The 55884-nt window shown below is 42.8% G+C and carries 69 protein-coding genes, 1 rRNA gene and 2 other annotated features; of the genes, 69 read left to right on the forward strand and 1 reads right to left on the reverse strand.

Translation table 11 applies throughout. From position 1 onward, the window contains the following. The first annotated feature begins 133 nt into the window (after positions 1–133). Positions 134–250, forward strand: a 5S ribosomal RNA gene (gene rrf, locus AB685_RS19735). A gap of 134 nt (positions 251–384) precedes the next feature. Here rrf and AB685_RS19740 read toward each other — a convergent pair. After that, positions 385–945 (reverse strand): hypothetical protein, encoded by a 561-nt coding sequence (locus AB685_RS19740; RefSeq protein ID WP_047972316.1) that lies wholly within the window; start codon positions 943–945, stop codon positions 385–387. Positions 946–1238: 293 nt separating this feature from the next. Here AB685_RS19740 and AB685_RS19745 point away from each other — a divergent pair, with 293 nt between their 5' ends. The 68 genes from AB685_RS19745 to rpsI all read left to right on the forward strand — a co-directional run bounded on the left by AB685_RS19745 (position 1239) and on the right by rpsI (position 55553). Continuing rightward, complete coding sequence (locus AB685_RS19745) at positions 1239–1700, forward strand: CtsR family transcriptional regulator (protein ID WP_047972317.1); 462 nt, start codon at positions 1239–1241, stop codon at positions 1698–1700. A gap of 11 nt (positions 1701–1711) precedes the next feature. Continuing rightward, entirely contained in the window at positions 1712–2263 is a 552-nt protein-coding gene (locus AB685_RS19750; protein ID WP_047972318.1) for a UvrB/UvrC motif-containing protein, read from the forward strand. Further along, positions 2264–3328: a protein arginine kinase gene (locus tag AB685_RS19755; RefSeq protein ID WP_047972319.1), complete on the forward strand. Its 1065-nt coding sequence runs from the start codon at positions 2264–2266 to the stop codon at positions 3326–3328. Positions 3329–3350: 22 nt separating this feature from the next. Continuing rightward, positions 3351–5789: an ATP-dependent protease ATP-binding subunit ClpC gene (gene clpC, locus AB685_RS19760; RefSeq protein ID WP_047972320.1), complete on the forward strand. Its 2439-nt coding sequence runs from the start codon at positions 3351–3353 to the stop codon at positions 5787–5789. Between the two features lie 395 nt (positions 5790–6184). Continuing rightward, complete coding sequence (radA, locus tag AB685_RS19765; protein WP_047972321.1) at positions 6185–7561, forward strand: DNA repair protein RadA; 1377 nt, start codon at positions 6185–6187, stop codon at positions 7559–7561. 2 nt (positions 7562–7563) lie between these two features. After that, positions 7564–8637 (forward strand): DNA integrity scanning diadenylate cyclase DisA, encoded by a 1074-nt coding sequence (gene disA, locus AB685_RS19770; protein WP_047972322.1) that lies wholly within the window; start codon positions 7564–7566, stop codon positions 8635–8637. A gap of 123 nt (positions 8638–8760) precedes the next feature. Beyond that, the gene (locus AB685_RS19775; RefSeq protein ID WP_047972323.1) at positions 8761–9852 is read left to right on the forward strand and encodes a PIN/TRAM domain-containing protein; all 1092 of its coding nucleotides are present in this window, start codon (positions 8761–8763) and stop codon (positions 9850–9852) included. Between the two features lie 145 nt (positions 9853–9997). Beyond that, complete coding sequence (ispD, locus tag AB685_RS19780; protein ID WP_047972324.1) at positions 9998–10675, forward strand: 2-C-methyl-D-erythritol 4-phosphate cytidylyltransferase; 678 nt, start codon at positions 9998–10000, stop codon at positions 10673–10675. 84 nt (positions 10676–10759) lie between these two features. Then, positions 10760–11236: a 2-C-methyl-D-erythritol 2,4-cyclodiphosphate synthase gene (gene ispF / locus AB685_RS19785; protein ID WP_047972325.1), complete on the forward strand. Its 477-nt coding sequence runs from the start codon at positions 10760–10762 to the stop codon at positions 11234–11236. A 102-nt stretch (positions 11237–11338) separates the two neighbouring features. Beyond that, positions 11339–12790, forward strand: a complete 1452-nt coding sequence (gene gltX / locus AB685_RS19790) for a glutamate--tRNA ligase (RefSeq protein ID WP_047972326.1) — start codon at positions 11339–11341, stop codon at positions 12788–12790. A 104-nt stretch (positions 12791–12894) separates the two neighbouring features. Beyond that, positions 12895–13139 (forward strand) — a binding site (T-box leader). A gap of 285 nt (positions 13140–13424) precedes the next feature. Further along, entirely contained in the window at positions 13425–14090 is a 666-nt protein-coding gene (gene cysE, locus AB685_RS19795) for a serine O-acetyltransferase (protein ID WP_047972327.1), read from the forward strand. Next, on the forward strand, positions 14071–15477 hold the full coding sequence (gene cysS, locus AB685_RS19800) for a cysteine--tRNA ligase (protein ID WP_047972328.1): 1407 nt from the start codon (positions 14071–14073) through the stop codon (positions 15475–15477). The genes cysE and cysS overlap by 20 nt, the downstream gene beginning before the upstream one ends. An 8-nt stretch (positions 15478–15485) precedes the next feature. Next, the gene (locus tag AB685_RS19805) at positions 15486–15896 is read left to right on the forward strand and encodes a Mini-ribonuclease 3 (protein ID WP_047972329.1); all 411 of its coding nucleotides are present in this window, start codon (positions 15486–15488) and stop codon (positions 15894–15896) included. A 2-nt stretch (positions 15897–15898) separates the two neighbouring features. Beyond that, the gene (gene rlmB, locus AB685_RS19810) at positions 15899–16642 is read left to right on the forward strand and encodes a 23S rRNA (guanosine(2251)-2'-O)-methyltransferase RlmB (RefSeq protein ID WP_047972330.1); all 744 of its coding nucleotides are present in this window, start codon (positions 15899–15901) and stop codon (positions 16640–16642) included. A 6-nt stretch (positions 16643–16648) separates the two neighbouring features. Continuing rightward, positions 16649–17158, forward strand: coding sequence for an NYN domain-containing protein (locus AB685_RS19815; protein ID WP_047972331.1), 510 nt, complete (start codon positions 16649–16651; stop codon positions 17156–17158). Positions 17159–17271: 113 nt separating this feature from the next. After that, on the forward strand, positions 17272–17877 hold the full coding sequence (sigH, locus tag AB685_RS19820) for an RNA polymerase sporulation sigma factor SigH (RefSeq protein ID WP_087942026.1): 606 nt from the start codon (positions 17272–17274) through the stop codon (positions 17875–17877). 113 nt (positions 17878–17990) lie between these two features. After that, on the forward strand, positions 17991–18140 hold the full coding sequence (gene rpmG / locus AB685_RS30510; protein ID WP_063558983.1) for a 50S ribosomal protein L33: 150 nt from the start codon (positions 17991–17993) through the stop codon (positions 18138–18140). 31 nt (positions 18141–18171) lie between these two features. Then, positions 18172–18354 (forward strand): preprotein translocase subunit SecE, encoded by a 183-nt coding sequence (gene secE, locus AB685_RS19825; RefSeq protein ID WP_047972332.1) that lies wholly within the window; start codon positions 18172–18174, stop codon positions 18352–18354. A gap of 432 nt (positions 18355–18786) precedes the next feature. Continuing rightward, positions 18787–19320: a transcription termination/antitermination protein NusG gene (gene nusG, locus AB685_RS19830; RefSeq protein ID WP_010191466.1), complete on the forward strand. Its 534-nt coding sequence runs from the start codon at positions 18787–18789 to the stop codon at positions 19318–19320. A gap of 171 nt (positions 19321–19491) precedes the next feature. After that, on the forward strand, positions 19492–19917 hold the full coding sequence (gene rplK / locus AB685_RS19835) for a 50S ribosomal protein L11 (RefSeq protein ID WP_047972333.1): 426 nt from the start codon (positions 19492–19494) through the stop codon (positions 19915–19917). Positions 19918–20033: 116 nt separating this feature from the next. Further along, positions 20034–20738 carry a 50S ribosomal protein L1 gene (gene rplA / locus AB685_RS19840; protein ID WP_047972334.1) on the forward strand — a complete coding sequence of 235 codons (705 nt, stop codon included), beginning with the start codon at positions 20034–20036 and terminating at the stop codon, positions 20736–20738. Between the two features lie 48 nt (positions 20739–20786). Then, positions 20787–20931, forward strand: a sequence feature (ribosomal protein L10 leader region). A 42-nt stretch (positions 20932–20973) separates the two neighbouring features. Further along, positions 20974–21474 (forward strand): 50S ribosomal protein L10, encoded by a 501-nt coding sequence (rplJ, locus tag AB685_RS19845; protein WP_047972335.1) that lies wholly within the window; start codon positions 20974–20976, stop codon positions 21472–21474. A gap of 65 nt (positions 21475–21539) precedes the next feature. After that, positions 21540–21899, forward strand: coding sequence for a 50S ribosomal protein L7/L12 (gene rplL, locus AB685_RS19850; RefSeq protein WP_047972336.1), 360 nt, complete (start codon positions 21540–21542; stop codon positions 21897–21899). 173 nt (positions 21900–22072) lie between these two features. Beyond that, the gene (locus AB685_RS19855) at positions 22073–22675 is read left to right on the forward strand and encodes a class I SAM-dependent methyltransferase (RefSeq protein WP_047972337.1); all 603 of its coding nucleotides are present in this window, start codon (positions 22073–22075) and stop codon (positions 22673–22675) included. Positions 22676–23024: 349 nt separating this feature from the next. Continuing rightward, positions 23025–26582 carry a DNA-directed RNA polymerase subunit beta gene (gene rpoB, locus AB685_RS19865; protein WP_047972339.1) on the forward strand — a complete coding sequence of 1186 codons (3558 nt, stop codon included), beginning with the start codon at positions 23025–23027 and terminating at the stop codon, positions 26580–26582. A 66-nt stretch (positions 26583–26648) separates the two neighbouring features. After that, on the forward strand, positions 26649–30245 hold the full coding sequence (gene rpoC, locus AB685_RS19870; protein ID WP_047972340.1) for a DNA-directed RNA polymerase subunit beta': 3597 nt from the start codon (positions 26649–26651) through the stop codon (positions 30243–30245). A gap of 126 nt (positions 30246–30371) precedes the next feature. Further along, entirely contained in the window at positions 30372–30620 is a 249-nt protein-coding gene (locus tag AB685_RS19875; protein ID WP_047972341.1) for a 50S ribosomal protein L7ae-like protein, read from the forward strand. A gap of 102 nt (positions 30621–30722) precedes the next feature. Next, the gene (rpsL, locus tag AB685_RS19880) at positions 30723–31145 is read left to right on the forward strand and encodes a 30S ribosomal protein S12 (RefSeq protein ID WP_010191479.1); all 423 of its coding nucleotides are present in this window, start codon (positions 30723–30725) and stop codon (positions 31143–31145) included. A 49-nt stretch (positions 31146–31194) separates the two neighbouring features. Beyond that, a complete protein-coding gene (gene rpsG / locus AB685_RS19885; RefSeq protein ID WP_047972342.1) occupies positions 31195–31665 on the forward strand; it encodes a 30S ribosomal protein S7 in 471 nt (156 codons plus the stop codon). A gap of 90 nt (positions 31666–31755) precedes the next feature. Then, positions 31756–33834, forward strand: coding sequence for an elongation factor G (gene fusA / locus AB685_RS19890; RefSeq protein WP_047972343.1), 2079 nt, complete (start codon positions 31756–31758; stop codon positions 33832–33834). 111 nt (positions 33835–33945) lie between these two features. Beyond that, on the forward strand, positions 33946–35136 hold the full coding sequence (gene tuf / locus AB685_RS19895) for an elongation factor Tu (protein ID WP_047972344.1): 1191 nt from the start codon (positions 33946–33948) through the stop codon (positions 35134–35136). A gap of 562 nt (positions 35137–35698) precedes the next feature. Continuing rightward, positions 35699–36007, forward strand: a complete 309-nt coding sequence (rpsJ, locus tag AB685_RS19900) for a 30S ribosomal protein S10 (RefSeq protein WP_010191483.1) — start codon at positions 35699–35701, stop codon at positions 36005–36007. 37 nt (positions 36008–36044) lie between these two features. Beyond that, complete coding sequence (gene rplC / locus AB685_RS19905; protein WP_047972345.1) at positions 36045–36665, forward strand: 50S ribosomal protein L3; 621 nt, start codon at positions 36045–36047, stop codon at positions 36663–36665. 25 nt (positions 36666–36690) lie between these two features. Next, the gene (gene rplD, locus AB685_RS19910; protein WP_047972346.1) at positions 36691–37314 is read left to right on the forward strand and encodes a 50S ribosomal protein L4; all 624 of its coding nucleotides are present in this window, start codon (positions 36691–36693) and stop codon (positions 37312–37314) included. Beyond that, entirely contained in the window at positions 37314–37601 is a 288-nt protein-coding gene (gene rplW / locus AB685_RS19915; protein ID WP_047972347.1) for a 50S ribosomal protein L23, read from the forward strand. Before rplD ends, rplW begins: the two co-directional genes overlap by 1 nt. Positions 37602–37642: 41 nt before the next feature. Further along, positions 37643–38473, forward strand: a complete 831-nt coding sequence (gene rplB / locus AB685_RS19920) for a 50S ribosomal protein L2 (protein ID WP_047972348.1) — start codon at positions 37643–37645, stop codon at positions 38471–38473. A 57-nt stretch (positions 38474–38530) separates the two neighbouring features. Continuing rightward, entirely contained in the window at positions 38531–38809 is a 279-nt protein-coding gene (rpsS, locus tag AB685_RS19925; protein WP_047972349.1) for a 30S ribosomal protein S19, read from the forward strand. A gap of 19 nt (positions 38810–38828) precedes the next feature. Continuing rightward, positions 38829–39170, forward strand: coding sequence for a 50S ribosomal protein L22 (gene rplV / locus AB685_RS19930; protein WP_047972350.1), 342 nt, complete (start codon positions 38829–38831; stop codon positions 39168–39170). A 3-nt stretch (positions 39171–39173) separates the two neighbouring features. Then, positions 39174–39830, forward strand: a complete 657-nt coding sequence (rpsC, locus tag AB685_RS19935; protein ID WP_047972351.1) for a 30S ribosomal protein S3 — start codon at positions 39174–39176, stop codon at positions 39828–39830. Between the two features lie 2 nt (positions 39831–39832). Continuing rightward, positions 39833–40267: a 50S ribosomal protein L16 gene (gene rplP / locus AB685_RS19940; RefSeq protein ID WP_047972352.1), complete on the forward strand. Its 435-nt coding sequence runs from the start codon at positions 39833–39835 to the stop codon at positions 40265–40267. Beyond that, positions 40257–40457 (forward strand): 50S ribosomal protein L29, encoded by a 201-nt coding sequence (gene rpmC, locus AB685_RS19945; protein ID WP_010191499.1) that lies wholly within the window; start codon positions 40257–40259, stop codon positions 40455–40457. Before rplP ends, rpmC begins: the two co-directional genes overlap by 11 nt. 19 nt (positions 40458–40476) lie before the next feature. Beyond that, positions 40477–40740: a 30S ribosomal protein S17 gene (rpsQ, locus tag AB685_RS19950; protein ID WP_047972353.1), complete on the forward strand. Its 264-nt coding sequence runs from the start codon at positions 40477–40479 to the stop codon at positions 40738–40740. A 41-nt stretch (positions 40741–40781) separates the two neighbouring features. Further along, the gene (gene rplN, locus AB685_RS19955; protein WP_047972354.1) at positions 40782–41150 is read left to right on the forward strand and encodes a 50S ribosomal protein L14; all 369 of its coding nucleotides are present in this window, start codon (positions 40782–40784) and stop codon (positions 41148–41150) included. 38 nt (positions 41151–41188) lie between these two features. Then, positions 41189–41500 (forward strand): 50S ribosomal protein L24, encoded by a 312-nt coding sequence (gene rplX / locus AB685_RS19960; protein ID WP_010191502.1) that lies wholly within the window; start codon positions 41189–41191, stop codon positions 41498–41500. 26 nt (positions 41501–41526) lie between these two features. After that, the gene (gene rplE, locus AB685_RS19965; RefSeq protein WP_047972355.1) at positions 41527–42066 is read left to right on the forward strand and encodes a 50S ribosomal protein L5; all 540 of its coding nucleotides are present in this window, start codon (positions 41527–41529) and stop codon (positions 42064–42066) included. Between the two features lie 30 nt (positions 42067–42096). Then, on the forward strand, positions 42097–42282 hold the full coding sequence (locus AB685_RS19970; RefSeq protein ID WP_010191505.1) for a type Z 30S ribosomal protein S14: 186 nt from the start codon (positions 42097–42099) through the stop codon (positions 42280–42282). Between the two features lie 30 nt (positions 42283–42312). Next, positions 42313–42711 (forward strand): 30S ribosomal protein S8, encoded by a 399-nt coding sequence (rpsH, locus tag AB685_RS19975; RefSeq protein WP_047972356.1) that lies wholly within the window; start codon positions 42313–42315, stop codon positions 42709–42711. A gap of 31 nt (positions 42712–42742) precedes the next feature. Beyond that, positions 42743–43279 carry a 50S ribosomal protein L6 gene (rplF, locus tag AB685_RS19980; RefSeq protein WP_047972357.1) on the forward strand — a complete coding sequence of 179 codons (537 nt, stop codon included), beginning with the start codon at positions 42743–42745 and terminating at the stop codon, positions 43277–43279. Between the two features lie 35 nt (positions 43280–43314). Further along, a complete protein-coding gene (gene rplR, locus AB685_RS19985) occupies positions 43315–43674 on the forward strand; it encodes a 50S ribosomal protein L18 (protein ID WP_047972358.1) in 360 nt (119 codons plus the stop codon). A gap of 20 nt (positions 43675–43694) precedes the next feature. Beyond that, complete coding sequence (gene rpsE, locus AB685_RS19990) at positions 43695–44195, forward strand: 30S ribosomal protein S5 (protein WP_047972359.1); 501 nt, start codon at positions 43695–43697, stop codon at positions 44193–44195. 13 nt (positions 44196–44208) lie between these two features. Further along, positions 44209–44391 carry a 50S ribosomal protein L30 gene (gene rpmD / locus AB685_RS19995; protein WP_047972360.1) on the forward strand — a complete coding sequence of 61 codons (183 nt, stop codon included), beginning with the start codon at positions 44209–44211 and terminating at the stop codon, positions 44389–44391. A 33-nt stretch (positions 44392–44424) separates the two neighbouring features. After that, positions 44425–44865, forward strand: coding sequence for a 50S ribosomal protein L15 (rplO, locus tag AB685_RS20000; RefSeq protein WP_047972361.1), 441 nt, complete (start codon positions 44425–44427; stop codon positions 44863–44865). Then, positions 44865–46160, forward strand: coding sequence for a preprotein translocase subunit SecY (secY, locus tag AB685_RS20005; protein ID WP_047972362.1), 1296 nt, complete (start codon positions 44865–44867; stop codon positions 46158–46160). Before rplO ends, secY begins: the two co-directional genes overlap by 1 nt. Positions 46161–46220: 60 nt before the next feature. Continuing rightward, positions 46221–46871: an adenylate kinase gene (locus AB685_RS20010; protein ID WP_047972363.1), complete on the forward strand. Its 651-nt coding sequence runs from the start codon at positions 46221–46223 to the stop codon at positions 46869–46871. Next, positions 46871–47617, forward strand: coding sequence for a type I methionyl aminopeptidase (map, locus tag AB685_RS20015; protein ID WP_047972364.1), 747 nt, complete (start codon positions 46871–46873; stop codon positions 47615–47617). Before AB685_RS20010 ends, map begins: the two co-directional genes overlap by 1 nt. A gap of 13 nt (positions 47618–47630) precedes the next feature. Then, entirely contained in the window at positions 47631–47945 is a 315-nt protein-coding gene (locus AB685_RS20020) for a KOW domain-containing RNA-binding protein (protein ID WP_047972365.1), read from the forward strand. Further along, a complete protein-coding gene (gene infA, locus AB685_RS20025; protein WP_047972366.1) occupies positions 47945–48163 on the forward strand; it encodes a translation initiation factor IF-1 in 219 nt (72 codons plus the stop codon). Before AB685_RS20020 ends, infA begins: the two co-directional genes overlap by 1 nt. A gap of 41 nt (positions 48164–48204) precedes the next feature. Further along, positions 48205–48318, forward strand: a complete 114-nt coding sequence (gene rpmJ / locus AB685_RS20030) for a 50S ribosomal protein L36 (protein WP_003156543.1) — start codon at positions 48205–48207, stop codon at positions 48316–48318. Positions 48319–48338: 20 nt separating this feature from the next. Continuing rightward, positions 48339–48704: a 30S ribosomal protein S13 gene (gene rpsM, locus AB685_RS20035; RefSeq protein ID WP_010191536.1), complete on the forward strand. Its 366-nt coding sequence runs from the start codon at positions 48339–48341 to the stop codon at positions 48702–48704. A 29-nt stretch (positions 48705–48733) separates the two neighbouring features. Next, on the forward strand, positions 48734–49123 hold the full coding sequence (rpsK, locus tag AB685_RS20040; RefSeq protein WP_047972367.1) for a 30S ribosomal protein S11: 390 nt from the start codon (positions 48734–48736) through the stop codon (positions 49121–49123). A gap of 170 nt (positions 49124–49293) precedes the next feature. Continuing rightward, entirely contained in the window at positions 49294–50238 is a 945-nt protein-coding gene (locus AB685_RS20045) for a DNA-directed RNA polymerase subunit alpha (RefSeq protein WP_047972368.1), read from the forward strand. 75 nt (positions 50239–50313) lie between these two features. Beyond that, positions 50314–50676 carry a 50S ribosomal protein L17 gene (gene rplQ / locus AB685_RS20050; RefSeq protein ID WP_047972369.1) on the forward strand — a complete coding sequence of 121 codons (363 nt, stop codon included), beginning with the start codon at positions 50314–50316 and terminating at the stop codon, positions 50674–50676. Between the two features lie 629 nt (positions 50677–51305). Next, positions 51306–52139 carry an energy-coupling factor ABC transporter ATP-binding protein gene (locus AB685_RS20055; RefSeq protein WP_047972370.1) on the forward strand — a complete coding sequence of 278 codons (834 nt, stop codon included), beginning with the start codon at positions 51306–51308 and terminating at the stop codon, positions 52137–52139. Further along, positions 52115–52990, forward strand: a complete 876-nt coding sequence (locus AB685_RS20060) for an energy-coupling factor ABC transporter ATP-binding protein (protein WP_047972371.1) — start codon at positions 52115–52117, stop codon at positions 52988–52990. The genes AB685_RS20055 and AB685_RS20060 overlap by 25 nt, the downstream gene beginning before the upstream one ends. After that, positions 52980–53786: an energy-coupling factor transporter transmembrane protein EcfT gene (locus AB685_RS20065; protein WP_047972372.1), complete on the forward strand. Its 807-nt coding sequence runs from the start codon at positions 52980–52982 to the stop codon at positions 53784–53786. Before AB685_RS20060 ends, AB685_RS20065 begins: the two co-directional genes overlap by 11 nt. A gap of 5 nt (positions 53787–53791) precedes the next feature. Further along, positions 53792–54538 carry a tRNA pseudouridine(38-40) synthase TruA gene (truA, locus tag AB685_RS20070; protein WP_128755914.1) on the forward strand — a complete coding sequence of 249 codons (747 nt, stop codon included), beginning with the start codon at positions 53792–53794 and terminating at the stop codon, positions 54536–54538. 164 nt (positions 54539–54702) lie between these two features. Next, positions 54703–55140 carry a 50S ribosomal protein L13 gene (gene rplM / locus AB685_RS20075; RefSeq protein ID WP_010191550.1) on the forward strand — a complete coding sequence of 146 codons (438 nt, stop codon included), beginning with the start codon at positions 54703–54705 and terminating at the stop codon, positions 55138–55140. 20 nt (positions 55141–55160) lie between these two features. Then, entirely contained in the window at positions 55161–55553 is a 393-nt protein-coding gene (rpsI, locus tag AB685_RS20080; RefSeq protein ID WP_047972374.1) for a 30S ribosomal protein S9, read from the forward strand. Positions 55554–55884: the final 331 nt, after the last annotated feature.

The following is a 55884-nucleotide window of genomic DNA, read 5'->3' on the forward strand; positions in this document are numbered from 1 at the left end:
TGGAAGCGTGGCGACACGTGCAGCTGACGAATACTAATCGATCGAGGACTTAACCCAAAACATTTGAACGATAGGAATACCTTGATATGAACACATTATCTAGTTTTGAAGGATCAACCTTCAACTGAATATGTCTGGTAATGATGGCGAAGAGGCCACACCCGTTCCCATACCGAACACGGAAGTTAAGCTCTTCAGCGCCGATGGTAGTTGGGGGATCTCCCCCTGTGAGAGTAGGACGTTGCCAGGCAAATGAAAGAGACCAGTGCTTATGAAAATAGGTGCTGGTTTTTTTGCTATACTCTAGAACAAATCAAGCACACGTGGGCCTCTCGCTCTCGCCATTCAGTCCCAACCGTACCTCTTCATCCAAATTTTCTTACCTCACCTCTTCACCTCAAAATCTACGATCCCTTTGATTATATAATCTTGCCCCTCCGAATCTTCTACTGAAAAATCGGCATACCCATCTACTACATAATATCCGGTAGGAAAGCCATTCTTCAGAAAGTCTTTGACGAAATCAATGTACGCCGTATCGTCCTGATCGCTGAAGCCACCGTTTTTCGTATAACTCTCCCTCAGGGTTTCTCCTTTTTTCAAGGTAGTAGTAATCAAAGGTTGGTCCATGCCATAATAAATCAGAAAATCCCTGGTCTTTTCAGTGATGTCAAAATAAAAAGGCGATGCGGCATGGGAGATGATAACTTCCTCCTCTTCACCAATATACTCCAACTCGGCATACAGATTTACCGTTTCTGTGCCTTGATATTTCTGCTTATCGGTTACTAGACGATAAATGAAGTTCTTATCATGGACTTCATGGACAGACTGGTTTATTTTCTCTCCACTCCATTTGGCCGCATTCTTATTATTTGTTTTGGTATTGCAGCCCGTAAAAAGAAGGACAAGAACCAGGAATAATAGGAAAACATATTTTTTCAAATAACATCACCTCTCTTGTTTAGACGAATAAAACTAGAAAAAGTCTCAATACCAGCTCTTTCTTTTTGTACAAATTTGACCAATTGACGTTTAGGGAGGTTAAAAAAGTGGAATTCTGATTGAGAGAGATAGTTTTGAAAAGAAGTACCTAACACATACATAAATGGACTATAGGTAGCCCCAAGTGAATATGTTGGCAGTTTTTATCGAAGGGTTATCTATTGAAATTTTTTTCGTTGTCTTATATATTTTAGTTATAGTCAAAGATAGTCAAGGTCAGATAGGAGGATTGCATGAGAAACGTATCTGATGTCATTGAACAATATCTGAAACAGGTGTTGGAGCGAAGTATGGAGAATTCTGCTGAGATAAAACGAAGTGAGATTGCTGATAAGTTTGAATGTGTGCCTTCTCAGATTAATTATGTGATAAATACGCGATTTACGATTGAACGAGGATACTTGGTGGAAAGCAAGCGTGGAGGTGGCGGCTATATTCGAATTATCAAAATTAAACCGCATGACCATTTGCAATTGATTGACCAAATTATTGAACTGATAGATGTAAGAGTTTCACAGGCGAGTGCAGAGGATGTTATCTATCGCTTGGTGGAGGAAAAGGTGATATCACCAAGGGAAGCGAAGATAATGGTAAGTGTGATGGATAGATCCGTCTTGTATTTAGGATTACCTGAAAGAGATGAATTGCGGGCGAGAATGTTAACTGCAATGCTGACAACTCTGAAGTACCGGTAGGGGGGATACAAATGGTATGTCAAGAATGTAATGAGCGTCCAGCTGCTTTGCATTTTACAAAAATCATTAATGGGGAGAAATCCGAGATTCATGTTTGTGAGCAGTGTGCACAGGAAAAGGGAAGTATTTCTACGATGTTTACAGGTGGTTCGGGTTTTTCTATAAATAATCTGATTGCTGGTCTGTTGAATACGGAGCAGGCCATTCCTAATCCGAAACAGGAGGATCTCGAGCCCAAAAAGGTGCTGCAGTGTGAGCGTTGTAAGATGACATTTCCGCAGTTTACGAAGATTGGCCGGTTTGGCTGTTCGGAATGCTATCATACTTTTTCTGAAAAAATGCAGCCGATCTTAAAGAGATTGCATAGTGGAAATACGGCTCATGCCGGAAAGATTCCGAGAAGAATTGGTGGCAGCATGCATGTACGGAAAGAAATTGATTCGCTGAAAGAGGAATTGCAAGAGCTTATCAGACAGGAAGAGTTCGAAAGCGCGGCGAATACTAGAGATAGAATCAGAGAGTTGGAAAGGCAACTGAGTGAAAAAAGAGAGGGGGAGCAATAAATGTCTCTTGAACACTTTTTAAATAATGCAGTCAGTTCCTGGATGAAACAGGAGGGGCCGGACTCGGATATCGTCCTTAGCAGCCGGGTTAGACTCGCAAGGAACCTGGAGAAGATGCAGTTTCCAACAGTCGCTAGCAATGAGGAAGCGCAGAAAATTGTGGATGTGATGAAACAGCATTTTGGCGAAAAAGAGTTTCAGGACCTTGGCGAGCTGGAGTTCCTTCTTATGGATGAACTAAATGCTCTCGAGAAGCGGGTGCTGGTAGAAAAGCACTTAATCAGTCCACAACTGGCGGAGGATTCGGCATTTGGTGCATGTTTGTTATCACCGAATGAAGAAGTGAGCATTATGATAAATGAGGAGGACCATATAAGGATTCAATGCCTGTTTCCCGGCCTGCAGGTGAAAGAAGCATTGCAGGTGGCCAACTCACTTGATGATTGGATAGAAGAGAAGATTGATTATGCGTTTGATGAAAAACGAGGATACTTAACAAGCTGCCCGACAAATGTGGGTACGGGCCTTCGGGCTTCCGTCATGATGCACCTTCCAGCGTTGGTGCTGACACAGCAGATGAACCGGATTGTTCCGGCAATTAATCAATTGGGATTAGTTGTTAGAGGAATTTACGGGGAAGGTAGCGAAGCTTTAGGGAACATCTTTCAGATCTCCAACCAAATGACACTCGGCAAGTCGGAAGAGGATATTGTCCAGGACCTATTGAGTGTTGTACAGCAACTTATTACTCAGGAGCGCTCTGCAAGAGAAGCATTAGTTAAAACTTCGAACATACAATTAGAAGATAGGGTATTTCGCTCATATGGGTTGCTGGCACATAGCCGAGTGATGGAGACGAAAGAGGCGGCGAAGTGTTTGTCGAATGTCCGGCTTGGTATTGATTTAGGCTATATCACCGACATTTCCAGATCGATTTTGAATGAATTGATGATATTGACCCAACCTGGCTTCCTGCAGCAATATGCTGGTGGACCATTAAAGCCAAATGAAAGAGATGTTCGCAGGGCGAGCTTAATTCGAGAAAGAATGCGATTGAAGAGATAAATTATTTGGGAGGCGATTGGATATGATGTTTGGTCGATTTACGGAAAGAGCGCAAAAGGTATTGGCATTAGCACAAGAAGAGGCATTGCGCCTAAGCCATAACAATATTGGAACAGAGCATATCCTGCTTGGATTGGTAAGGGAAGGAGAGGGCATTGCCGCAAAAGCATTGATTGTCCTTGGACTTGGACCTGAAAAAATCCAGAAAGAAGTGGAAAACTTGATTGGCAGAGGACAAGACAGTGGACAGTCTATTCCTCACTATACACCAAGAGCGAAGAAAGTAATTGAGCTGTCCATGGATGAAGCTCGTAAACTGGGACACTCCTATGTGGGAACAGAGCATGTACTGCTCGGTTTGATCCGTGAGGGGGAAGGCGTAGCGGCACGTGTACTTAACAACTTGGGTGTAAGCTTGAATAAAGCACGCCAGCAAGTGTTGCAGCTGCTTGGAAGCAATGAATCCTCAGGGGGCCATCAAGGTGGTGCATCTGCCAATGTAAATACTCCTACTCTTGATAGTCTGGCAAGAGATCTAACTGCTGTGGCACGGGAAGACAGCTTAGACCCTGTTATCGGGCGAAGCAAGGAAATCCAGCGTGTAATCGAGGTACTTAGCCGTAGAACGAAAAATAACCCGGTTTTGATCGGGGAGCCTGGTGTAGGTAAAACCGCTATCGCGGAAGGTCTTGCACAGCAGATTGTGAACAATGAGGTACCGGAGATCCTTCGTGACAAGCGTGTCATGACCTTGGATATGGGTACGGTAGTAGCAGGAACAAAATATCGCGGGGAGTTTGAGGACCGTCTGAAGAAAGTGATGGATGAGATTCGTCAAGCGGGTAATATTATCTTGTTCATTGACGAGCTGCATACCCTAATTGGTGCGGGGGGAGCAGAAGGTGCAATTGATGCGTCCAATATCTTGAAACCGTCCTTGGCCCGTGGGGAGTTGCAATGTATCGGTGCAACTACACTGGATGAGTATCGAAAATATATCGAAAAGGATGCCGCACTTGAGCGTCGTTTCCAGCCAATCCAGGTGGATGAGCCGACAATTGATGAGTCCATTCAGATTCTGACAGGTCTTCGTGACCGATATGAAGCTCATCACCGCGTATCCATTACGGATGAAGCGATTGATCAGGCGGTTAAGCTTTCCGATCGTTACATTTCGGACCGCTTCCTGCCGGATAAAGCGATAGATTTGATTGATGAGGCAGGATCGAAAGTGCGCCTCCGTTCCTTCACAACACCTCCGAACTTGAAAGAGTTAGAGGTGAAGCTTGAATCTGTACGCAATGAGAAGGATGCAGCCGTTCAAAGTCAGGAGTTTGAAAAGGCCGCTTCTTTAAGGGATACAGAGCAACGTTTGCGCGAGCAACTGGAAGAAACGAAGAAAACATGGAAAGAAAAACAGGGACAGGAGAATTCCGAGGTGACAGTGGAGGATATTGCAATGGTCGTATCCAGCTGGACCGGGATTCCGGTATCAAAACTCGCACAAACGGAAACAGATAAACTGTTAAACATGGAATCTTTATTGCACTCCCGTGTCATCGGTCAGGATGAAGCGGTCAAGGCTGTATCCAAAGCGGTCCGCCGTGCACGTGCAGGATTGAAAGATCCAAAACGCCCAATTGGTTCCTTTATTTTCCTTGGCCCAACAGGGGTCGGGAAAACCGAGCTTGCGAGAGCCTTGGCGGAATCCATATTCGGTGACGAGGATGCGATGATCCGCATTGATATGTCCGAGTACATGGAGAAACATTCAACTTCCCGTCTAGTAGGTTCGCCTCCAGGTTATGTGGGGTATGATGAGGGTGGTCAGCTGACGGAAAAGGTCCGTCGCAAACCGTATTCTGTCATTCTTTTAGATGAAATTGAAAAAGCACATCCTGATGTGTTCAATATACTATTGCAAGTGTTGGAGGATGGCCGTTTGACAGATTCGAAGGGGCGTACGGTGGACTTTCGGAACACGCTTGTCATCATGACATCCAACGTAGGTGCTGACGCCTTGAAGCGTAACAAGTATGTTGGCTTTAACGTACAGGATGAGAACCAGAACTACAAAGACATGAAAGGGAAAGTGATGGAAGAGCTGAAAAAAGCGTTCCGTCCGGAGTTCCTGAACCGTGTCGATGAAATGATCGTATTCCATTCCTTGGAGAGAACGCACTTGAAAGAGATCGTAACGCTTCTATCTGAACAGCTGACAAAGCGTCTGAAAGAGCAGGATATTGATCTGGAGCTGACAGAAGCGGCTAAAGACAAGATATCCGAAGAAGGATATGATCCGGAGTACGGTGCAAGACCATTGCGTCGTGCCATTCAGAAGCATGTGGAAGATAAACTTTCCGAAGAGCTGCTAAAAGGTAATATTGAGAAAGGTAAGAAAATCTCATTGGATGTAGTGGACGGGGAATTTGTCGTGCGAGATGTTGAAATAGTAAAATAAGTATGCAGGTCGGTGTATGTCAAATAGAAGCGGAGGTAAGCTCTTTAACATTAGAGCTTCCTCCTTTCTTATATTTTCCAGGGGTTAAAATTAGCGTAAATAATGTGAAATAAGGTATCATAAAAGAAGGAAAACTATGGTATTTTTATAAAGTTTTATTCATAAAGATTATTGTTAATGGTCATGCGAAGATTTGTATGCTGGTGAACTCCCTGTAAATCTTCGTTCCAGGTGTTCGCTTTCCGCGGGGCGGTGCTTGAGCCTCCTCGGCTTCGCCTGTGGGGTCTCAAGTCTACCGCTACCTCCCGCCGGAGTCTCACACCTTGCACTACGATTAACAGGGTGAACCGTATATTATTTTTAAAAAGCATTATGTTCATAGAGAGGATTTTTGGATGGCAAAGCGTAAGACAAAGTTTATGTGTAAGGAATGCGGGTATGAGTCTCCTAAGTGGATGGGGAAATGCCCTGGCTGCCATGCATGGAATACCATGGTTGAGGAGATGGAGGAATCCAGGACTCCAAGGCGTGGAGGCTTTACGACGTCCTCTTCCACTTTGGCAAGAAAAGCGGAATCCATTACAAAAGTGGAAAATATAAAGCAATCAAGGATCTACACGGATATGGAAGAGTGCAACAGGGTACTTGGAGGCGGGTTGGTCCAAGGCTCCCTTGTTCTAATTGGAGGAGACCCAGGCATTGGGAAGTCGACTTTATTGCTGCAGGTTTGCTGTCAATTGGCATTGAAAAAACATCGTGTTCTATACATTTCTGGAGAAGAATCTGTTCAACAGACGAAATTGCGTGCAGACCGATTAGGGGTACAGGCAGAAGAGCTGTTTGTTTTATCCGAAACGGACTTTGAGCTTGTTGCAAAAGCAGTCGATGACGTTCAGCCTACATTGCTGGTTGTCGATTCCATCCAGACCGTCTATCATCCGGCAGTCACATCTGCCCCGGGGAGTGTCTCCCAGGTCAGGGAATGTACGGCGGAATTGATGCGTATTGCGAAAACGAAGAACATAGCCGTTTTCATCGTAGGACATGTAACAAAGGAAGGCTCCATCGCAGGACCACGATTATTGGAGCACATGGTCGACACTGTGCTATATTTTGAAGGAGAACGCCATCATACGTATCGCATATTGCGGTCTGTAAAAAATAGATTCGGTTCCACAAATGAAATAGGCATTTTTGAAATGAAAGAAGAGGGCTTGACGGAAGTGAAGAACCCTTCTGAAATCTTCCTCGAAGAAAGATCAAAGGGTGCTGCAGGCTCTACCGTAGTGGCATCAATGGAAGGAACGCGCCCGGTCCTGGTGGAAATCCAGGCACTCATTTCGCCTACGGGTTACGGAAATCCGCGTAGGATGGCAACCGGAATTGACCATAACCGCGTCTCGCTAATTATGGCAGTGCTTGAAAAAAGGGTAGGTCTCTTGCTACAGAATCAAGACGCCTATCTGAAAGTTGCGGGCGGGGTTAAACTCGACGAACCGGCCATTGATTTAGCCGTTGCGGTCAGTATTGCCTCAAGCTTCCGTAATCAAACGTCCGAACCGACGGATGTGGTAATCGGAGAAGTGGGGTTGACCGGTGAGATTAGACGGGTTTCCCGCATCGAACAGAGAGTCCAGGAAGCGGCGAAGCTTGGGTTCAAGCGGGTAATCATACCAGCGAAAAACCTGGGAGGATGGACCGTTCCAAAAGAGGTCAATGTCATCGGTGTTAACACTATCGATCAGGCTCTTCAATATACTCTAGGGGGATAGAGATGGAAGAAAAACGGCAGAAAGAAAAAATCATGGCAGATACGCTACAGTTTATTGCACCAGGAACACCTATCCGGGAGGGGATCAACAACATCCTCCGTTCCCAAACCGGCGGACTTGTGGTTGTGGGATTCAATGATAAAGTGAAAGAAATGGTAGATGGCGGCTTTTCCATCAACTGTCCATTCAGCCCTGCCTTTGTATATGAATTGGCCAAAATGGATGGTGCCATCATCCTGAATGAAAAAGGTACAAAAATAATCTATGCCAATGCACAATTGACACCAAACTCCACCATCATTTCCACTGAAACAGGGATGAGGCACCGTACAGCAGAACGTGTGGCCAAGCAGACAGGATGTCTCGTTGTAGCCATATCCCAACGCCGCAATGTAATCACATTGTATAAAGGCGATTTCCGGTATGCGTTGCGTGATATCGGGGTTATTTTTACAAAAGCCAATCAAGCGATTCAAACATTGGAAAAATATAAAACGGTTCTCGATCAAGGGATTACCAACCTTGGTGCCTTGGAATTCGAAGAACAGGTATCATTATCGGAACTTTTACAAGTGATTCATCGTATAGAAATGGTACTGCGTATCAAAAATGAAATCTTGAGCTATATCAATGAGCTTGGTACGGAAGGAAGGCTCATACGCCTGCAGATGACGGAGCTCCTTGCCCATATTGAGGAAGAGGCGATCCTTCTTATCAAAGATTATTGTGTTGATAAAGAGATGGATGCGTTCATGATCTTAAGGCGATTGCAGGAAATGGCCAATACTGATCTTTTGGATGATGCCGTCATCTTGAAAATGCTTGGGTATTCAGGCTTCATGAACCCTGATGAGATTGTCCTGCCGAGAGGTTATCGAGTATTGCATAAGATACCTAGACTACCCCCACTCGTTATAGAAAACCTCGTCTGCCGTTTCCAAAATTTGAAACTGATCCTAATGGCGACAGTCGAAGAATTGGACGATGTGGATGGAATTGGAGAGGTACGAGCCCGGAAAATAAAAGAGGGATTGAAACGAATTCAGGACCAGCTGTTGATTGACCGTCAAATGTGACGCAATTTCTGGCACTGTTTGAAAATCTTGAATGTGACAAAATCCTAACAAAAGTAAATTAAAAGTTTTTTCGACGTTTTATTTAAAGGAAACTGTTTATAATGAATAAAGGGAGGTGAGGCAATGTTAAGGCGTACGGTTCAATTATTCTTTTTAATTCTTGGTGGGACATTGGGAATCTTTTTCATCCCTGAGCTGTTTTCCCTCTTGAATCTAGAAGATATTCCTTTTCTTACGAAGCCTTATACTGTTGCAATCTTAGGAGCAATTATATTTTTTATCCTTACTTTTTGGTTAGTGGATTATGTAGTCGGGTTCATTAAGTGGATAGAGGAATCTTTGGTGAAAGCGCCGGTAACAGATGTATTATTCGGTAGCCTGGGACTTATTTTCGGGTTGATTGTCGCCTATTTAGCGGTCATCCCTCTTGAGAGAATTCCATTTGTCAGTGCCATTTTCCCTATTTTCATTACCATTCTATTAGGATATCTTGGTTTTCAAGTAGGGTTCAAAAAAAGGGATGAGTTGGTGAATTTGTTCTCTATCTCATCGAAGTTCGGCAAGAAGAAGTCGGTCGAAGAAGACGATTTGGATCTGTCATCCAAGAAGCTGAAGATTCTGGATACAAGTGTCATTATTGATGGAAGAGTGGCGGATATCTGTCAGACAGGCTTCCTAGAAGGCACGATTGTCATTCCACGGTTTGTTCTTGAAGAACTGCAACATATAGCCGATTCATCTGACGTGCTGAAACGAAATCGCGGTCGACGCGGCTTAGATATACTGAATAGAATCCAAAAAGAATTAGCGATAAAGGTAGAAATATATGAAGGCAACTTTGAAGATATACAAGAAGTGGACAGCAAACTTGTAAAGTTGGCAAAATTGACTTCCGGGGTAGTTGTTACCAATGACTTCAACCTGAATAAAGTATGTGAGCTTCAAAGTGTAGAAGTGCTAAATATCAATGATCTGGCAAACGCGGTCAAGCCGGTAGTACTTCCTGGTGAAGAACTGACCGTCCAAGTAATCAAAGACGGAAAAGAACATAATCAAGGGGTGGCATACCTTGATGACGGTACAATGATTGTAGTTGAAGAAGGCCGTGATTACATCGGTAAACACATACAGGTCCTTGTTACAAGTGTCCTTCAAACATCTGCCGGACGAATGATATTTGCCAAGCCCAAACAGTTGGAGCGGGCGGCACTATAAATAATAAAAAAACCTCTACCCTCTTAAGCATTGCTTGGAGGGTTGAAGTTATTTTGGCATAGTTTTAATGAACTTTTAGTAGGAAAGGAACGGTCAACCTTTAAACCGGCCTATAAAAAATCAACGCCTACGGGAGAGTAAATAAATGAAATATCAAGTCATTATATTAGCGGCAGGTCAGGGAAAGCGGATGAAAGCTGGCAAAAACAAGCAGTTTATCGAGCTTCAGGGGAAACCTGTCATCATTCACACCCTCAACGTTTTTGAAGCGGACCCAGACTGCGAACAAATCAAACTAGTCATCAATGACAAAGAAAAAGATATATTCAAAGAGCTTCTCACGCTCTTTCCAATTAAGAAAGTAAAAGAAATTGTACCCGGTGGAGAAGAGCGGCAGGATAGCGTGTATAATGGGCTTAACTCGATTACATCGGCAGACATTGTGCTCGTCCATGATGGGGCAAGGCCATTCATTTCCCATAAAGTCATCCACAATCTGGTGGAGACTGCGTCAAAAGAGGGAGCAGCAATCGTGGGAGTACCGGTAAAAGATACCATCAAACGGGTAAGTAAAGAAAGCATTGTGGAAGAGACGGTCGAACGTTCCAGTTTATGGTCCATCCAGACCCCACAGGCTTTCCGTTACCCTATTTTGAAGGAAGCACACGAAAAAGCAAAAATGGAAAATTATTTAGGAACTGATGAAGCGAGCCTTGTGGAGCGGATAAATGTACCGGTACATATCGTAGAAGGCGAATATGAGAATTTCAAACTAACAACCCCAGAGGATTTAATCCTTGCAAAAGCCTTCTTACAAAGATAGTTTGTTTATTAAGATATACCTAAACCACCTGGGACGGAAATCTACAGAAGTTAACCAGAAAAACATATAATAGAGGGGTGCACCATGTTTCGAATTGGACAAGGTTTTGATGTACATCAGTTTGCAGAAGGCAGACCTTTAATTATCGGAGGCATCACGATTCCTTATGAAAAAGGGTTGCTTGGACATTCAGATGCTGACGTACTTTTACATACAATTTCCGACGCCTGCTTAGGAGCAATTGGAGAGGGGGATATCGGGAAACACTTTCCGGACACAGATCCCGCATTCAAAAATGCTGATTCCGCCGTTTTAATGGAACAGGTATGGGCAATAGTAAAAGAAAAAGGATATACACTCGGTAATGTGGATTGCACAATCATTGCACAAAGACCGAAAATGGCCCCGCATATCGAACCGATGCGTAAAAGGATAGCAGAGCTGCTGGAAGCGGACATGGACCAGGTGAACGTGAAAGCCACCACCACCGAAAAACTCGGCTTCACAGGCAGGGAAGAAGGCATCGCCGCGCAAGCAGCCATCCTTTTGCTAAAGAAATAGATACGTGCCACACGTTTTTATGATAAAATAATTTTTTATAAGGGACGGTTCTTACGCTTCCGGAGCATAAGAACCGTCCCCACAAAATGGAGGTACCAAAACATGACAGTTCGTGTACGATATGCCCCAAGTCCTACAGGGCACTTACATATAGGAAATGCCAGAACAGCACTATTCAACTACCTGTTTGCACGTAACCAAAACGGTAAATTTATCATCCGTATTGAAGATACGGATAAAAAGCGTAATATCGCAGGTGGAGAAGAGAGCCAGCTGAAATATTTGAAATGGCTTGGAATGGATTGGGATGAAAGTGTTGACGTAGGTGGTGAGTACGGTCCATACCGCCAATCGGAGCGTAATGAAATTTATACAAAATTCTATAAAGAGCTTCTGGAAAAAGGGCTTGCTTATAAATGCTATTGCACGGAAGAAGAGCTTGAGACAGAACGTGAAGAACAGATTGCACGTGGAGAGAATCCGAATTACTCCGGAAAGCACAGCAACCTAACAGCCGAGGAGCAAAAGGCCTTTGAAGAGGAAGGAAGAGAGCCGAGCATCCGTTTCAGAGTACCAAAGGGAAAAGAAATCAAGTTCAATGACATGGTAAAAGGAGACGTATCTTTTGAATCCGATGGCATTGGTGACTTTGTTATTGTGAAGAAGGATGGAACGCCTACTTATAACTTTGCAGTGGCAGTGGACGATCATTTGATGAAGATTTCCCACGTGCTACGCGGGGATGACCATATATCCAACACACCAAAACAAGTCATGATCTTTGAAGCATTGGGTTGGAATGTTCCGACTTTCGGTCACATGACATTGATCGTTAATGAAAGCCGCAAGAAGCTAAGTAAACGTGATGAGTCCATCATCCAGTTTATCGAGCAATACGAAGAGCTTGGTTACTTACCGGAATCGTTATTCAACTTCATTGCCCTGCTTGGCTGGTCTCCGGTCGGGGAAGAGGAAGTCTTCTCAAAGGATCAATTTGTTGAGACCTTTGATACAGCACGATTATCCAAATCACCTGCTGTATTTGATACAAACAAATTGACTTGGATGAATAACCAGTACATTAAAACCATCGATTTGGACCGCCTAGTCGACCTATCCTTGCCTCATCTTATCAAAGCAGGACGCTTTGAAGAGTCGATGACAGATGAGCAAAAGGCTTGGGCGAAAGAGCTTATCGGACTTTATCAGGAACAGATGAGCTTTGGAGCGGAAATTGTGGAACTGACGGAAATGTTCTTCAAAACGCATATTGAATACGATGAAGAAGCAAAAGCTGTATTGGCGGAAGAGCAAGTTCCGGAAGTGATGGATGCCTTCCATAAAGAAATCGAAGTGATGGAAGAGTTCTCTGTCGATAACATCAAAGCCGCAACAAAGGCTGTCCAAAAAGCGACAGGACATAAAGGGAAAAAGCTCTTCATGCCGATCCGTGTGGCAACAACAGGTCAAACACATGGCCGTGACCTGCCGCAAACCATTCACCTTTTAGGTAAGGAAACGGTTTTAGCAAGATTATCAAAGCTAATCGGTTAACATTTTCAGTAAAACGTAATATGATAGAACTAACCTATTTTAAAAAATGCGTAAAACATATGAAATATTACTCGGAGTGTTGGTTCGACTGGTACTCTGGATATGAACGAATGTTGAAGAGGAGAGTAGAATAAGGTACATCCTTCCCAGAGAGAATCGCCACTGGCTGAGAGCGATTCAAGAGATGACTTTTTCGAAATGCACCTCGGAGTCTGATGCTAAAAGGCCCTAAAGCCGAGTAAGTAGCAGCGGCATCCTCCCGTTACGAGGCTTAAGTGGGGATGAGGGCTTTTTTTAAAAAAAAGCCCTCATCCAAACAGAGTGGAACCGCGCGATAAGCGTCTCTGTGTCAATGACACGGAGGCGTTTTTATTTGGCTCTTTTCACAAAGATTGTGGTTATTCTCTTGTAAAAAATTGGCAATTGGACTTTTTACCAAGAAAAATCGGCCTTTGGATTTTTCACAGTGTATCTATTTTCAAAATATCATGCAATCTCTCCGATAACCAGGAAAAGAGCACGACGGCAACAGTTATAACGGTCGTTGTAAAAATACGAAATAGCAACAAAGTTTACGGAAACAGCCTTTTATTTTGGTATATATTCATGTAAATAAAGAAAGGGGGATCACTCCATGTTTCGCACATTAAAGGAAGACATTGAAGTGGTATTTGAACAAGATCCGGCTGCAAGAAATTATATCGAAGTGATCCTGTCATACTCAGGTCTCCATGCAGTATGGGCCCATAGAGTTGCGCACGCATTTTTTAAACGAAAGATGTTTTTCCTCGCCAGGGTCATCTCTCAGATAAGCCGTTTCTTCACCGGAATTGAGATTCATCCAGGGGCGAAAATAGGCCGGAGATTCTTCATCGACCACGGAATGGGTGTTGTAATAGGTGAAACCTGTGAAATTGGGAATAATGTTACTGTCTTCCAAGGAGTAACCCTCGGGGGTACCGGGAAAGAAAAAGGTAAAAGGCATCCCACCATACAGGACCACGCCCTGATTGCAACTGGGGCAAAGGTGTTGGGTTCTATCACCATTGGAGAGAATTCCAAGATTGGAGCGGGTTCGGTCGTCCTGAAGGATGTACCAGCCAACTCTACCGTTGTCGGCATACCAGGAAAAATCGTCATCCAGGATGGTGTGAAGGTGAAACAGGACCTGAATCATCATGAAATGCCAGATCCTACCGGTGACAGGTTTGTGGAATTGGAAAAACAAATTGCCCACCTGCAAAACGAGCTGCTACTTTTAAAAGAGAGGAAGAAAATAGATGACCATACATCTTTATAATACATTAACACGTCAAAAGGAAAAGTTCGTCCCGCTTGAAGAGGGGAAGGTCAAGATGTATGTTTGCGGACCGACCGTTTATAACTATATCCATATAGGTAATGCGAGGCCGCCAATCGTATTCGATACGGTAAGAAGGTACTTGGAGTACCGAGGCTACGAAGTGAACTATGTATCCAACTTTACAGATGTAGATGATAAGCTGATCAGGGTCGCCAACGAGTTGGGAGAAGATGTGCCAACGATTGCGGAACGGTTCATTGCCGCATATCACGAGGATGTATCTGCACTAGGGTGCAAACAGGCGACTGTTCATCCAAGAGTCACTGAAAGCATGGACATCATCATTGAGTTTATTGAAGCGCTCATTGAAAAAGGGTTTGCTTATGAGTCTGGTGGGGATGTGTATTACAGAACCCGCGAATTCAAGGAGTACGGCAAACTCTCCCATCAGCCAATTGAAGATCTGCAGCTTGGAACGCGTATAGAAGTAGGCGAAAAGAAACAGGATGCGCTAGACTTTGTACTGTGGAAAGCGGCAAAAGAAGGCGAGATCCATTGGGAAAGTCCGTGGGGCAAAGGCCGTCCGGGCTGGCACATCGAGTGCTCCGCGATGGCACGCAAATACTTGGGTGACACCATCGATATTCACGCTGGCGGTCAGGACCTGTCCTTCCCGCATCACGAAAACGAAATTGCCCAGTCGGAAGCTCTGACAGGCAAGACGTTTGCTAAGTATTGGCTGCATAATGGGTATATTAATATAGATAACGAAAAAATGTCCAAATCACTGGGTAACTTTGTATTGGTACATGACATCATTCAAAAACATGATCCGCAACTGCTGCGTTTCTTCATGCTATCCGTTCATTATCGACATCCGATCAATTACAATGAAGAGCTGCTTCAAAGCACCAAAAACGGACTGGATCGTTTACGAACCGCTTACTCAAACCTGAAACACCGTTTGGAGAATACAGCAAATCTTGCAACAGATGATGCTGTATGGCTGGAGAAAATCGAAGTATTCAAGAACGAATTCATCAAAGTGATGAATGACGATTTCAATACAGCCAATGCCATTTCCATTCTTTTTGATATGGCAAAGCAGGCCAATCTCTACCTAAACGAAAAAAACACCTCCGAAAAGGTGTTGCAGGCATTCATCACACAGTTTGAAGAACTATTCTCGGTTATCGGTGTTTCCCTTACTGCAACGGCAGAAGAAGAGCTCTTGGATGAGGAAATTGAAGATCTGATCCAACAGCGTATTGATGCTCGAAAAAACCGTGACTTTGCAAGAGCGGATCAGATTCGTGACGAGCTAAAAGCGAAAAATATCATTCTAGAAGATACCGCACAAGGCACACGATGGAAAAGAGGCTAATACCTGTAATGAGCAACAGCAAAGTGGATGCAAAGCAATTAAATAGTTTGGCTCTTGCCTATATGGGAGACGCGGTATATGAAGGGTATATCCGCCACCACCTATTAAAATCAGGCAAGATCCGGCCAAACCAGCTACATCGGGCTGCTACAAACTATGTGTCTGCGAAATCGCAGGCACACCTACTTCACCAGCTGATGGGATGCGAGTTTTTCAACGAAGAGGAACAAGGCGTCATCAGACGGGGGCGCAATGCAAAATCAGGCACGGTGCCAAAGAATACGGATGTTCAGACATACCGCTACTCCACCGCTTTTGAAGCATTGATCGGCTATCTATACCTAAGTGAAAACATAGAACGAATGGAAGAAATCGTGTTTACCTGCATAGAATTGGTAGACATCAAGAGAGGTGAATAGAGATGACAAAAGAATTCATTATGGGACGTAACCCAGTGCTTGAGGCACTTAAAGCTAATCGTGAAATCAATAAGTTATGGATCGCGGAAGGTGGTCAAAAAGGCTCTATCCAACAAGTGATCGCCATGGCAAAAGAAGCGAATGTACTCGTGCAGTTCGTCCCCCGGAAAAAAATCGACCAAATGGTAGAGGGAAATCACCAAGGGGTCGTCGCCTCTGTTGCTGCATATGACTATGCGGAACTAGATGACCTATACAAGTCTGCTGAAGAGAGAAACGAAGATCCATTCTTTTTGATTCTGGATGAAATAGAAGACCCGCATAATCTCGGCTCCATCATGCGTACAGCAGATGCAGTCGGCGCACACGGCATCATCATCCCTAAACGGAGAGCAGTAGGATTGACAGCCACAGTCGCAAAAGCATCGACTGGTGCGATTGAACACATTCCTGTAGTCCGTGTGACCAATCTTTCCAGAACAGTGGACGAGCTGAAGGAAAGAGGGCTTTGGATTTTCGGCACAGATGCAAAAGGAACGGTCGATTATACAAAAATGGACGGGTCCTTGCCACTTGGCCTGATTATCGGAAGTGAAGGAAAAGGAATGGCAAGGCTATTAAAAGAAAAATGCGACTTCCTTGTATCGTTGCCGATGGCGGGGAAAGTCACATCACTTAATGCTTCTGTAGCAGCAAGTCTATTAATGTATGAGGTATTCCGCAAAAGATTGTCGGCAGGAGAATAAAGAAAGATGGATATTCTACTGGTAGATGGATATAACATTATCGGAGCGTGGCCGGAGCTGAGATCACTGAAAGATCAGGATCTCGCAATGGCCCGAGATATCCTTATTTCTAGAATGGCAGAGTACCAGGCTTATACAGGCTACAAAGTGATAGTCGTCTTTGATGCCCACCTGTCCCATGGGATTGAAACAAAATACAAAAACCACCGGGTGGAAGTCATTTATACACGGGAAAATGAAACCGCAGATGAAAGAATTGAGAAACTGGCCATCAGTTTAAGTGACATCCGCACTCAAATTCATGTAGCCACTTCCGATTTTACGGAGCAATGGGCAATTTTCGGGCAAGGCGCCTTGCGGAAATCAGCAAGGGAACTCCTGAATGAGTCGGACGCAATCGAAGCTAGAATAAAAAAACGTGTAACAACTTTTACCAACGAAAAGCCTTCAAAACGTGTTGAACTGGACAATGAAATTTCAGCAATTTTCGAAAAATGGCGTCGAGGACAGCGATGAGTGGTTGACGGTCAATTTATGCCTACTGTATAATATTTCTATCTACTGATTCAGTCGGAGGGATAGGTGTGATAGTGAGCGATCCAAGAAATGCTAACAGGATATTAGAGCTTATGGAAGACGAACAGATGGTAGAACTTGTGCATTTAGGTGATAGTGAAGCTCTGGATTATTTAATCAACAAGTATAAAAACTTCGTTCGAGCGAAGGCTAGATCCTATTTTCTCATAGGTGCAGATCGCGAAGATATTGTGCAAGAAGGAATGATAGGTCTTTACAAAGCAATTCGTGACTTTAAAGAGGACAAGCTTACTTCTTTCAAAGCATTTGCGGAGTTGTGCATTACAAGACAAATCATAACCGCGATTAAAACAGCTACGAGACAAAAGCATATTCCATTGAATTCGTACGTTTCGCTGGACAAGCCTATTTATGACGAGGAATCAGATCGCACATTAATGGATGTCATTTCCGGAGCTAAAGTGATGGACCCGGAAGAACTGATCATAAATCAAGAGGAATTTGATGATATAGAGGTAAAGATGGGCGAGCTGTTAAGCGACCTAGAACGAAAGGTACTTGCTCTCTATTTGGATGGACGTTCTTATCAGGAGATTTCAGAAGATTTAAACCGGCATGTGAAGTCCATCGATAATGCGTTGCAAAGGGTCAAAAGAAAGCTAGAAAGATACCTGGAGCTTAGGGAAATTACGTTATAGATGGCGAATGAAAGCGTATAACAACTAGCATGTCGAGCGTCCTACTTGACATTGACTAATTATTACATCTATGTTACATTTTTATGGACATCTATGTTTTGGTGGTGTAACACATGCAAAGTAAGGTAGCACTTGCTTGCGCAGCTTGTTCTTCCCGTAACTATTCAACGGTAAAAGGGAAAGCGCAAAGCGGCGAGCGATTAGAGATAAAGAAGTTTTGTAAGGTTTGTAATGCTCACACCGTTCATCGGGAGACAAAATAGATCAGTATTTCTGGGGTTGGAGGTTACATGAATGGGACGTTTGACTAATTTTTTTCGTGATGTAGCTCGTGAAATGAAAAAAGTAAGCTGGCCAAAACGCAAGGAAATGACTCGCTATACAATTACGGTAGTAACTACTGTATTGTTTGTAACAGTGTTTTTCTGGGTTGTGGACATGGGTATTTCCGAGTTGCTCCGTACTGTGATTAAATAAACGCACAACAATAATTCAAACTTATTCCTTTTACTCTTGAATAAGTAGTGTTATATCATGGTATAATGTAAATAATACTTTCTGACAAAAGCCCGTTCAACGGGTTTTTTCATTTGGAAAAAAACAAGCATTCTTTACTAGTTTCAATGATATTAAAACACTGTTGGTACACTGGACCCCCCTGTTGATTGAAGTGCAGGGTGTGAGACTCCTGAGGGAGATAGCGGTAGCTTGAGACCCCTGAAGCGTTGTGAGGAGGCTCAAGCACCGCCCCTAGGAAAGCGAACACCCGGAACGGAAATCAACAGGAGTTCTGCCGGATTCTTAAGATTAAGGGTTTTGGTTGTCATTCATATATCAACGATATGTATAAGATTTGCTATCAACAACAAAAAGCTACGAAAAGGGAGGGACGGACACAAGTCCTAAACAATGGAGAAAAATTGGTACGTTGTTCATACTTATTCCGGATATGAGAATAAAGTAAAAGCGAACTTAGAAAAAAGAGTAGAGTCAATGGGGATGCAAGATAAAATCTTCCGCGTAGTCGTTCCTGAAGAAGAAGAAACAGACATCAAAAACGGCAAAAAGAAAGTAACAAAGAAAAAGGTATTCCCAGGTTACGTACTAGTGGAGATCGTCATGACGGACGATTCCTGGTATGTAGTACGTAATACACCTGGAGTAACTGGCTTCGTAGGTTCAAGCGGATCCGGTTCCAAGCCGACACCTCTTCTGGATGATGAAATTGCATTTATCCTCAAGAGAATGGGCATGATGGAGAAGCAGGTGGAAGTGGACTTCGATCTGAAAGAATCCGTGAAAGTGACAGAAGGTCCATTTGCAAACTTCACAGGACATATCGTAGAAATGGATAAGGACAAGCATAAAGTGAAAGTTCTAGTGAATATGTTTGGCCGTGAAACCCCTGTGGAGCTTGACTTTACACAGATTGAAAAATTATAATGTAAAAAAACTTGAAATAGTTTCGTAAAAATGATATTATTTCAAAGGTCAGTATGTCTTTGAAAAAGAGACTATTAATAAAAAATGTTCTTTATTAAATATATAAAGAATGAGTTGAGTGGGAGGGAGAAATCCCAGATACCACATCACGGACTTAAGGAGGTGTGTCTCGTGGCTAAAAAAGTTATTAAATTGGTAAAGTTACAAATTCCGGCAGCGAAAGCTAACCCAGCACCACCAGTTGGACCAGCACTAGGTCAAGCAGGTGTTAACATCATGGGTTTCTGTAAAGAGTTCAACGCTCGTACAGCAGATCAAGCTGGATTGATTATCCCTGTTGAAATCACGGTTTTTGAAGACCGTTCATTTACATTTATTACGAAAACTCCACCTGCTGCAGTATTACTTAAAAAAGCAGCTGGTATCGAGTCTGGTTCTGGTGAACCAAACCGTAATAAAGTTGCAACAGTTAAGCGTGATAAAGTACGCGAAATTGCGGAGACGAAAATGCCAGATCTAAACGCTGCTAGTGTAGAAGCTGCAATGCGCATGGTTGAAGGTACTGCTCGTAGCATGGGTATCGTTATCGAAGACTAATCCCATTGCTTTTGATTTAACTGCTGTTCAGGGTTGCGGATTCGGTTTATTGCCAATTCGCAACCTTTATTCGTGGGAGGTTATTCCGCTAAAACCACATAAGGAGGACATTTAAAATGGCTAAAAGAGGTAAAAAGTACATCGAAGCTGCAAAACTTGTAGACCGCACAACGGCTTACTCTGTTAACGAAGCTATCGAATTAGTAAAGAAAACAAACACTGCGAAGTTTGACGCTACTGTGGAAGTTGCATTCCGTCTTGGAGTTGACCCTCGTAAAAACGACCAACAGATCCGTGGAGCAGTAGTGCTTCCTCATGGAACTGGTAAAACTCAAAAAGTTCTAGTTTTCGCTAAAGGCGAAAAAGCGAAAGAAGCGGAAGCTGCTGGAGCTGACTATGTTGGGGATGCTGACATGATCGCGAAAATCAACCAAGGTTGGTTCGATTTCGACGTAATTGTTGCTACACCAGACATGATGGGTGAAGTTGGTAAATTAGGGCGCGTATTAGGACCTAAAGGTTTAATGCCAAACCCTAAAACTGGAACTGTTACATTTGATGTAACGAAGGCTGTTAACGAAATCAAAGCTGGTAAAGTTGAATACCGTCTTGATAAATCCGGTAACATCCACGTTCCAATCGGTAAAATCTCTTTCGAAGATACGAAGCTTGCAGAAAACTTCACAACTATCTATGAGACTTTACTAAAAGCTAAACCGGCTGCTGCAAAAGGTACATTCATGAAGAACGTTGCCGTTACTTCTACAATGGGACCTGGAGTAAAAGTTGACACTTCTACTTTTGTAGCTACCAAAAACTAACATATTGACATAAGATCACTACACGGTTATAATAATCGTTGTGTTTATAAAATGATATTGTTTGTACCGTAGACAGTAGGTGCCAACCGGCTTAATTTCCTACCGAGGTGTGAATTTTTACGATCTAAAGCCTTGTGCTTTTAAACGATAAAACTTCTGCCTCCACCTGCGTGGAGGCATTCTTTATGTACACCGGTCGGTATAAGTAGTAACCAACTTTTTAGGAGGTGTAACGATGAGCAAAGCAGTTGAAGTAAAAAAACAAGCTGTTGGAGAAATCGCTGATAAGTTCAAAGGTTCTGTATCTACAATCGTAGTTGACTACCGTGGACTTAACGTGGCTGAAGTAACAGAACTTCGTAAACAACTTCGTGAAGCAGGTGTTGAGTTCAAGGTTTACAAAAACTCTTTAACTCGCCGTGCGGCAGAAGCAGCGGAGATCAACGGACTTAACGACGCATTAACAGGACCTAACGCTATCGCATTCTCTACTGAAGATGTAGTAGCTCCTGCCAAGATTCTTAACGACTTCGCGAAAAAACACGAAGCATTAGAAATCAAAGCTGGTGTAATTGAAGGAAATGTTGCAACGGTTGAAGAAGTGAAAGCTCTTGCTGAACTTCCATCCCGCGAAGGTCTACTTTCCATGTTGCTTAGCGTCCTTCAAGCTCCAATCCGTAACTTGGCTCTTGTTACGAAAGCAGTTGCAGATCAAAAAGAAGAGCAAGGCGCTTAATTTCAAACTAGCAAGTTAAGTAAGAAAACCAAAAAAACTTATAATATCTAAGGAGGAAATTAACAATGACACACGAACAAATCATTGAAGCGGTTAAAAATATGACTGTTTTAGAACTAAACGACCTAGTAAAAGCAATCGAAGAAGAATTTGGTGTAACTGCTGCTGCTCCTGTAGCTGCTGCTGGTGTAGCTACTGAAGCTGCTGCTGAGCAAACTGAATTTGACGTAATCTTAACAAGTGCTGGCGGACAAAAAATCAAGGTTATCAAAGTAGTTCGCGAAATCACTGGCCTTGGACTTAAAGAAGCTAAAGAAGTTGTAGACAACGCTCCTAAAGCTCTTAAAGAAGGTATTGCTAAAGAAGAAGCTGAAGAAATCAAAGGTAAACTTGAAGAAGTTGGAGCATCTGTAGAAGTTAAGTAATTACAGGCTCTTAAAAGGAAAGCTCGCTACGTGTTAGCGGGCTTTTTTTAAACGGTGTTCTCTCTGAAATGTGATACGTTTTATTACTGTTTTTTTCAAGGGTACTAATATATGAAGTTGAGTTGTTGTAAAGTGAAGTGGAAGATAGCGCTTTACAGATAAGGAGACTAAATATGATGAATCATTATTATACAAACAAGCCTTCCGTGGAAAGTAACCGTCAACAATGGAATTTTGATTTAAAAGGGAACAACCTTTCTTTCACAACGGACGCCGGGGTTTTCTCCAAAAAAGAGGTGGACTTTGGATCAAGGGTTCTGATAGAAGAGTTTGAAGAGCCTGAAGTGGAAGGTCGCATTTTGGATGTCGGTTGCGGATATGGTCCGATTGGACTTTCTTTGGCAAAATCGTTCTCGGATCGTCAAGTGGATATGATTGATGTTAATGAAAGAGCAGTAGAACTTGCAAAAGAGAACGCTGTAATTAATAAGGTAGAGAATGTCTCCATTTTCACTAGTGATATCTATGAAAATGTAACATCTACCGATTATGCGGCGATCCTTTCCAATCCGCCGATAAGGGCCGGTAAAAAAGTGGTGCATGAGATTTTGGAAAAAGCTTGGACGCACTTGGCTTCAAAAGGGGAACTATGGATTGTGATCCAGAAAAAGCAGGGAGCTCCTTCAGCGATAGAGAAACTGGAGTCTTTGTTCGAAGAAGTGGAAGTTGTGACGAAGAAAAAAGGCTACTTCATCATCAAATCAAAAAAAGGTTGACTTGGTTTTTTTGTTATGGTAGCATTGTTTAATGCCAATATGTATTTTTCTGAGTGCTAATAATTTTATGTGTTTTGCATGTATAAAATTAGTATGCTTGGAAAAGATAGTAAAATCAATAGAGCGATTCTAAAAACGTGGTTTTCTGTATTGAAACCATTTTTTATTTTTAACATGGATTCTTTGAGCAGTACTGTTTCCATGTTGAATGTTTTTTTATGTTTGGCTTTGAGTGGTTTGTTCAGAATGAAAGTTAGAAGAGTTAAGAGGACATGTAAACCCAATGACTTTTCTTCCGTACATCTTTGAACTTCCTATTTAATAATGCTTGATACGAGGGGTGAATCAGTTGACAGGTCAACTAGTTCAATACGGACGACACCGCCAACGCAGAAGTTATGCTCGAATTAGTGAAGTATTAGATTTACCAAATCTAATAGAAATTCAAACATCTTCATATCAATGGTTCCTTGATGAGGGGTTAAGAGAAATGTTTCATGACATTTCCCCGATTGAAGACTTCACTGGAAATCTATCTTTAGAATTCATCGATTATAGCTTAGGGGAACCTAAATATTCTGTTGAAGAATCAAAGGAAAGAGATGTTACATACTCAGCTCCTTTACGTGTGAAGGTTCGTCTCATTAACAAAGAAACTGGTGAAGTGAAAGACCAGGATGTATTTATGGGTGATTTCCCGTTGATGACGGATACTGGTACGTTCGTTATTAATGGTGCAGAACGTGTTATTGTATCTCAGTTAGTGCGTTCTCCAAGTGTGTATTACAACGGAAAATTGGATAAAAATGGTAAGAAAGGCTTTTCGGCTACTGTTATTCCAAACCGTGGTGCATGGTTAGAATACGAGACTGACGCTAAAGATGTTGTATATGTTCGTATAGATCGTACTCGTAAACTACCAGTAACGGTTCTTTTGCGTGCTCTTGGATTCGGTTCCGACCAGGAGATCATTGATCTTATTGGTGAAAACGAGTACCTGCGCAATACTTTAGACAAGGATAACACAGAAAGTACCGACAAGGCATTATTAGAAATATATGAGCGTTTACGCCCTGGTGAACCGCCTACGGTTGATAACGCGAAAAGTTTATTAGAGTCTAGATTTTTCGATCCTAAACGCTATGATTTAGCAAGTGTTGGAAGATACAAGATTAATAAAAAGCTTCATATCAAGAACAGGCTTTTCAATCAACGTATCGCTGAAACACTTGTAGACCCTGAAACAGGGGAAATTATTGTCGAAAAAGGAACACTGTTAGATCGTAGAACTTTAGACCGCATTCTACCTAACATTGAAGACGGCATCGGACTGACTTCTTTCCATCCGCATGGTGGAGTAGTGGAAGATGAAGTGCCAATGCAATCTATTAAGATATATGCACCGAATGATGCAGAAGGTGAAAAGGAAATCGTCGTTTTGGGCAACGGTTTTATTGATGAAAAGGTGAAACATATAGCTCCGGCGGACATCATTGCTTCCATCAGCTATTTCTTTGATCTTCTACACGGTGTAGGTGACACAGATGATATCGACCACCTTGGTAACCGTCGTTTACGTTCTGTTGGAGAACTTCTTCAAAACCAGTTCCGTATCGGATTATCAAGAATGGAGCGTGTAGTACGTGAGAGAATGTCCATTCAGGACACGAACACGATTACACCGCAGCAACTGATCAATATCAGACCTGTTATTGCTTCTATTAAAGAGTTCTTCGGAAGCTCTCAGTTATCTCAGTTCATGGATCAGACGAATCCATTGGCTGAATTGACACATAAACGTAGATTGTCTGCGCTTGGGCCTGGTGGTTTGACGCGTGAGCGTGCCGGCTTTGAAGTTCGTGACGTTCACTATTCCCACTACGGACGTATGTGCCCGATTGAGACACCAGAGGGACCAAACATCGGATTGATCAACTCCCTTTCTTCTTTTGCGAAAGTGAATAAATTCGGCTTCATTGAAACTCCTTATAGAAGAGTTGACCCTGAATCGGGCAGAGTGACAAACCAAATCGATTACTTGACCGCAGATGAGGAAGATAACTATGTAGTAGCCCAGGCGAACGCTCGTCTAGGTGAAGATGGTACATTCCTGGATGAAAACGTTGTTTCCCGTTTCCGTGGCGAGAACACCGTTGTTATAAGCGAAAGAATCGACTATATGGACGTTTCTCCTAAGCAGGTTGTTTCTGCAGCGACAGCATGTATTCCTTTCTTGGAAAACGATGACTCCAACCGTGCTCTAATGGGAGCGAACATGCAACGACAAGCTGTACCGTTGATGCAACCGGAGTCCCCGATTGTTGGTACAGGTATGGAACACGTTTCTGCAAAAGACTCCGGTGCTGCAGTTATCTGCAAACACCCTGGTGTTGTAGAGCGCGTGGAAGCTCGTGAAGTATGGGTACGCCGTATGGAAGAAGTTGATGGAGAACAGGTGAAAGGCAACCTTGATAAGTACAGAATGCTTAAATTCATTCGCTCCAACCAAGGGACTTGCTATAACCAACGTCCAATCGTTTCTGTCGGTGACGTCGTGACAAAAGGTGAAATCCTTGCAGACGGTCCATCCATGGAAAAAGGTGAATTGGCTCTTGGCCGTAACGTAATGGTCGGCTTCATGACTTGGGATGGATATAACTATGAGGATGCAATTATCATGAGTGAACGTCTGGTAAAAGACGATGTGTACACTTCTATTCATATTGAAGAATATGAATCGGAAGCGCGTGACACAAAGCTTGGACCGGAGGAAATCACTCGTGATATCCCGAACGTCGGGGAAGAGGCGCTTAAGAACCTTGACGACCGCGGAATCATCAGAGTCGGTGCGGAAGTGAAAGACGGAGACCTGTTAGTAGGAAAAGTAACACCTAAAGGGGTTACCGAACTTACAGCAGAAGAACGTCTATTACACGCAATCTTTGGTGAAAAAGCAAGAGAAGTACGTGATACATCACTAAGAGTTCCACACGGTGGTGGCGGTATCGTACTTGATGTAAAAGTATTCAACCGTGAAGACGGAGATGAGTTGCCGCCAGGTGTTAATCAGTTGGTTCGTGCATATATCGTTCAGAAACGTAAGATTTCTGAAGGGGATAAAATGGCCGGGCGACATGGTAACAAAGGGGTAATCTCCCGCATCTTACCGGAAGAAGATATGCCATATCTCCCGGACGGTACTCCAATTGACATCATGTTAAACCCGCTTGGGGTTCCATCCCGTATGAACATCGGGCAAGTATTGGAGCTTCACTTGGGGATGGCAGCCAGAACACTAGGCATCCACGTTGCTTCCGCCGTATTTGATGGCGCTCGTGAAGAAGACGTTTGGAGCACTCTTGAAGAGGCTGGAATGGCAAGAGATGCAAAAACAGTACTGTATGACGGAAGAACTGGTGAACCGTTCGACAGCCGCGTATCCGTAGGGATCATGTATATGATCAAGCTTGCGCACATGGTTGACGACAAATTGCACGCACGTTCAACTGGACCATACTCACTTGTTACACAGCAACCGCTTGGTGGTAAAGCACAATTCGGTGGACAGCGTTTCGGTGAGATGGAAGTTTGGGCACTTGAGGCTTATGGTGCCGCTTATACACTTCAAGAAATCTTGACAGTTAAATCCGATGATGTAGTAGGACGTGTAAAAACGTACGAAGCAATCGTTAAAGGTGAAAATGTACCTGAACCTGGTGTACCAGAATCTTTCAAAGTATTAATCAAAGAACTTCAAAGTTTAGGTATGGATGTTAAAATCCTTTCTGGCGATGAAAAAGAGATTGAAATGAGAGACATAGAAGAAGACGAAGAGCAATCTTCAGAGGGCATATCCCTTGATTCAGATAAAGTAGAAGAAGCAAAAGAAACTGTCGCTAAAGACTGATGGCCAACAGGACTTTAAAGATAAGCATTTGGGTAGAACCTGTAGATTATAAGGGAGGTAGGCCCCTTGCTAGATGTTAATAATTTTGAATATATGAAGATAGGCCTTGCTTCACCCGACAAGATCAGATCCTGGTCTTTCGGAGAAGTCAAGAAGCCTGAGACAATTAACTATCGTACATTAAAGCCAGAGAAAGATGGGTTATTCTGCGAAAGAATTTTCGGTCCTACAAAGGACTGGGAGTGTCACTGTGGTAAATACAAGCGCGTCCGCTATAAGGGCGTCGTTTGTGACCGCTGTGGAGTGGAAGTGACAAGAGCGAAAGTTCGCCGTGAACGTATGGGTCACATCGAACTTGCTGCTCCTGTTTCCCACATCTGGTATTTTAAAGGCATCCCTAGCCGCATGGGCCTTGTTCTTGACATGTCCCCACGTGCGTTAGAGGAAGTCATTTACTTCGCATCTTACGTGGTAACAGAAACAGGCGACACTCCTTTGGAGAAGAAGCAACTGCTTTCTGAAAAGGAATTCCGTGCGTACCGTGAAAAGTATGGCCAGACATTCCAAGCAGCCATGGGTGCTGAAGCAATTAGGAAACTTCTTTTTGATATTGACTTGGAAAAAGAAGTCGATTCATTAAAAGAAGAACTTAAAACTGCTCAAGGACAACGTCGAACGAGAGCGATTAAGCGTTTGGAAGTATTGGAATCCTTCAGAGGATCCGGCAATCAGCCATCTTGGATGATCTTAGATGTTCTTCCGGTAATCCCACCTGAATTACGTCCAATGGTTCAATTGGATGGTGGTCGTTTTGCGACTTCTGACTTAAATGACTTATATCGTCGTGTTATTAACCGTAACAACCGTTTAAAACGTCTACTTGACCTTGGTGCTCCAAGCATCATCGTTCAAAACGAAAAACGTATGTTACAAGAAGCAGTTGATGCACTTATTGATAATGGTCGTCGTGGCCGTCCTGTAACTGGACCTGGTAACAGACCGTTAAAATCTCTTTCTCACATGCTGAAAGGGAAGCAAGGTCGTTTCCGTCAGAACTTATTAGGAAAACGTGTTGACTACTCTGGTCGTTCCGTTATCGTAGTAGGACCTAACTTGAAGATGTATCAATGTGGTTTACCAAAAGAAATGGCGCTTGAGCTATTCAAACCATTTGTAATGAAAGAGCTAGTAGAACGTGGCCTTGCGCATAACATCAAGAGTGCGAAGCGTAAGATTGAGCGTGTACAACCAGAGGTTTGGGATGTACTAGAATCTGTTATCAGAGAGCATCCGGTATTACTGAACCGTGCACCAACTCTTCACAGACTAGGTATTCAAGCATTTGAACCTACGTTGGTAGAAGGGCGTGCTATCCGTCTTCACCCGTTAGTATGTACTGCATACAACGCTGACTTTGACGGTGACCAAATGGCCGTTCACGTTCCATTATCTGCTGAAGCACAGGCTGAGGCACGCATCTTGATGCTTGCTGCTCAAAACATCCTTAACCCTAAGGACGGAAAGCCTGTAGTAACTCCTTCCCAAGATATGGTTCTTGGTAACTACTACTTAACACTAGAGCGAGAAGATGCTGTAGGTGAAGGAATGATATTTAAAGATACGAACGAAGCGCTAATTGCTTATTCGAACGGTTTTGTTCATCTGCACACACGTGTAGCTGTCTATGCCGGATCTTTAAACAACGAAACATTTACCGAAGAGCAAAAGCAAAAGCTTCTTATAACGACTGTTGGTAAGTTGATTTTCAACGAAATCCTGCCGCCGTCATTCCCTTACATTAACGAACCGACAAAGTTCAACTTAGAAGTAAACACTCCTGATAAGTACTTTGTGGAAAAAGGTGTGAATGTAAAAGAAGCAATACAAGCACAAGAGCTTATCGATCCATTTAAGAAGAAAATTCTTGGAAACATCATCGCAGAAGTGTTCAAACGTTTCAAGATTACGGAAACATCTGAAATGCTTGACCGCATGAAAAACCTTGGATTCCGTTATTCTACAAAAGCTGGAATCACAGTTGGTGTAGCGGATATCGTTGTTCTTAAAGAGAAAGATGAAATCTTGGTTGAATCACAAACGAAAGTTGATACTGTCCTAAAACAATTCCGCCGTGGTCTTATTACGGAGGAAGAGCGTTACGATCGCGTCATTTCCATCTGGAGTGCTGCCAAGGATAAGATTCAAGGAAAGCTTATGGAGTCCTTGCCTCGCCTGAACCATATCTTCATGATGAGTGATTCTGGTGCCCGTGGTAACGCATCTAACTTTACACAGTTGGCTGGTATGCGTGGACTAATGGCCAATCCATCTGGACGTATCATCGAACTTCCGATCAAATCCAGTTTCCGTGAAGGTCTGACGGTATTGGAATACTTTATCTCTACGCACGGTGCGCGTAAAGGTCTTGCCGATACAGCATTGAAAACTGCCGATTCCGGTTACTTGACTCGTCGTCTTGTAGACGTGGCTCAAGATGTTATCGTTCGTGAGGTAGATTGTGGAACCGATCGCGGTCTACATATCTCCTCTTTGAAAGATGGCACAGAAGTGGTAGAAAAATTAGAAGAGCGTCTAATTGGCCGTTATGCAAGAAAAGCTGTGAAGCACCCTGAAACAGGGGAAGTTCTTGTGGCGGGCAACGATTTAATTACAGAAGACCTTGCAACAGTTATAGTAGAAGCAGGCGTGGAAGATGTTTGGATCCGCTCTGTATTCACATGTGACACTCGCCATGGTGTATGTAAAAAATGTTACGGTCGCAACCTTGCAACCGGCTTAGAGGTGGAAGTTGGAGAAGCCGTTGGTATCATTGCTGCCCAATCCATCGGTGAACCGGGAACTCAGTTGACGATGCGTACATTCCATACAGGTGGGGTTGCAGGAGACGATATCACACAAGGTTTACCGCGTATCCAAGAGATTTTCGAAGCGCGTAATCCGAAAGGTCAAGCGGTCATCTCTGAAATTGATGGTGTTGTAACTGCTATCAACGAAGGCCGCGATCGCCAGCAAGAAATCACTGTACAAGGTGAAGTGGAAACGAGAAACTATGCAGTACCATACACTGGCCGCTTAAAAGTTGGCGTGAATTCAGAAGTAGCACGTGGTCAGGAACTAACAGAAGGTTCCATCGATCCAAAAGAGCTACTAAAAGTGAAAGATATGAATTCTGTACAGGAGTATCTACTGCTTGAGGTTCAAAAAGTGTATCGTATGCAAGGGGTAGAAATTGGTGACAAACACGTAGAGGTTATGGTTCGTCAAATGTTGCGTAAAGTACGTGTCATTGACGCTGGTGATACGGATGTATTACCAGGAACGCTGCTTGATGTCCACCAATTCACTGATGCAAACGAACGTGTACTGATTGACGGCAGAACACCAGCAACTGGACGCCCAGTATTACTGGGTATTACAAAAGCATCTCTAGAAACGGATTCCTTCTTGTCTGCAGCTTCCTTCCAGGAAACAACAAGAGTCTTAACAGACGCTGCAATCAAAGGAAAACGAGATGAGTTACTAGGACTTAAAGAGAATGTTATCATCGGTAAACTAGTTCCAGCTGGTACAGGTATGAACCGCTACCGCAAATTCGATCTAACAAAAGAAGTTGGCAAAGAAGAGCCTGTAACGGTAGAATAAATGAAAGATTGTCGGGGATTCCCGACAATCTTTTCAATGTTATTCGATTTATTGTTGACATTTAAAAATATAGATGGTAATATAGCAAAGGTGCTTATATAACCTGTTGCTTTGGAGGATATGTTAATGTCTTATGAAAAAGTGATGCAGGCAAACACCTTCATTGTTGGGACCAAACAAACAGTGAAGGCGCTGAAATCCGGAACAGTAAAAGAGGTTGTCATTGCAGAAGATGCTGATGTGATTGTTACACAGAAGGTTGTCCAAACTGCCAATGAGTACAAAATTCCAGTCTTGAAAGTGGATTCGATGAAAAAACTTGGAAAAGCTTGCGGGATTGAAGTGAGTGCCTCAGCTGTTGCGATCATTCATTAAAAACTGTTTTTGTGAGTGTAGATTCGCAAAGACTTTGTTTTTTACCTTAAAATGAACCACCTGGATATGTGGTCTTAGAACATTAGGAAGGAGGAAATTTAAATGCCTACTATTAACCAGTTAGTACGTAAAGGTCGTACAAGTAAAGTTGTAAAGTCAAAATCTCCAGCTTTAAACAAAGGTTATAACAGTTTCAAGAAGGCGCAAACTGATGTGTCTTCACCTCAAAAACGTGGTGTATGTACTCGTGTTGGTACAATGACTCCGAAAAAACCGAACTCCGCATTACGTAAATATGCTCGTGTTCGTTTAACAAACCAAATTGAGGTAACTGCTTATATCCCAGGTATTGGTCACAACTTACAAGAGCATAGCGTAGTATTAATTCGCGGTGGTCGTGTAAAAGATTTACCAGGGGTACGTTACCACATCGTTCGTGGAGCACTTGACACTGCGGGAGTTAACAACCGTATGCAAGGTCGTTCTAAATACGGTACGAAAAGACCAAAAGCGCCTAAGAAGTAATAGACTTCGAACTGCTTAACATTAAGTTACCCGAAAGGAGGAAAAAAATATGCCACGTAAAGGCCCTGTTGCAAAAAGAGATGTATTACCAGATCCGTTATATAACTCTAAGTTAGTAACTCGTCTTGTAAATAAATTAATGATCGATGGTAAGAGAGGAAAATCTCAAGCTATCATCTATAACGCATTTAAACTAGTTGGTGAGCGTTCCGGACAAGAACCTATGGAAGTGTTCGAACAAGCAATGAAAAACATCATGCCTGTTCTTGAAGTAAGAGCACGTCGTGTAGGTGGAGCTAACTACCAAGTACCTGTAGAGGTGCGCCCAGACCGTCGTTCAACACTTGGACTTCGTTATTTAGTTAACTATTCTCGTCTTCGTGGAGAGAAAACGATGGAAGAGCGTTTAGCTAATGAAATTCTAGATGCTGCTAACAACACTGGTGCGTCAGTTAAAAAGCGTGAAGATATGCACAAAATGGCAGAAGCGAACAAAGCGTTTGCTCACTACCGCTGGTAAGATAACATACTATCTGGAGCTGTTAAGACAAGTACTTAACAGCTTTAGGTATAAAATTAAATTTAGTTACTTAGGAAGGAGAAATACCCTATGGCAAGAGAGTTCTCCTTAGATAAAACACGTAACATTGGTATCATGGCTCACATTGATGCTGGTAAAACAACGACAACTGAGCGTGTTTTGTTCTACACAGGACGTATTCACAAAATCGGTGAAACTCACGAAGGTGCTTCTCAAATGGACTGGATGGAGCAGGAGCAAGAGCGTGGAATCACGATCACATCTGCTGCGACAACAGCTCAATGGAAAGGCCACCGCGTAAACATTATCGATACACCTGGTCACGTAGACTTCACTGTTGAAGTTGAGCGTTCCCTACGTGTACTTGATGGTGCGGTAGCAGTTCTAGACGCACAATCCGGAGTTGAGCCACAAACTGAAACAGTTTGGCGCCAAGCAACAACATATGGTGTTCCACGTATCGTGTTCGTTAACAAAATGGACAAGATTGGTGCAGATTTCATCTATTCTGTAGGAACTATCCATGACCGCCTTCAAGCAAATGCTCATCCAATTCAACTTCCTATCGGAGCTGAAGATGAGTTTGAAGGTATCATCGACCTAGTAGAAATGCAAGCATACTTCTACGAAGACGATTTAGGTACTCGTTCTGAAGCGACAGAAATTCCGGCTGAGTACAAAGACCAAGCTGACGAATACCGTCAACGCTTAGTTGAAGCAGTAGCAGAATTGGATGAAGAGTTAATGATGAAATACCTAGAAGGAGAAGAGCTTACTACTGAAGAGTTGAAAGCTACTATCCGTAAAGGTACTTGTGACGTTAACTTCTACCCAGTAATCTGTGGTTCTGCATTCAAAAACAAAGGTGTTCAGTTAATGCTTGACGCTGTTATCGATTACCTTCCAGCGCCAACAGATGTACCTTCAATCAAAGGTATCATTCCTGACACTGAAGAGGAAGTAACTCGTGAACCTGGAGACGAAAACCCGTTTGCGGCTCTAGCGTTTAAAGTCATGACTGACCCTTATGTAGGTAAATTAACGTTCTTCCGTGTGTACTCTGGTACATTAAACTCCGGTTCTTACGTTATTAACTCTACAAAAGGCAAGCGTGAGCGTGTAGGACGTATCCTGCAAATGCACGCAAACAGCCGTGAAGAGATTCCTGTTGTTTATTCTGGAGATATCGCTGCTGCAGTTGGTCTTAAAGATACAACTACTGGCGACACTCTATGTGACGACAAAAACCAAGTTATCTTGGAGTCCATGGACTTCCCAGAGCCGGTTATCCAATTATCTGTTGAGCCTAAATCCAAGGCTGACCAAGATAAAATGACAACTGCTCTTCAAAAGCTGCAAGAAGAAGATCCTACTTTCCGTGCACATACAGATCAGGAAACTGGTCAAACAATCATCGCTGGTATGGGTGAACTTCACCTTGATATCCTAGTTGACCGTATGAAGCGTGAATTCAAAGTAGAAGCTAACGTTGGTGCACCTCAAGTTGCATACCGTGAAACGTTCCGCGGATCTGCTAAGGTTGAGGGTAAATTTGCTCGTCAATCTGGTGGACGTGGTCAATTCGGACACGTTTGGATCGAATTCGAACCAAACGAAGAAGGAAAAGGCTTTGAATTTGAAAACAAAATCGTAGGTGGAGTAGTACCTCGTGAGTACGTACCTGCTGTACAAGCTGGTCTTGAAGACTCTATGAAAAACGGAGTACTTGCTGGCTACCAATTAATTGATGTGAAAGCTGCATTAGTTGATGGTTCCTACCATGATGTTGACTCCTCTGAGATGGCGTTTAAAGTAGCTGCTTCTCTAGCTCTTAAAAATGCAGTATCTAAGTGTAACCCTGTAATCCTTGAACCTGTTATGAGAGTTGAAGTAGTAACTCCAGAAGAGTACATGGGAGATATCATGGGTGGTATCACTTCTCGTCGTGGGCGTGTAGAAGGTATGGAAGCTCGCGGTAACGCTCAAGTTGTTCGCGCTATGGTTCCACTTTCTGAAATGTTTGGTTATGCAACGTCTCTACGTTCTAACACACAAGGACGCGGAGTGTTCACGATGCATTTCGACCATTACGAAGAAGTACCAAAATCGATTTCTGAAGAAATCATCAAAAAAAATAAAGGTGAATAATTGATTTTCACCTAATCTTGTTTTATAAATAGTATGTAGGTTAATAAGTGGGAATCACTTATTAATAACATATAAAATAAAAACTAATGAAATTCTAAGGAGGATATAATAATGGGTAAAGAGAAATTCGATAGATCCAAGACTCATGCTAATATCGGTACAATCGGTCACGTTGACCACGGAAAAACAACTTTAACAGCTGCAATCACTACTGTTCTTGCTAAAAAGAGTGGTAAAGGTGCTGCAATGGCATACGACATGATCGATGCTGCTCCAGAAGAAAGAGAGCGTGGAATTACAATTTCTACAGCTCACGTTGAGTACGAAACTGATACTCGTCACTATGCACACGTTGACTGCCCAGGACATGCTGACTATGTTAAAAACATGATCACTGGTGCTGCTCAAATGGACGGCGGAATCCTAGTAGTATCTGCTGCTGACGGTCCAATGCCACAAACTCGTGAGCACATCCTTCTTTCTCGTCAAGTTGGTGTACCTTACCTAGTTGTATTCTTAAACAAATGTGACATGGTAGACGACGAAGAATTACTAGAATTAGTTGAAATGGAAGTTCGTGACTTACTTACTGAGTACGATTTCCCTGGAGACGATGTTCCTGTAATCAAAGGTTCTGCTCTTAAAGCTCTTGAAGGAGAAGCTGATTGGGAAGAAAGAATCGTTGAGCTTATGGCTGCAGTTGATGACTACATCCCAACACCACCTCGTGACACTGAAAAGCCATTCATGATGCCAGTTGAGGACGTATTCTCTATCACTGGTCGTGGAACAGTTGCTACTGGACGTGTTGACCGTGGACAAGTTAAAGTTGGTGACACTATCGAAATCATCGGTTTAACTGAAGAGCCTAAAACTACTACTGTAACTGGAGTAGAAATGTTCCGTAAGCTTCTTGACTATGCTGAAGCTGGAGACAACATCGGTGCACTTCTTCGTGGAGTTGCTCGTGACGACATCCAACGTGGACAAGTATTAGCTAAGCCTGGTACTATCACTCCACACACAAAGTTCAAAGCTGAAGTTTACGTACTATCTAAAGAAGAGGGTGGACGTCACACTCCATTCTTCACAAACTACCGTCCTCAGTTCTACTTCCGTACAACTGACGTAACTGGAATTTGTAACCTACCTGAAGGCGTAGAAATGGTTATGCCTGGTGACAACGTTGAGATGACTGTTGAACTTATCTCTCCAATCGCTATCGAAGAAGGAACTAAGTTCTCTATTCGTGAAGGTGGACGTACTGTAGGCGCTGGCGTAGTAGCGACTATCCAAGAGTAATCTTTGGATCTACCATAGATCTTTTAAAAACCGGCATCCCGATTATGGGGTGCCGGTTTTTTGATGTGATTTTTTATGATGAAGCCAATCTTAATTAGAAAAATCATATGAAATTGTCATCATAAGCACCATCAAGACAAAGCTCACTATAAAAGAGCTTCCACACTGTAACCATAGAAAAGCACTGCCAACTCAAGTTCCAACATAATTCAAAGTTTCTTCAATACTCCCCCCCCACAAAAAATCCGCCTTTCTTCTATATAAATAACCACCACCAAATCATCACAAAAACTACTGGAAAAAACTGAAGCGTATAATTCTGCAGCCCACCGGTTGCAATAAACCAAACTTCTCGTTATAATATGAAAAGTGCTCAGAGATATATTTTAAAAATAGTTGCATTGTCTATTGAATGAATGTATAATAGATAATGTTGGTCTTTGACTGCGATGATGTGAAAGGTTGCTGGCACACCCGGCCGCTTTGCCATGGCGAGTGTGACAGGTTAATTTTCACGGAGAATGTCTATCAATAATATAGGCGAAAAAAGGAGGGAAAAATAATGGCAAAAGAAAAGATTCGCATTCGTTTAAAAGCTTATGATCACAGAATTCTAGATCAATCTTCTGAGAAGATCGTTGAAACTGCAAAACGTTCAGGTGCAACTGTTTCTGGTCCTATTCCGTTACCAACGGAAAGATCTGTTTACACAATCTTACGTGCGGTACACAAATATAAAGATTCTCGTGAGCAATTCGAAATGCGCACTCATAAGCGCTTAATCGATATCATTAACCCGACACCACAAACGGTTGACAGCTTAATGCGTTTAGACCTACCATCTGGTGTGGACATTGAAATCAAGCTTTAATCAATAAATTACTTAATTAATCTAGGAGGTGTGACTGATGACCAAAGGAATCTTAGGAAGAAAAGTTGGTATGACTCAAGTTTTTGCTGAAAACGGCGATCTTATCCCTGTAACAGTGATTGAAGCAACACCAAACGTAGTACTTCAAGTTAAAACTGTTGAAACAGACGGATATGAAGCGGTTCAAATTGGTTTTGCTGACAAGCGTGATAAATTAGCGAACAAGCCTTTAAAAGGACACGTTGCTAAAGCGAACACAGCACCTAAGCGCTTCATTCGTGAAATCAGTGGAGCTAACTTAGAAGTTGGTCAAGAAGTCAAAGTTGATATTTTCGCAGAAGGCGATGTAGTAGATGTAACAGGAATTTCAAAGGGTAAAGGTTTCCAAGGCTCAATTAAACGCCATAACCAATCTCGTGGCCCAATGACTCACGGTTCCCGTTATCACCGTCGTCCTGGTTCTATGGGACCTGTTGCTCCAAACCGTGTATTCAAAGGTAAACTATTACCTGGACGTATGGGTGGAGAGCGCATCACTATCCAGAACCTTGAAATCGTGAAAGTAGACGCAGAACGTAACCTATTACTTGTTAAAGGTAACGTACCTGGTCCAAAAAAATCTTTAATCACAATTAAAAGTGCTATAAAAGCAAACTAATTGTATAGGAAAGGAGGAACTACAAATGCCTAAAGTAGCATTATACAACCAAGCTGGCGAAAACGTTGGTGAAGTTGAATTAGCAGATGCTGTATTCGGTATTGAGCCAAATAACAGCGTATTGTTCGATGCGATCGTTATGCAAAGAGCATCTCAACGTCAAGGTAATGCAAAAGTAAAAGGACGTTCTGAAGTAGCAGGTGGTGGACGTAAACCATGGCGTCAAAAGGGTACTGGTCGTGCTCGTCAAGGGTCTATCCGTTCTCCACAATGGCGTGGTGGTGGTATCGTATTCGGTCCTACACCAAGAAGTTACAGCTACAAACTTCCTAAAAAGGTTCGTCGCTTAGCTATCAAATCTGCATTGTCATCCAAGGTATTAGAAAACGAACTATTAGTATTAGAAGGATTGGCTTTTGATGCACCAAAAACAAGAGAAATGACTTCTGTATTAAAAGGTTTGGAAATTAATCGTAAAGCGTTAATCGTAACAGCTGACGCTGGCGAAAACGTTGCTTTATCTGCTCGTAACATTCCTGGAATCACGGTTGTTACAGTAACTGGTGTGAACGTATTAGACGTTGTAAACCACGATAAAGTAATCTTTACGAAAGACGCTGTTCAAAAATTAGAGGAGGTGCTTGCATAATGAGAGATCATCGTGATGTTCTTAAGCGCCCCGTGATTACTGAGCGTTCTACAGATTTAATGACTGAAAAGAAATACACTTTTGAGGTTGATGTTAGAGCTAATAAAACTGAAGTGAAAGATGCTGTTGAAGCGATCTTTGGCGTAGACGTTGAAAAAGTAAACATCATGAACTACAAAGGTAAATTCCGTCGTGTAGGTCGTCATAGCGGATTAACTAACCGTCGTAGAAAAGCTATCGTAACTTTGAAAACTGATAGCAAAGAAATCGAATTCTTCGAGGTTTAATACAAAAATAATAAAAACATCATCGAAAAGGAGGGAACATGATGGCGATTAAAAAATACAAACCAACCTCTAATGGACGTCGTGGCATGACAGTTTCTGATTTTGCTGAGATCACTACAGACAAACCAGAAAAAAGCTTGCTTGCACCGTTACACAGAAAAGGTGGTCGTAATAACCAAGGTAAATTGACTGTACGTCACCAAGGTGGTGGACACAAACGTCAATACCGCGTCATCGACTTTAAACGTGATAAAGATGGTATACCAGGACGCGTTGCTACAATTGAGTACGATCCTAACCGTTCCGCTAATATCGCGTTAATCAACTATGCAGATGGAGAAAAGCGTTACATCCTGGCTCCTAAGAACTTAGAAGTGGGTATGACTTTAAATGCTGGTCCAGAAGCAGACATCAAAGTAGGAAATGCACTACCACTAATTAACATCCCAGTAGGTACTGTAATCCACAACATCGAATTAAAACCAGGTAAAGGTGGACAACTGGTTCGCTCTGCAGGTACATCTGCACAAGTACTTGGTAAAGAAGGTAAATACGTACTTGTACGTTTAACTTCTGGTGAAACTCGTATGATTCTTTCCACTTGCCGCGCTACTGTAGGTCAAGTTGGTAATGAACAACACGAACTTATCAACATTGGTAAAGCAGGACGTTCCCGTTGGATGGGTATTCGCCCAACTGTACGTGGTTCTGTAATGAACCCTAATGATCACCCACACGGTGGTGGTGAAGGACGTTCACCAATCGGACGTAAGTCACCAATGACTCCATGGGGTAAACCAACTCTTGGATTCAAAACTCGTAAGAAGAAAAACAAGTCAGACAAATTTATCGTGCGTCGTCGTAAAAAATAACGGGGTTGTACTACGGTTCACAAGAGCCGTAGACCAATCACGAAGGGAGGTTTCCATATGGGTCGCAGCTTGAAAAAAGGGCCTTTTGTAGATGATCATTTACTGACAAAGATTGAAAAGTTAAATGAAACTGATGGTAAGCAGGTTGTTAAAACTTGGTCTCGTCGTTCTACTATTTTCCCACAATTTATCGGACATACAATCGCTGTATATGATGGCCGTAAACACGTACCTGTATATGTGACAGAAGACATGGTAGGTCACAAGCTTGGAGAATTCGCTCCATCTCGTGCTTACAAAGGTCACGGAAATGATGATAAGAAAACAAAACGCTAATTAGAGAGGAGGCTTTTACATGCAAGCTAAAGCTGTTGCAAGAACAGTTCGTATTGCTCCTCGTAAAGCTCGTCTAGTTATGGATTTAATTCGAGGCAAGCAAGTAGGCGAAGCAGTAGCCATTTTGACATTAACACCAAAGGCTGCTTCACCAGTAATCGAAAAGGTTCTAAAGTCCGCTATTGCAAATGCAGAGCATAATTTTGAAATGGACGCAAACTCCCTTGTTGTAACTGAGGCATACGTTAACGAAGGTCCTACTTTAAAACGTTTCCGCCCTCGTGCAATGGGTCGTGCGAGTCAAATTAACAAACGTACTAGCCACATTACAATCGTGGTATCAGAAAAGAAGGAGGGATAACCAGTGGGTCAAAAGGTAAATCCAATCGGTCTTCGTGTAGGAATCATTCGTGACTGGGAGTCCAAATGGTACGCAGGCAAAGATTATGCTACCCTGCTACATGAAGACATCAAAGTTCGCGAATACATTGCAAAACGTCTTAATGACGCATCTGTTTCTAAAGTAGAAATCGAACGTGCTGCAAACCGTCTGAACGTTACTGTTCACACTGCCAAGCCAGGTATGGTTATTGGTAAAGGTGGTACGGAAGTTGAAGCATTACGTAAAGCACTTAACCAGTTAACTGGTAAACGTGTACACATCAACATTCTAGAAATTAAGAGAGCAGATTTGGATGCTAAATTGGTAGCTGAAAATATCGCTCGTCAATTGGAAAACCGCGTATCTTTCCGTCGCGCTCAAAAGCAATCACTTCAACGTGCAATGCGCGCTGGTGCGAAAGGTATTAAAACAATGGTTTCTGGTCGCCTAGGCGGAGCAGACATCGCTCGTTCTGAACACTATAGTGAGGGTACAGTTCCACTTCATACTCTTCGCGCTGATATTGACTACGGTACAGCTGAAGCTGATACAACTTACGGTAAATTAGGTGTGAAAGTATGGATATACCGTGGAGAGGTCCTTCCTACAAAGAAGAAAAAAGAGGAAGGAGGAAAATAATTATGTTATTACCAAAACGCGTAAAATATCGCCGCGAACATCGTGGAAAAATGCGTGGTAAAGCGAAAGGCGGTACAGAAGTACATTTCGGAGAGTTTGGTTTACAATCTCTTGAAGCTTCTTGGATCACTAACCGTCAAATCGAAGCAGCACGTCGTGCGATGACTCGTTATATGAAACGTGGCGGTAAAGTTTGGATTAAAATTTTCCCTTCAAAACCATATACTGCAAAACCTCTAGAGGTCCGAATGGGTTCCGGTAAAGGTGCTCCAGAAGGATGGGTAGCAGTTGTTAAACCTGGAAAGGTTTTGTTTGAAATTTCAGGTGTACCTGAAGAAGTAGCTCGTGAAGCATTACGTTTAGCTATGCACAAACTGCCAGTTAAATGTAAGTTCGTAAAACGTGAAGAAATTGGTGGTGAATCTAATGAAAGCTAATGAACTACGCGACTTAACCACTGCCGAGATTGAACAAAAAGTGAAATCTTTAAAAGAAGAGTTATTCAACCTACGCTTTCAATTAGCGACTGGTCAATTAGAAAACACTGCTCGTATTCGCGAAGTACGTAAGTCAATCGCTCGTATGAAAACAGTTGTTCGCGAGAGAGAGATCGCTTCTAACAAATAATCAAGAGGAGGTTCGCGAAATGAGTGAACGTAACCAACGTAAAGTTTACACTGGACGTGTTGTGTCTGATAAAATGGACAAAACAATCACAGTCCTTGTAGAAACTTATAAAACTCACGCACTCTACGGCAAACGTGTTAAGTACTCCAAAAAGTACAAAGCGCATGATGAAAATAGCACAGCTAAAACTGGCGACATCGTGAAAATCATGGAGACTCGTCCATTATCTTCAACGAAGCGTTTCCGTTTAGTAGAGGTAGTAGAGAAAGCTGTAATTATCTAATATTTAAGTTCGGATAGTAATTCCGAAGGGAGGTACCAAGCATGATTCAACAAGAATCTCGTTTGAAAGTTGCTGATAACTCAGGTGCTCGTGAAGTACTTGCTATTAAAGTATTAGGTGGATCTGGTCGTCGTTATGCAAACATTGGTGATGTTATTGTTTGTACAGTGAAACAAGCAACACCAGGAGGCGTTGTTAAAAAAGGTGACGTAGTGAGAGCTGTAGTAGTACGTACAAAGCGTGGAGTTCGTCGTAACGATGGTTCATATATCCGTTTCGATGAGAACGCATGTGTAATTATCAAAGATGATAAGAGCCCTCGTGGAACTCGTATCTTCGGCCCAGTTGCACGTGAATTGCGTGATAACAACTACATGAAGATTGTATCTTTAGCTCCAGAAGTTCTGTAATTATAAAGAAAAGATGTTTGTCAAGGAGGTGCGAAAGGATGCATGTCAAAAAAGGTGATAAAGTTGTAGTTATCTCTGGTAAGGATAAAGGGAAACAAGGAGTAATTCTTGAATCTTATCCTAAGAAAGACCGTGTTCTTGTAGAAGGAATCAACGTGATCAAAAAGCACGCTAAACCATCTCAAGAAAATCCTCAAGGTGGAATCATCAACCGTGAGGCACCTATTCATGTATCAAACGTTATGCCTTTAGATCCGAAGTCTGGTGAACCGACTCGTGTAGGATACAAGGTAGTAGACGGTAAAAAAGTACGTGTTGCAACAAAATCAGGTGAACAATTAGATAAATAGAACGTTGAAGAAAGGAGGTACTTTTGATGAACCGCCTAAAAGAAAAGTATCAAAGCGAAATTATTCCTGCTCTAATGGGCAAGTTTAACTATAAATCTGTGATGCAAGCTCCAAAGCTTGAGAAAATCGTTATCAACATGGGTGTTGGTGATGCAGTTGCTAACTCGAAAGCGTTAGACGCTGCTGTAGAAGAGTTAACTTCTATCACTGGTCAAAAACCTGTTGTAACAAAAGCGAAAAAATCTATCGCTGGTTTCCGTCTTCGTGAAGGAATGCCTATCGGTGCGAAAGTTACATTACGTGGAGAGCGTATGTACGAATTCCTAGATAAGTTAGTATCTGTTTCCCTACCACGTGTACGTGACTTCCGTGGAATCTCCAAGAAGTCTTTCGACGGTCGTGGAAACTACACTCTTGGAGTGAAAGAACAGCTTATCTTCCCTGAAATTGATTACGATAAAGTTAACAAGGTTCGTGGTATGGATATCGTTATCGTTACTACTGCTAACACTGATGAAGAAGCTCGTGAGCTTTTAACATCATTCGGAATGCCATTCCAAAAATAATACCAGCGTGTGGTAGAGGGAGGCGAAAATGTGGCTAAAAAATCAATGATTGCGAAACAAAAACGCACACCTAAACATAATGTGCAAGCTTATACTCGTTGCGAACGTTGTGGACGTCCCCACTCTGTAATCCGTAAATTTAAGCTTTGCCGTATTTGTTTCCGTGAATTAGCTTATAAAGGCCAAATTCCTGGCGTTAAAAAAGCAAGTTGGTAAAACCCGATAATTGGGAAGGAGGTAAATTAAATGGTTATGACAGATCCTATTGCAGATATGCTTACTCGCATCCGCAATGCGAACATGGTGCGTCACGAGAAGCTTGAACTTCCTGCTTCTAAAATCAAAAAAGAAGTTGCTGAAATCTTAAAGCGTGAAGGTTTCGTACGTGACGTAGAATTTATCGAAGACAACAAACAAGGTATCATTCGTATTTTCTTGAAATACGGTGCAAACAACGAGCGTGTTATTACTGGTCTTAAGCGTATCAGTAAGCCTGGTCTTCGTGTTTATGCAAAAGCAAATGAGGTACCTCGTGTATTAAACGGTTTAGGTATTGCGATCATCTCTACTTCTCAAGGTGTTATCACTGATAAAGAAGCTCGTCAACAACAAGCTGGTGGAGAAGTATTAGCGTACGTTTGGTAATAAATTTCTTTAAATGAACGGAGGTGTAACTATGTCACGTGTAGGTAAAAAACCTATTGAGATCCCTACTGGGGTTACAATTACAAACGACAACAACACAGTTACCGTAAAAGGTCCTAAAGGTGAATTAACTCGTACATTCAGCCAAGAATTGGCTATTACAGTAGAAGAAAACGTATTAACAGTAGTACGTCCTTCTGACAGCAAAGAACACCGCACAATCCACGGAACTACTCGTGCACTTTTAAACAACATGGTTGAAGGTGTAACAAAAGGTTTCGAAAGAGGATTAGAACTTATCGGGGTTGGTTACCGTGCTTCTAAGCAAGGTAGCAAACTAGTTCTTAACGTTGGTTACTCTCATCCAGTTGAAATCACTCCTGAACAAGGTGTTGAAGTGGAAGTACCAGCAAACACAAAGATCATTATTAAAGGTATTGATAAAGAACGCGTAGGTGCTTTAGCAGCAAACATTCGTGACGTTCGCCCACCAGAACCTTACAAAGGTAAAGGTATTCGTTATGAAGGTGAACATGTACGTCGTAAAGAAGGTAAAACTGCTAAGTAATACGGCATAAGCAGATAGAAAGGAGTGACTGCACGATGATTACAAAACCTGATAAGAATTCTACTCGTAAGAAGAGACACACTCGTGTCCGTGCTAAGCTATCAGGAACTGCAACTCGTCCACGTTTAAATGTGTTTCGTTCCAACCAACACATTTACGCTCAAGTGATCGACGATACTAATTCTGTGACAATCGCAAGTGCTTCTACACTTGACAAGGATGTAACAGCTAATGGTAGTAACGTAGAGTCCGCTAAAGCAGTTGGAGAACTAGTTGCAAAGCGCGCAATTGAACAAGGAATCAAATCGGTAGTATTCGACCGCGGTGGATACTTATATCACGGCCGTGTGAAAGCATTAGCAGATGCTGCACGTGAGGCTGGTCTAGAATTTTAATCGACAAAGGAGGGACACTGATGCGTCGTATTGATCCAAACAAATTAGAACTTGAAGAACGCGTAGTTACGGTTAATCGCGTTGCGAAAGTAGTTAAAGGTGGACGTCGTTTCCGCTTTGCTGCTCTTGTAGTAGTAGGAGATAAAAACGGTAATGTTGGTTTTGGTACTGGTAAAGCTCAAGAGGTACCTGAAGCAATCCGTAAAGCAATTGAAGATGCGAAAAAGAACATGGTTGCTGTACCTATCGTTGGTACAACAATTCCTCACCAAGTACTTGGTGAATTTGGTTCTGGTGAAATCCTATTGAAGCCTGCTTCTGAGGGTACTGGGGTAATCGCTGGAGGACCAGTTCGTGCGGTACTTGAGTTAGCGGGTGTTCAAGACATCCTTTCTAAATCTTTAGGATCTAACACACCAATCAACATGATCCGTGCTACACTTAACGGATTAAAGCAATTGAAACGTGCAGAGGACGTTGCTAAATTGCGTGGTAAAACGGTAGAAGAACTGTTAGGATAAGGAGGGAAACAAAATGGCGAATAAATTAGCAATCACCCTCACTCGCAGTGTAATCGGTCGTCCACAAGATCAACGTGTGACTGTTCAAACACTTGGTTTGAAAAAGATGCACCAAACAGTTGTCCATGAGGATAACGCAGCTATCCGTGGAATGATTAACAAGGTATCTCACCTTGTTACTGTGAAAGAGCAATAATAGAAACGGTTTTTTAAATAAGGAGGTGCCACAATGAAACTTCATGAGTTAAAACCTAACGAAGGATCACGTAAAGAACGCAACCGTGTAGGTCGCGGAACTGGTTCTGGTAACGGAAAAACTTCTGGTAGAGGTCATAAAGGTCAAAATGCACGCTCAGGCGGTGGCGTTCGTCCTGGATTCGAAGGTGGTCAAACACCTCTATTCCAACGCTTACCTAAGCGCGGATTCACGAACATTCATCGTAAAGAGTATGCAATTATCAACCTTGATGCACTTAACCGCTTTGACGAAGGAACTGAAGTTACTCCAGAATTACTAGTAGAAACAGGTTTAGTTAGCAAATTAAACGCTGGTCTTAAAGTGTTGGGTAACGGTTCTGTCGAGAAGAAGCTTACAGTTCGTGCTCATAAATTCTCCTCAGCAGCTAAGGAAGCGATCGAAGCAGCTGGCGGTTCAGTTGAGGTGATTTAATGTTCCAGACATTCTCCAATTTTATGCGCGTGGGTGATATAAGAAAGAAAATAGTCTTCACCCTATTAATGTTAGTAATTTTCCGTATCGGTACGTTTATCCCAGTACCAGGGGTGAACGCTGACATTTTGAAATTCCAGGATGAACTTAGTGTATTTGGTATCCTGAATACTTTTGGTGGTGGAGCTCTTCAGAACTTCTCTATTCTTGCCATGGGTGTAATGCCATACATCACAGCGTCCATCATTGTACAACTTTTACAAATGGATGTTGTTCCGAAGTTTACGGAGTGGTCAAAACAAGGAGAAGCTGGACGTCGCAAACTAGCTCAATTCACTAGGTATTTTACCATTGTACTTGGTTTTATCCAGGCAATCGGTATGTCAATTGGATTCAACACTATGGCCAATGGTCAATTGATTTCGAATCCGACAATCACTACTTATCTGCTTATAGCGGTAGTGTTAACGGCAGGAACAGCATTTTTGATGTGGCTTGGTGAGCAAATCACGGCACATGGCGTCGGTAACGGAATCTCCATTCTGATCTTCGCTGGTATCGTATCTGCAATCCCGACAGGCGCAAACCAGATTTATGCTTCTTTGATCCAGGATGCTGGAGATCAGTTGTTCTTGAATCTTGTTATTGTCGCTTTAATCATACTTGCTATCTTGGCTGTTATCGTAGGTGTCATCTTTATCCAGCAAGCGTTACGTAAGATTCCGATTCAGTATGCGAAGAAGATGGCGGGGCGCGCTCCTACTGGTGGAGGGCATACTACACACTTACCATTGAAGGTTAATGCAGCAGGGGTAATTCCAGTTATCTTTGCAGTATCCTTTATCATTACACCACCGACAATTGCATCATTCTTTAATGAGAATGCTGTGACAAGATGGATCATCAGTTCTTTTGATTATACGAATCCAATCGGTATGGTTGTATATGTTGCTCTTATAATTGCCTTCACTTATTTCTACACATTTGTTCAGTCCAATCCTGAGCAGATGGCAGAAAACTTAAAGAAACAAGGTGGATATATTCCAGGAATTCGTCCTGGTGTAAATACACAGGAATACTTGACAAAGATTATCTACCGACTAACTTTTGTTGGCGCATTATTCTTAGCAGCTATTTCTATCCTACCTATCATCTTTATGAGCTTTGCCGGTCTTCCTGCAGCAGTGCAGATTGGCGGTACTAGTCTACTGATCGTCGTGGGTGTTGCACTTGAGACGATGAAGCAGCTAGAGAGCCAGTTAGTGAAGCGTCATTATAAAGGGTTTATCAAGTAATGAAGTAATTGGGATAACATTATCCCAATATACTTCACAAGATACTGAGGGGGCAAAAAGATGAATTTAGTTCTAATGGGACTTCCGGGTGCCGGTAAAGGTACTCAAGCAGAACGAATTGTCGAGAAGTACAATATCCCTCATATCTCTACTGGAGATATGTTTCGTGCTGCTATGAAGGAAGAAACTGAACTGGGCATGAAGGCGAAATCTTTCATGGATCAAGGTCAGCTTGTTCCGGATGAAGTGACGATCGGTATCGTTCGTGAAAGATTAGAAAAAGAAGATTGCAAGGACGGCTTTCTATTAGATGGTTTCCCAAGAACGGTTCCTCAAGCTGATGCTCTTGAGCAGATGCTGGAAGAACTAGGTCGCAAGATTGACTTTGTCATCAATGTCAATGTCGACCAAAGCATTCTGATGGAGCGTTTGACAGGACGTCGTATTTGTAAAGATTGTGGAGCCACTTACCACTTGGTATTCAACCCACCTACTAAAGATGGTGTTTGTGACAAGTGTGGCGGCGAGCTGTATCAACGTGCAGATGACAACGAAGAAACTGTAGGTAACCGCCTTGAAGTGAACGTGAAACAATCTAAGCCATTACTGGACTTTTACAAGTCTAAAGGCTATCTTCGCAACATCGATGGCCAACAAGCGATTGATAAAGTATTCGCTGATATAGAAGAACTTCTTGGAGGTCGTGCGTAATGATTATCTGTAAAACTCCTCGTGAACTAGACATCATGAGAGAAGCAGGTAGAATTGTCGCCTTGACTCATCAAGAATTAAAAAAGCATATTGTACCTGGTGTAACAACGAAGCAATTGGATGATATTGCTGAGAAATTCATCGTCAAACATGATGCAATTCCTTCGTTTAAGGGGTATAATGGTTTTCGCGGAAGCATCTGCGCTTCTGTCAATGAAGAACTTGTTCATGGTATTCCCGGCGATAGAGTACTGAAAGACGGAGATATCATTAGCATAGATATTGGTGCTAAGTATAATGGTTACCACGGAGACTCCGCTTGGACGTATGCTGTTGGTAACATATCCGATGAAACAAAGCGATTACTTGAAGTCACGGAACAATCATTGTATGAAGGCATCAAGGAAGTTAAACCGGGCGCTCGTCTCTCTGATGTTTCCCATGCGATCCAAATGTATGCGGAAGGACACGATTTTTCAATTGTGAGAGAGTATGTAGGGCATGGAATTGGTCAAGACTTACATGAAGACCCACAAATTCCTCATTATGGGCCTCCTAATAAAGGTCCACGGTTAAAACCTGGTATGGTTCTTGCAATTGAACCAATGGTCAATGCAGGCACTCGCTACGTAAAAACGTTAGCAGATGACTGGACTGTTGTTACTGTTGACGGTAAAATGTGTGCTCATTTTGAACATACGGTCGCTATTACAGAAACAGGCTACGAGATCTTAACAAAAGCCTAAGAGGTGATATCGCTTGATCGAATCCGATTCGACTCTGCAAGTAGGCCAAATTGTTTCGATTACTCAAGGCAGAGATGCCGGACAGTATGCCGTAATTATTAAAATTCTTGATGAGCGTTTTGTCGTCCTAGCGGATGGAGACAAACGGAAGTTTGACCGCCCAAAGAAAAAGAACATTCATCATCTTGATTTTTTTGATTACGTGTCTCCAGAAGTTCAGAACAGTATGAAGGAAACAGGCCGTGTGACAAATGGTAAGCTGCGTTTTGCACTGACCAAATTTGTAAATGAGCTTGTTACTGATTTGAAGAAGGGAGAACTTAATTAATGGCGAAAGACGATGTAATTGAAGTAGAAGGTACGGTCATGGAGACTTTACCAAATGCTATGTTTAAAGTAGAATTGGAAAATGGTCATACTGTGTTGGCTCATGTATCTGGGAAAATACGTATGCACTTTATTCGAATCCTACCAGGAGATAAAGTAACGGTGGAGCTTTCTCCATACGATTTAACACGCGGTAGAATTACGTATCGTTTTAAATAAACCTATTTTAGCACTCCGTACTATCAGGGAGGTAATATAAGATGAAAGTGAGACCATCTGTTAAGCCAATCTGCGAAAAATGTAAAGTTATTCGTAGAAAAGGTAAAGTCATGGTTATTTGTGAAAACCCGAAACATAAACAAAAACAAGGATAACTTGAGGGAGGTGCGCATATATGGCACGTATTGCTGGTGTTGATGTTCCTCGCGACAAGCGCGTTGTAATTTCATTAACTTACGTTTTCGGTATCGGTCGTTCCACAGCTGAGAAAGTATTGGCTGAAGCTGGTGTTTCTGAAGACACTCGCGTTCGCGACTTAACTGAAGAAGAATTAGGAAAGATTCGTGATGTTGTAGATAAAATTAAAGTTGAGGGTGACCTTCGTCGTGAAGTATCTCTAAACATTAAACGTCTAATCGAGATCGGTTGCTACCGTGGTCTTCGTCACCGTCGTGGTTTACCGGTTCGCGGTCAAAACACTAAAAACAATGCTCGTACACGTAAAGGACCTCGTCGTACTGTAGCAAACAAAAAGAAATAATTTCAATTAAGTAAGGAGGTAAGTTAAATATGGCACGCAAAACTAATACACGTAAACGCCGTGTGAAAAAGAATATTGAACAGGGTATCGCGCATATCCGTTCTACATTCAATAACACAATCGTTACGATTACTGACTCTCACGGAAACGCAATTGGGTGGTCTAGTGCAGGTGCTCTTGGCTTCAGAGGTTCTCGTAAATCTACTCCATTCGCAGCTCAAATGGCAGCTGAAACTGCAGCGAAAGCATGCATGGAGCACGGTTTAAAAACTCTTGAAGTTACAGTTAAAGGCCCTGGTGCTGGTCGTGAAGCAGCAATCCGTGCTTTACAAGCAGCTGGTCTTGATGTAACTGCTATCAGAGACGTAACCCCAGTACCTCATAACGGTTGCCGTCCACCAAAACGTCGCCGTGTTTAATTTGTCTGTATAGATTTTGTATACATGTCAATAATGGCTGATGATACAGTCTAAATATACAGAGAAAATTAAATGTTGTTGTTGTGCACAATCGGGACATACCTATGGGGAATTTCGGTTAGACATCTCTTGTCTTTCCGGGGTTTCGACGTTTTGAAGGAGGGTTATGAATGTTAGAAATCGAAAAACCAAAAATCGAAACGGTTGAAATCAGCGATGACGCCAACTATGGTAAATTCGTCGTCGAGCCACTTGAGCGTGGATATGGAACAACTTTGGGTAACTCCTTACGTCGTATTCTTTTATCCTCACTTCCTGGTGCCGCTGTAACATCTATCCAAATAGATGGTGTACTGCATGAGTTCTCAACAATTGAAGGCGTCGTTGAAGATGTTACAACAGTTATTTTGAACGTTAAAAAGCTAGCATTAAAAATCTATTCTGATGATGAGAAGACGTTAGAGATTGATGTGCAAGGCGAAGGAGCTGTAACAGCTGCTGACATTACCCATGACAGCGATGTTGAGATCCTTAACCCTGACCTTCCTATCGCTACGTTAGCAAAGGACGCTCACTTGCGTATCCGTTTCACTGCCAAGCGCGGTCGTGGATATGTAACAGCGAACGGAAACAAACGTGAAGACCAACCAATCGGTGTTATTCCAATTGACTCTATTTTCACGCCAGTTTCCCGCGTTTCTTATTATGTTGAAAACACTCGAGTAGGCCAAGTGTCAAACTACGACAAGCTTACACTCGATGTATGGACAGATGGTAGTAACGGTCCACAAGAAGCAGTAGCACTTGGGGCAAAGATTTTAACTGAGCACTTAAACATTTTTGTAGGTCTGACAGATGAAGCACAAAACGCAGAAATCATGGTAGAAAAAGAAGAAGATCAGAAAGAGAAAGTTCTAGAGATGACTATCGAAGAATTGGATCTATCCGTTCGTTCTTACAACTGCCTGAAGCGTGCTGGTATCAACACTGTTCAGGAGCTTGCAAATAAGACAGAAGAAGATATGATGAAAGTTCGTAACTTAGGCCGTAAGTCTTTAGAAGAAGTCAAGCACAAATTAGAAGAGCTTGGTCTTGGCCTGCGTAAAGATGACTAGTTTTTACTTGGAAAACTAGGCATCTTTATGTATTTGAACGTTTCATTACTTTCTACAGAAGGAGGGAACATCAACATGGGATACAGAAAATTAGGTCGTACTAGCGCACAGCGTAAAGCAATGTTACGTGACTTAACTACTGACTTGATCATCAGTGAGCGCATTGAAACTACTGAAGCACGTGCGAAAGAATTACGTTCTTTAGTAGACAAAATGATCACTCTTGGTAAGCGTGGTGACTTGCATGCTCGTCGTCAAGCAGCTTCTTACGTTCGTCATGAAGTAGCGAACGCTGAAACTGGTCAAGATGCAGTTCAAAAGTTATTCGCTGATATCGCTCCACGTTACGAAGAGCGTCAAGGTGGATACACTCGTATCATGAAAATTGGTCCTCGTCGTGGAGACGGAGCTCCAATGGTAATCATTGAACTTGTATAATATATAATAGATGATAGTGGTTTAAAGATAGGAAACGATTCTTTAAAGTCGCTATAGTCAGTCATAAATAAGGGCGGACAGTTGTAATGACTGATCTAAGCCCTTTATTTTTTTGCCTTTTTATTTCAGAGAGTAGTATTTTACACCGCTGTTGCTTTCCGCAAATGGCTTCGCTTTCCGCGGGGCGACCTTGAGCCTCCTCAGGCTACGCCCTGCGGGGTCTCAAGATTGTCGCTGCTCCCCCGCTGGAGTCTACACCATTTGCTCCAATCCACAGCTATAAATCTCATTGATATAGGTTTAGAGACTTTCAATTCACTTCATGGGTGATTGTGCTTGAAATACCAGCCATGGGTGATGTAGAGGAAAGCAGTAACCCCCTGTTGCTTGGAGTGCAAGGTGTGAGACTCCTGCGGGGGAGTAACGGTTGGTTGAGACCCCGCAACGAAGTGAGGAGGCTCAAACACCGTCCCGCGGAAAGCGAACACCTGGAACGCAAAGCAACAAGGGAGTAAGGGCGTATTACCAGTGCGGAAATCACCAGCGGTGTAGTAAGTAGAGTTCTTTCGAGTTGAAAGGCTATAATAGAGAGAATAGATCAGCTGAGAAGAGAGGAGTTGTATTTTTTCATGGCCATCTTAGAAGTGAAGGACTTGTTCTTCCGCTATGCAAACCAAGAAGAAGATACGTTAAAGAATATCAATCTAGAAGTGAATCAGGGAGAATGGACTGCAATTGTTGGTCATAACGGCTCCGGTAAGTCAACATTGGCAAGAATTCTGAACGGCTTGCAGCTTCCGACAGATGGGACTGTGACGGTTCAGGGAGTTAGATCGACGGAGGAATCCATCTGGGATATCAGAAGACAGGTAGGCATGGTCTTTCAAAATCCTGATAACCAATTTGTAGGATCGACTGTGGAGGATGATGTTGCGTTTGGTTTAGAAAATATTGGCGTCCCCCGCGAAGAAATGCTTTCCCGCGTAGCAGAGGGGATTGAAAAAGTAGGGATGGGATCTTTTTTAACCCAAGAGCCACATCAACTCTCAGGTGGCCAAAAGCAGCGTGTGGCCATTGCGGGTTTGATTGCGCTACGACCATCCATCATCATTTTGGATGAAGCAACGAGTATGCTGGATCCTATCGGACGGAAAGAAGTGATCGACACGATAGAGGAGCTAAGACAGGAAATGGGTGTCACGGTGATATCGATTACCCATGACCTTGAAGAAGCAGCCAGAGCAGACCGTATCATTGTTATGAATGGTGGGGAAATATTCGGGGAGGGTACTCCGGATGAGGTTTTCCGAAATGGCGATAAGCTTGTGGAAATAGGTCTTGATTTGCCTTTTCCGATCATATTGGTAAATAAACTGAAGCAGTTGGGTATAGAGTTCGAGACAGATCCGACCAATAGGGAAAGGCTGATGGATGAGTTATGCAAATTACAATCAAAGATTTAGAACATCGCTATCAGGTGAATACCCCTTTTGAGAGGGTTGCCCTGTTTGATGTCGACATGATGATACCGGATAACTCTTATACAGCCATCATTGGGCATACCGGCTCCGGCAAGTCGACGTTGTTGCAACACCTTAATGGACTACTTAGGCCTACAAAAGGCAGCATCCAGGTGGGGGATATCACCTTGCATGCCAATAAAAAGGAAAAGAAAATCAAGTCTCTTCGCAAAAAGGTAGGTATCGTCTTTCAGTTTCCGGAGCACCAGTTGTTTGATGAGACGGTGGAAAAGGATGTATGCTTCGGTCCAATCAATTTTGGTGTTCCTGAAGAGGAAGCGAAAAGGCGTGCTAGAGAGGCGTTAAAGCTGGTTGGGTTACCCGATAAGTACCTGGAATCTTCCCCGTTTGACTTAAGTGGAGGGCAGATGCGAAGGGTGGCCATTGCCGGGGTGCTTGCCATGCAGCCTGAGGTCCTTGTATTGGATGAACCGACAGCAGGTCTGGATCCCCGCGGTCGTAAAGAAATCATGGATTTATTTTACAAGTTGTACAAGGAGCAGAAGCTTACGACGATTCTTGTCACGCACAGTATGGAAGATGCAGCTAGGTATGCAGATACCATTATGGTCATGAATAAGGGAACGGTAGGGTTAAAAGGAACACCAAGGGAGATTTTCGGACAGGCTGATGAGCTACACAGGCTTGGCTTGGATGTCCCTGAGACGGTTCTTTTCATGAAAGACCTGGGACTCCGATTAGACCGTGAATTTGGCGAGGTTTGCTTAACCGTTGATGAAGTGGCACATGCCATTGCCTCCCGAGTGAAAGGGGGGAGGGGGCATGATGAATAATCTGATCATCGGTCGTTATGTTCCTGGCACATCCATCGTTCATCGAATGGATCCAAGGGCAAAACTGTTGCTCGTTTTCATTTTTGTAATGGTAGTATTCCTCGCCAATAATCTATGGGGCTATTTACTCCTTGGAGCCTTTACGTTGACCTTCGTATTGCTCACCAGAATTTCAATACCCTTTATTTTAAAAGGGTTGAAACCGATCATTTGGATAATTATTTTCACTATGATCTTTCATGTGTTTTTAACAAAAGAAGGGACACTGTTGTTTGAAGCAGGCTTTATTCAGGTGTACGAAGAAGGCATTATACAAGCAATTTTTATATCATTACGATTTTTATTCCTGATTACCATTACGACCATCCTTACATTGACCACCACGCCGATCGAGGTCACAGATGGGATGGAGACCTTGTTTGGTCCATTCAAGAAGGTCGGAGTCCCTGTGCACGAGCTGGCCCTTATGATGTCAATCTCTCTGCGATTCATCCCGACATTGATGCAGGAGACGGACAAGATCATGAAGGCACAGAGCGCAAGAGGTGCAGACTTCACTGTGGGGCCACTGAAGGAGCGCGTGAAGGCGTTGGTGCCTTTGCTTGTCCCATTGTTTATCAGTGCATTCAAACGCGCGGAGGAGCTTGCTACAGCAATGGAGGCACGCGGCTATAATGGCGGGGAAGGAAGAACGAAATTCCGTCTGCTAAAATGGCAGACGAAGGATACTATACTGATGGTGGTCCTGGCTATCCTTACGTTTATATTGGTTCTTATCCGAACATATTGGAGTTAGATATGATGAACAGATTAAAATGTACCCTCTCTTATGATGGGGCACAATTTGAAGGCTATCAGATCCAAAAGGAAAAGCGTACCGTACAACTGGAATTACAGAGGGCGCTGTCACGCATTCATAAGGGAGCGGAGATGAGAGTTTCCGCATCCGGCCGTACCGATGCAGGTGTACATGCTGTCGGGCAGGTGTTGCACTTTGATTCCCCACTCAGCATTCCTGAGGCTGCCTGGCAAAGGGCGATGAATGCTCATCTGCCGAAGGATATCTGGGTGAATAAGGTGGAAGCGGTAGACAGTGCCTTTCATGCGCGCTTTGATGTGGTGAAGAAGGAATATCGCTACAAGGTGAGCTTGGCGAAGGACTTTAATGTGTTTAACCGTGACCATGTGTTCCATTATCCTTTTTCTTTGGATATGGTGCCTTTACGTGAGGCCTGCAAGTATTTTCTGGGTGAGCATGATTTTACAAGCTTCTGTTCTGCCAAGACGGAAGTGGAGGACAAGGTAAGAAAAATTTATTCACTAGAAGCCGTGATGGAAGGCGAGGAGCTGGAATTCCGTATTGTAGGGAACGGATTTTTATACAATATGGTCCGCATTATCGTCGGGACCTTACTGGAAGTTGGACAAGGTAAAAAATTACCAGGAGATATTTTTCAGATACTCGAGGCTAAGAATCGGGGTGCGGCAGGAAAAACGGCACCTGCACACGGTTTATACTTATGGACCGTGGATTATGATGACAACTAATCCTGGTGTAACATTTTCTTGACAATTTCGCAAAAAAGAGATAAGATATCACATGGTATGTATTTTAACCCCACGATCAAGCCCCGGAAGAGTTTCATCGTGATGAATAAAATATATTAAGAAATGAAAAATAAAAGCTTTATTTTTTTTAGGAGGGAAATTTAATGCGTACAACGTTTATGGCGAAAGCTAGCGAAATTAATCGTAAATGGTACGTGGTTGACGCTGAAGGTCAAACTTTAGGTCGTCTTGCAAGTGAAGTTGCATCCATTTTACGTGGTAAACATAAACCAACTTTTACTCCAAACGTAGACACTGGAGATCATGTAATCATTATCAATGCAGAAAAAATCCACTTAACTGGTAACAAGTTGAACGGTAAGATCTACTACCGTCACACAATGCACCCAGGTGGATTAAAACAAAGAACGGCTTTGGAAATGCGTACTAACTATCCTACAAAGATGTTAGAACTAGCAATTAAAGGCATGCTTCCAAAAGGAAGTCTTGGCCGCCAACAAGCTAAAAAATTGAACGTGTATGCTGGAAGCGAGCATCCACACCAAGCACAACAACCTGAAGTTTACGAACTTCGCGGTTAATTAATAAGGAGGGTATAACTTTGGCACAAGTACAATACTACGGCACAGGTCGTCGTAAAAGCTCCGTTGCACGTGTACGTCTAGTTCCTGGTAACGGACAAATCGTGATCAACGATCGTGATATCGAAAACTACATCCCATTCGAAGCTCTACGTAACGTTGTTAAACAACCATTGGCAGTTACTGAAACAGAAGGTAACTACGATGTATTAGTAAACGTTGACGGTGGAGGATACACTGGTCAAGCTGGTGCGATCCGTCACGGAATCGCTCGTGCATTATTGCAAGCTGATCCTGAGTTCCGTGCTACTTTAAAGCGTGCAGGGTTCCTAACTCGTGACGCGCGTATGAAAGAGCGTAAAAAATACGGACTTAAAGGCGCTCGTAAAGCACCTCAGTTCTCAAAACGTTAATCTTCGAATTTTATATGAAAAACCCCTGGCCTTTGTGGTCGGGGATTTTTTGTTGGTTTTTGTTGGTTGTTTATGGCTATGGTTGTCATCTTTATTCTTGCTGATGTGCATTTTATACCAGTAGTGTGGCACCATTTTTCATTGGATTCCTGTAGGATGATCGATTTTTAGTTTAATCCCACCGCAGAAACGGATATTCTCTATATGTTAGACAGCGGTTCTCTCCACTAACCGGGTGGAATCCCCCCGTAACTTGCGAAAACCCCCCCACTGGAAATTTAATTCAACCGCAAAAGGAGTGATTCCCCCCCAAACGTGCAGGATTTCCCCC

The organism is Bacillus sp. LL01, from assembly GCF_001037965.1.

Excerpts from the sequence above, each read along its gene's own strand:
- AB685_RS19745 (WP_047972317.1), top strand. The coding sequence starts at position 1,239 with ATGAGAAACGTATCTGATGTCATTGAACAATATCTGAAACAGGTGTTG.
- AB685_RS19750 (WP_047972318.1), top strand. The coding sequence starts at position 1,712 with ATGGTATGTCAAGAATGTAATGAGCGTCCAGCTGCTTTGCATTTTACA.
- AB685_RS19755 (WP_047972319.1), top strand. The coding sequence starts at position 2,264 with ATGTCTCTTGAACACTTTTTAAATAATGCAGTCAGTTCCTGGATGAAA.
- clpC (WP_047972320.1), top strand. The coding sequence starts at position 3,351 with ATGATGTTTGGTCGATTTACGGAAAGAGCGCAAAAGGTATTGGCATTA.
- radA (WP_047972321.1), top strand. The coding sequence starts at position 6,185 with ATGGCAAAGCGTAAGACAAAGTTTATGTGTAAGGAATGCGGGTATGAG.
- disA (WP_047972322.1), top strand. The coding sequence starts at position 7,564 with ATGGAAGAAAAACGGCAGAAAGAAAAAATCATGGCAGATACGCTACAG.
- AB685_RS19775 (WP_047972323.1), top strand. The coding sequence starts at position 8,761 with ATGTTAAGGCGTACGGTTCAATTATTCTTTTTAATTCTTGGTGGGACA.
- ispD (WP_047972324.1), top strand. The coding sequence starts at position 9,998 with ATGAAATATCAAGTCATTATATTAGCGGCAGGTCAGGGAAAGCGGATG.
- ispF (WP_047972325.1), top strand. The coding sequence starts at position 10,760 with ATGTTTCGAATTGGACAAGGTTTTGATGTACATCAGTTTGCAGAAGGC.
- gltX (WP_047972326.1), top strand. The coding sequence starts at position 11,339 with ATGACAGTTCGTGTACGATATGCCCCAAGTCCTACAGGGCACTTACAT.
- cysE (WP_047972327.1), top strand. The coding sequence starts at position 13,425 with ATGTTTCGCACATTAAAGGAAGACATTGAAGTGGTATTTGAACAAGAT.
- cysS (WP_047972328.1), top strand. The coding sequence starts at position 14,071 with ATGACCATACATCTTTATAATACATTAACACGTCAAAAGGAAAAGTTC.
- AB685_RS19805 (WP_047972329.1), top strand. The coding sequence starts at position 15,486 with ATGAGCAACAGCAAAGTGGATGCAAAGCAATTAAATAGTTTGGCTCTT.
- rlmB (WP_047972330.1), top strand. The coding sequence starts at position 15,899 with ATGACAAAAGAATTCATTATGGGACGTAACCCAGTGCTTGAGGCACTT.
- AB685_RS19815 (WP_047972331.1), top strand. The coding sequence starts at position 16,649 with ATGGATATTCTACTGGTAGATGGATATAACATTATCGGAGCGTGGCCG.
- sigH (WP_087942026.1), top strand. The coding sequence starts at position 17,272 with ATGGAAGACGAACAGATGGTAGAACTTGTGCATTTAGGTGATAGTGAA.
- rpmG (WP_063558983.1), top strand. The coding sequence starts at position 17,991 with ATGCAAAGTAAGGTAGCACTTGCTTGCGCAGCTTGTTCTTCCCGTAAC.
- secE (WP_047972332.1), top strand. The coding sequence starts at position 18,172 with ATGGGACGTTTGACTAATTTTTTTCGTGATGTAGCTCGTGAAATGAAA.
- nusG (WP_010191466.1), top strand. The coding sequence starts at position 18,787 with ATGGAGAAAAATTGGTACGTTGTTCATACTTATTCCGGATATGAGAAT.
- rplA (WP_047972334.1), top strand. The coding sequence starts at position 20,034 with ATGGCTAAAAGAGGTAAAAAGTACATCGAAGCTGCAAAACTTGTAGAC.
- rplJ (WP_047972335.1), top strand. The coding sequence starts at position 20,974 with ATGAGCAAAGCAGTTGAAGTAAAAAAACAAGCTGTTGGAGAAATCGCT.
- rplL (WP_047972336.1), top strand. The coding sequence starts at position 21,540 with ATGACACACGAACAAATCATTGAAGCGGTTAAAAATATGACTGTTTTA.
- AB685_RS19855 (WP_047972337.1), top strand. The coding sequence starts at position 22,073 with ATGATGAATCATTATTATACAAACAAGCCTTCCGTGGAAAGTAACCGT.
- AB685_RS19875 (WP_047972341.1), top strand. The coding sequence starts at position 30,372 with ATGTCTTATGAAAAAGTGATGCAGGCAAACACCTTCATTGTTGGGACC.
- rpsL (WP_010191479.1), top strand. The coding sequence starts at position 30,723 with ATGCCTACTATTAACCAGTTAGTACGTAAAGGTCGTACAAGTAAAGTT.
- rpsG (WP_047972342.1), top strand. The coding sequence starts at position 31,195 with ATGCCACGTAAAGGCCCTGTTGCAAAAAGAGATGTATTACCAGATCCG.
- fusA (WP_047972343.1), top strand. The coding sequence starts at position 31,756 with ATGGCAAGAGAGTTCTCCTTAGATAAAACACGTAACATTGGTATCATG.
- tuf (WP_047972344.1), top strand. The coding sequence starts at position 33,946 with ATGGGTAAAGAGAAATTCGATAGATCCAAGACTCATGCTAATATCGGT.
- rpsJ (WP_010191483.1), top strand. The coding sequence starts at position 35,699 with ATGGCAAAAGAAAAGATTCGCATTCGTTTAAAAGCTTATGATCACAGA.
- rplC (WP_047972345.1), top strand. The coding sequence starts at position 36,045 with ATGACCAAAGGAATCTTAGGAAGAAAAGTTGGTATGACTCAAGTTTTT.
- rplD (WP_047972346.1), top strand. The coding sequence starts at position 36,691 with ATGCCTAAAGTAGCATTATACAACCAAGCTGGCGAAAACGTTGGTGAA.
- rplW (WP_047972347.1), top strand. The coding sequence starts at position 37,314 with ATGAGAGATCATCGTGATGTTCTTAAGCGCCCCGTGATTACTGAGCGT.
- rplB (WP_047972348.1), top strand. The coding sequence starts at position 37,643 with ATGGCGATTAAAAAATACAAACCAACCTCTAATGGACGTCGTGGCATG.
- rpsS (WP_047972349.1), top strand. The coding sequence starts at position 38,531 with ATGGGTCGCAGCTTGAAAAAAGGGCCTTTTGTAGATGATCATTTACTG.
- rplV (WP_047972350.1), top strand. The coding sequence starts at position 38,829 with ATGCAAGCTAAAGCTGTTGCAAGAACAGTTCGTATTGCTCCTCGTAAA.
- rplP (WP_047972352.1), top strand. The coding sequence starts at position 39,833 with ATGTTATTACCAAAACGCGTAAAATATCGCCGCGAACATCGTGGAAAA.
- rpmC (WP_010191499.1), top strand. The coding sequence starts at position 40,257 with ATGAAAGCTAATGAACTACGCGACTTAACCACTGCCGAGATTGAACAA.
- rpsQ (WP_047972353.1), top strand. The coding sequence starts at position 40,477 with ATGAGTGAACGTAACCAACGTAAAGTTTACACTGGACGTGTTGTGTCT.
- rplN (WP_047972354.1), top strand. The coding sequence starts at position 40,782 with ATGATTCAACAAGAATCTCGTTTGAAAGTTGCTGATAACTCAGGTGCT.
- rplX (WP_010191502.1), top strand. The coding sequence starts at position 41,189 with ATGCATGTCAAAAAAGGTGATAAAGTTGTAGTTATCTCTGGTAAGGAT.
- rplE (WP_047972355.1), top strand. The coding sequence starts at position 41,527 with ATGAACCGCCTAAAAGAAAAGTATCAAAGCGAAATTATTCCTGCTCTA.
- rpsH (WP_047972356.1), top strand. The coding sequence starts at position 42,313 with ATGGTTATGACAGATCCTATTGCAGATATGCTTACTCGCATCCGCAAT.
- rplF (WP_047972357.1), top strand. The coding sequence starts at position 42,743 with ATGTCACGTGTAGGTAAAAAACCTATTGAGATCCCTACTGGGGTTACA.
- rplR (WP_047972358.1), top strand. The coding sequence starts at position 43,315 with ATGATTACAAAACCTGATAAGAATTCTACTCGTAAGAAGAGACACACT.
- rpsE (WP_047972359.1), top strand. The coding sequence starts at position 43,695 with ATGCGTCGTATTGATCCAAACAAATTAGAACTTGAAGAACGCGTAGTT.
- rpmD (WP_047972360.1), top strand. The coding sequence starts at position 44,209 with ATGGCGAATAAATTAGCAATCACCCTCACTCGCAGTGTAATCGGTCGT.
- rplO (WP_047972361.1), top strand. The coding sequence starts at position 44,425 with ATGAAACTTCATGAGTTAAAACCTAACGAAGGATCACGTAAAGAACGC.
- secY (WP_047972362.1), top strand. The coding sequence starts at position 44,865 with ATGTTCCAGACATTCTCCAATTTTATGCGCGTGGGTGATATAAGAAAG.
- AB685_RS20010 (WP_047972363.1), top strand. The coding sequence starts at position 46,221 with ATGAATTTAGTTCTAATGGGACTTCCGGGTGCCGGTAAAGGTACTCAA.
- map (WP_047972364.1), top strand. The coding sequence starts at position 46,871 with ATGATTATCTGTAAAACTCCTCGTGAACTAGACATCATGAGAGAAGCA.
- infA (WP_047972366.1), top strand. The coding sequence starts at position 47,945 with ATGGCGAAAGACGATGTAATTGAAGTAGAAGGTACGGTCATGGAGACT.
- rpmJ (WP_003156543.1), top strand. The coding sequence starts at position 48,205 with ATGAAAGTGAGACCATCTGTTAAGCCAATCTGCGAAAAATGTAAAGTT.
- rpsM (WP_010191536.1), top strand. The coding sequence starts at position 48,339 with ATGGCACGTATTGCTGGTGTTGATGTTCCTCGCGACAAGCGCGTTGTA.
- rpsK (WP_047972367.1), top strand. The coding sequence starts at position 48,734 with ATGGCACGCAAAACTAATACACGTAAACGCCGTGTGAAAAAGAATATT.
- AB685_RS20045 (WP_047972368.1), top strand. The coding sequence starts at position 49,294 with ATGTTAGAAATCGAAAAACCAAAAATCGAAACGGTTGAAATCAGCGAT.
- rplQ (WP_047972369.1), top strand. The coding sequence starts at position 50,314 with ATGGGATACAGAAAATTAGGTCGTACTAGCGCACAGCGTAAAGCAATG.
- AB685_RS20055 (WP_047972370.1), top strand. The coding sequence starts at position 51,306 with ATGGCCATCTTAGAAGTGAAGGACTTGTTCTTCCGCTATGCAAACCAA.
- AB685_RS20060 (WP_047972371.1), top strand. The coding sequence starts at position 52,115 with ATGCAAATTACAATCAAAGATTTAGAACATCGCTATCAGGTGAATACC.
- AB685_RS20065 (WP_047972372.1), top strand. The coding sequence starts at position 52,980 with ATGATGAATAATCTGATCATCGGTCGTTATGTTCCTGGCACATCCATC.
- truA (WP_128755914.1), top strand. The coding sequence starts at position 53,792 with ATGAACAGATTAAAATGTACCCTCTCTTATGATGGGGCACAATTTGAA.
- rplM (WP_010191550.1), top strand. The coding sequence starts at position 54,703 with ATGCGTACAACGTTTATGGCGAAAGCTAGCGAAATTAATCGTAAATGG.